The 56,877-nt window shown below is 64.7% G+C and carries 53 protein-coding genes, 1 tRNA gene and 1 riboswitch (1 of these 55 running past the window's edge); of the genes, 39 read left to right on the top strand and 15 right to left on the bottom strand.

Going from position 1 to position 56,877, the window contains the following annotated elements; all coding sequences use genetic code 11:
• Nucleotides 1-162 precede the first annotated feature (162 nt).
• From map to HIM68_RS15630, 4 genes are all read right to left on the bottom strand, one after another.
• Nucleotides 163-930, bottom strand: a complete 768-nt coding sequence (map, locus tag HIM68_RS15645) for a type I methionyl aminopeptidase (RefSeq protein WP_172173791.1) — start codon at nt 928-930, stop codon at nt 163-165.
• Nucleotides 931-1,655: 725 nt separating this feature from the next.
• The gene (locus HIM68_RS15640) at nt 1,656-1,880 is read right to left on the bottom strand and encodes a PLD nuclease N-terminal domain-containing protein (protein WP_172173788.1); all 225 of its coding nucleotides are present in this window, start codon (nt 1,878-1,880) and stop codon (nt 1,656-1,658) included.
• 195 nt (nt 1,881-2,075) lie between these two features.
• Nucleotides 2,076-3,611 carry an aldehyde dehydrogenase family protein gene (locus tag HIM68_RS15635; protein WP_172173786.1) on the bottom strand — a complete coding sequence of 512 codons (1,536 nt, stop codon included), beginning with the start codon at nt 3,609-3,611 and terminating at the stop codon, nt 2,076-2,078.
• Between the two features lie 102 nt (nt 3,612-3,713).
• The gene (locus HIM68_RS15630; RefSeq protein ID WP_367647564.1) at nt 3,714-4,934 is read right to left on the bottom strand and encodes an NAD(P)/FAD-dependent oxidoreductase; all 1,221 of its coding nucleotides are present in this window, start codon (nt 4,932-4,934) and stop codon (nt 3,714-3,716) included.
• A gap of 178 nt (nt 4,935-5,112) precedes the next feature.
• On the opposite strand from HIM68_RS15630, the gene HIM68_RS15625 reads away from it, so the two are divergent.
• From HIM68_RS15625 to HIM68_RS15615, 3 genes are all read left to right on the top strand, one after another.
• Nucleotides 5,113-5,988, top strand: a complete 876-nt coding sequence (locus tag HIM68_RS15625) for a LysR family transcriptional regulator (protein WP_139468638.1) — start codon at nt 5,113-5,115, stop codon at nt 5,986-5,988.
• Between the two features lie 22 nt (nt 5,989-6,010).
• Entirely contained in the window at nt 6,011-6,613 is a 603-nt protein-coding gene (locus HIM68_RS15620) for a bifunctional 2-polyprenyl-6-hydroxyphenol methylase/3-demethylubiquinol 3-O-methyltransferase UbiG (RefSeq protein WP_139468637.1), read from the top strand.
• A gap of 75 nt (nt 6,614-6,688) precedes the next feature.
• Nucleotides 6,689-7,009 carry a putative quinol monooxygenase gene (locus HIM68_RS15615; RefSeq protein WP_172173783.1) on the top strand — a complete coding sequence of 107 codons (321 nt, stop codon included), beginning with the start codon at nt 6,689-6,691 and terminating at the stop codon, nt 7,007-7,009.
• 30 nt (nt 7,010-7,039) lie between these two features.
• On the opposite strand, the gene HIM68_RS15610 is transcribed toward HIM68_RS15615, so the two are convergent.
• On the bottom strand, nt 7,040-7,960 hold the full coding sequence (locus HIM68_RS15610) for a LysR family transcriptional regulator (RefSeq protein ID WP_172173780.1): 921 nt from the start codon (nt 7,958-7,960) through the stop codon (nt 7,040-7,042).
• A gap of 127 nt (nt 7,961-8,087) precedes the next feature.
• Here HIM68_RS15610 and HIM68_RS15605 point away from each other — a divergent pair, with 127 nt between their 5' ends.
• The 5 genes from HIM68_RS15605 to HIM68_RS15585 all read left to right on the top strand — a co-directional run bounded on the left by HIM68_RS15605 (nt 8,088) and on the right by HIM68_RS15585 (nt 13,370).
• Nucleotides 8,088-10,004 (top strand): APC family permease, encoded by a 1,917-nt coding sequence (locus HIM68_RS15605; protein ID WP_172173777.1) that lies wholly within the window; start codon nt 8,088-8,090, stop codon nt 10,002-10,004.
• Nucleotides 10,001-10,702 (top strand): SDR family NAD(P)-dependent oxidoreductase, encoded by a 702-nt coding sequence (locus HIM68_RS15600; protein ID WP_172173774.1) that lies wholly within the window; start codon nt 10,001-10,003, stop codon nt 10,700-10,702. Before HIM68_RS15605 ends, HIM68_RS15600 begins: the two co-directional genes overlap by 4 nt.
• Before the next feature lie 62 nt (nt 10,703-10,764).
• Nucleotides 10,765-12,075 (top strand): NAD(P)/FAD-dependent oxidoreductase, encoded by a 1,311-nt coding sequence (locus tag HIM68_RS15595; protein WP_172173771.1) that lies wholly within the window; start codon nt 10,765-10,767, stop codon nt 12,073-12,075.
• Nucleotides 12,072-12,788 carry an SDR family NAD(P)-dependent oxidoreductase gene (locus HIM68_RS15590; protein WP_172173768.1) on the top strand — a complete coding sequence of 239 codons (717 nt, stop codon included), beginning with the start codon at nt 12,072-12,074 and terminating at the stop codon, nt 12,786-12,788. Before HIM68_RS15595 ends, HIM68_RS15590 begins: the two co-directional genes overlap by 4 nt.
• 39 nt (nt 12,789-12,827) lie before the next feature.
• Nucleotides 12,828-13,370: a hypothetical protein gene (locus HIM68_RS15585; RefSeq protein ID WP_172173765.1), complete on the top strand. Its 543-nt coding sequence runs from the start codon at nt 12,828-12,830 to the stop codon at nt 13,368-13,370.
• A gap of 89 nt (nt 13,371-13,459) precedes the next feature.
• Here HIM68_RS15585 and HIM68_RS15580 read toward each other — a convergent pair whose 3' ends face one another.
• From HIM68_RS15580 to HIM68_RS15570, 3 genes are read right to left on the bottom strand one after another with little or no spacing between them, the layout of a single operon-like run.
• A complete protein-coding gene (locus HIM68_RS15580; RefSeq protein WP_367647563.1) occupies nt 13,460-14,287 on the bottom strand; it encodes an energy-coupling factor transporter transmembrane protein EcfT in 828 nt (275 codons plus the stop codon).
• A gap of 10 nt (nt 14,288-14,297) precedes the next feature.
• Nucleotides 14,298-15,830 (bottom strand): ABC transporter ATP-binding protein, encoded by a 1,533-nt coding sequence (locus HIM68_RS15575; protein ID WP_172173759.1) that lies wholly within the window; start codon nt 15,828-15,830, stop codon nt 14,298-14,300.
• Nucleotides 15,830-16,459, bottom strand: coding sequence for an ECF transporter S component (locus tag HIM68_RS15570; RefSeq protein WP_039206491.1), 630 nt, complete (start codon nt 16,457-16,459; stop codon nt 15,830-15,832). Before HIM68_RS15570 ends, HIM68_RS15575 begins: the two co-directional genes overlap by 1 nt.
• 22 nt (nt 16,460-16,481) lie before the next feature.
• Nucleotides 16,482-16,590, bottom strand: a riboswitch (TPP riboswitch).
• Between the two features lie 146 nt (nt 16,591-16,736).
• Between HIM68_RS15570 and HIM68_RS15565 the strand changes: the two genes are divergently transcribed.
• Complete coding sequence (locus HIM68_RS15565) at nt 16,737-18,722, top strand: FN3 domain-containing metallophosphoesterase family protein (RefSeq protein WP_172173756.1); 1,986 nt, start codon at nt 16,737-16,739, stop codon at nt 18,720-18,722.
• Between the two features lie 36 nt (nt 18,723-18,758).
• Here HIM68_RS15565 and HIM68_RS15560 read toward each other — a convergent pair whose 3' ends face one another.
• Together HIM68_RS15560 and HIM68_RS15555 are read right to left on the bottom strand one after the other, a co-directional pair.
• The gene (locus HIM68_RS15560) at nt 18,759-19,676 is read right to left on the bottom strand and encodes a universal stress protein (RefSeq protein WP_172173753.1); all 918 of its coding nucleotides are present in this window, start codon (nt 19,674-19,676) and stop codon (nt 18,759-18,761) included.
• A gap of 157 nt (nt 19,677-19,833) precedes the next feature.
• Complete coding sequence (locus HIM68_RS15555; RefSeq protein ID WP_139468629.1) at nt 19,834-20,373, bottom strand: DUF4916 domain-containing protein; 540 nt, start codon at nt 20,371-20,373, stop codon at nt 19,834-19,836.
• Nucleotides 20,374-20,568: 195 nt separating this feature from the next.
• On the opposite strand from HIM68_RS15555, the gene HIM68_RS15550 reads away from it, so the two are divergent.
• From HIM68_RS15550 to proC, 10 genes are all read left to right on the top strand, one after another.
• Nucleotides 20,569-22,065, top strand: coding sequence for an MmgE/PrpD family protein (locus HIM68_RS15550; protein WP_172173750.1), 1,497 nt, complete (start codon nt 20,569-20,571; stop codon nt 22,063-22,065).
• A complete protein-coding gene (gene prpB, locus HIM68_RS15545) occupies nt 22,065-22,970 on the top strand; it encodes a methylisocitrate lyase (protein ID WP_139468627.1) in 906 nt (301 codons plus the stop codon). The genes HIM68_RS15550 and prpB overlap by 1 nt, the downstream gene beginning before the upstream one ends.
• Nucleotides 22,967-24,088, top strand: a complete 1,122-nt coding sequence (locus tag HIM68_RS15540) for a bifunctional 2-methylcitrate synthase/citrate synthase (protein WP_172173747.1) — start codon at nt 22,967-22,969, stop codon at nt 24,086-24,088. Before prpB ends, HIM68_RS15540 begins: the two co-directional genes overlap by 4 nt.
• 24 nt (nt 24,089-24,112) lie before the next feature.
• Nucleotides 24,113-24,940, top strand: a complete 828-nt coding sequence (locus tag HIM68_RS15535; protein ID WP_172173744.1) for an enoyl-CoA hydratase/isomerase family protein — start codon at nt 24,113-24,115, stop codon at nt 24,938-24,940.
• Nucleotides 24,941-24,949: 9 nt separating this feature from the next.
• On the top strand, nt 24,950-25,927 hold the full coding sequence (locus HIM68_RS15530; RefSeq protein WP_139468624.1) for a Ppx/GppA phosphatase family protein: 978 nt from the start codon (nt 24,950-24,952) through the stop codon (nt 25,925-25,927).
• 188 nt (nt 25,928-26,115) lie between these two features.
• A complete protein-coding gene (locus HIM68_RS15525) occupies nt 26,116-27,834 on the top strand; it encodes a glycerol-3-phosphate dehydrogenase/oxidase (RefSeq protein WP_139907251.1) in 1,719 nt (572 codons plus the stop codon).
• Nucleotides 27,835-27,966: 132 nt separating this feature from the next.
• Complete coding sequence (locus HIM68_RS15520) at nt 27,967-28,689, top strand: MIP/aquaporin family protein (protein ID WP_139907252.1); 723 nt, start codon at nt 27,967-27,969, stop codon at nt 28,687-28,689.
• A gap of 59 nt (nt 28,690-28,748) precedes the next feature.
• Complete coding sequence (glpK, locus tag HIM68_RS15515) at nt 28,749-30,281, top strand: glycerol kinase GlpK (RefSeq protein ID WP_139468621.1); 1,533 nt, start codon at nt 28,749-28,751, stop codon at nt 30,279-30,281.
• A gap of 95 nt (nt 30,282-30,376) precedes the next feature.
• On the top strand, nt 30,377-31,378 hold the full coding sequence (locus tag HIM68_RS15510) for a sugar phosphate isomerase/epimerase (protein ID WP_172173741.1): 1,002 nt from the start codon (nt 30,377-30,379) through the stop codon (nt 31,376-31,378).
• 134 nt (nt 31,379-31,512) lie between these two features.
• Nucleotides 31,513-32,349 (top strand): pyrroline-5-carboxylate reductase, encoded by an 837-nt coding sequence (gene proC, locus HIM68_RS15505; RefSeq protein ID WP_172173738.1) that lies wholly within the window; start codon nt 31,513-31,515, stop codon nt 32,347-32,349.
• 15 nt (nt 32,350-32,364) lie between these two features.
• Here proC and HIM68_RS15500 read toward each other — a convergent pair whose 3' ends face one another.
• On the bottom strand, nt 32,365-33,246 hold the full coding sequence (locus HIM68_RS15500) for a LuxR C-terminal-related transcriptional regulator (protein ID WP_172173735.1): 882 nt from the start codon (nt 33,244-33,246) through the stop codon (nt 32,365-32,367).
• Nucleotides 33,247-33,353: 107 nt separating this feature from the next.
• Here HIM68_RS15500 and HIM68_RS15495 point away from each other — a divergent pair, with 107 nt between their 5' ends.
• From HIM68_RS15495 to HIM68_RS15475, 5 genes are all read left to right on the top strand, one after another.
• Nucleotides 33,354-33,695 (top strand): DUF485 domain-containing protein, encoded by a 342-nt coding sequence (locus tag HIM68_RS15495; protein ID WP_139468617.1) that lies wholly within the window; start codon nt 33,354-33,356, stop codon nt 33,693-33,695.
• Entirely contained in the window at nt 33,692-35,344 is a 1,653-nt protein-coding gene (locus HIM68_RS15490) for a cation acetate symporter (RefSeq protein WP_172173732.1), read from the top strand. Before HIM68_RS15495 ends, HIM68_RS15490 begins: the two co-directional genes overlap by 4 nt.
• Before the next feature lie 396 nt (nt 35,345-35,740).
• The gene (locus tag HIM68_RS15485) at nt 35,741-36,748 is read left to right on the top strand and encodes a hypothetical protein (RefSeq protein WP_172173729.1); all 1,008 of its coding nucleotides are present in this window, start codon (nt 35,741-35,743) and stop codon (nt 36,746-36,748) included.
• 283 nt (nt 36,749-37,031) lie between these two features.
• Nucleotides 37,032-37,102: transfer RNA gene (locus tag HIM68_RS15480), tRNA-Gly, on the top strand.
• Nucleotides 37,103-37,311: 209 nt separating this feature from the next.
• Entirely contained in the window at nt 37,312-38,064 is a 753-nt protein-coding gene (locus tag HIM68_RS15475; RefSeq protein WP_172173726.1) for a hypothetical protein, read from the top strand.
• A gap of 122 nt (nt 38,065-38,186) precedes the next feature.
• On the opposite strand, the gene HIM68_RS15470 is transcribed toward HIM68_RS15475, so the two are convergent.
• Nucleotides 38,187-38,849, bottom strand: coding sequence for a TrkA family potassium uptake protein (locus HIM68_RS15470; protein ID WP_101546810.1), 663 nt, complete (start codon nt 38,847-38,849; stop codon nt 38,187-38,189).
• Complete coding sequence (locus HIM68_RS15465) at nt 38,842-40,260, bottom strand: TrkH family potassium uptake protein (RefSeq protein ID WP_248283973.1); 1,419 nt, start codon at nt 40,258-40,260, stop codon at nt 38,842-38,844. The genes HIM68_RS15470 and HIM68_RS15465 overlap by 8 nt, the downstream gene beginning before the upstream one ends.
• A gap of 59 nt (nt 40,261-40,319) precedes the next feature.
• On the opposite strand from HIM68_RS15465, the gene HIM68_RS15460 reads away from it, so the two are divergent.
• From HIM68_RS15460 to ccsB, 14 genes are all read left to right on the top strand, one after another.
• Nucleotides 40,320-41,516: an acetoin utilization protein AcuC gene (locus tag HIM68_RS15460; RefSeq protein WP_172173723.1), complete on the top strand. Its 1,197-nt coding sequence runs from the start codon at nt 40,320-40,322 to the stop codon at nt 41,514-41,516.
• Nucleotides 41,517-41,766: 250 nt separating this feature from the next.
• A complete protein-coding gene (locus HIM68_RS15455) occupies nt 41,767-41,865 on the top strand; it encodes an AURKAIP1/COX24 domain-containing protein (RefSeq protein ID WP_009882927.1) in 99 nt (32 codons plus the stop codon).
• 72 nt (nt 41,866-41,937) lie between these two features.
• Nucleotides 41,938-42,183 carry a glutaredoxin family protein gene (locus HIM68_RS15450; protein ID WP_172173720.1) on the top strand — a complete coding sequence of 82 codons (246 nt, stop codon included), beginning with the start codon at nt 41,938-41,940 and terminating at the stop codon, nt 42,181-42,183.
• Between the two features lie 27 nt (nt 42,184-42,210).
• Complete coding sequence (locus HIM68_RS15445; protein WP_172173717.1) at nt 42,211-42,906, top strand: redox-sensing transcriptional repressor Rex; 696 nt, start codon at nt 42,211-42,213, stop codon at nt 42,904-42,906.
• Entirely contained in the window at nt 42,903-45,380 is a 2,478-nt protein-coding gene (gene hemA / locus HIM68_RS15440) for a glutamyl-tRNA reductase (protein ID WP_172173714.1), read from the top strand. Before HIM68_RS15445 ends, hemA begins: the two co-directional genes overlap by 4 nt.
• Entirely contained in the window at nt 45,377-46,981 is a 1,605-nt protein-coding gene (locus HIM68_RS15435; RefSeq protein WP_172173711.1) for a uroporphyrinogen-III synthase, read from the top strand. Before hemA ends, HIM68_RS15435 begins: the two co-directional genes overlap by 4 nt.
• Before the next feature lies 1 nt (nt 46,982).
• Complete coding sequence (hemB, locus tag HIM68_RS15430) at nt 46,983-48,011, top strand: porphobilinogen synthase (RefSeq protein WP_172173708.1); 1,029 nt, start codon at nt 46,983-46,985, stop codon at nt 48,009-48,011.
• The gene (locus HIM68_RS15425) at nt 48,011-48,478 is read left to right on the top strand and encodes a MarR family winged helix-turn-helix transcriptional regulator (RefSeq protein ID WP_139468609.1); all 468 of its coding nucleotides are present in this window, start codon (nt 48,011-48,013) and stop codon (nt 48,476-48,478) included. Before hemB ends, HIM68_RS15425 begins: the two co-directional genes overlap by 1 nt.
• Nucleotides 48,479-48,547: 69 nt before the next feature.
• Nucleotides 48,548-49,909, top strand: coding sequence for a glutamate-1-semialdehyde 2,1-aminomutase (gene hemL, locus HIM68_RS15420; protein WP_172173705.1), 1,362 nt, complete (start codon nt 48,548-48,550; stop codon nt 49,907-49,909).
• The gene (locus tag HIM68_RS15415) at nt 49,906-50,547 is read left to right on the top strand and encodes a histidine phosphatase family protein (RefSeq protein ID WP_172173702.1); all 642 of its coding nucleotides are present in this window, start codon (nt 49,906-49,908) and stop codon (nt 50,545-50,547) included. The genes hemL and HIM68_RS15415 overlap by 4 nt, the downstream gene beginning before the upstream one ends.
• Nucleotides 50,544-51,143, top strand: a complete 600-nt coding sequence (locus HIM68_RS15410; protein WP_139468606.1) for a TlpA disulfide reductase family protein — start codon at nt 50,544-50,546, stop codon at nt 51,141-51,143. Before HIM68_RS15415 ends, HIM68_RS15410 begins: the two co-directional genes overlap by 4 nt.
• Nucleotides 51,140-51,904, top strand: coding sequence for a cytochrome c biogenesis CcdA family protein (locus HIM68_RS15405; RefSeq protein WP_139468605.1), 765 nt, complete (start codon nt 51,140-51,142; stop codon nt 51,902-51,904). The genes HIM68_RS15410 and HIM68_RS15405 overlap by 4 nt, the downstream gene beginning before the upstream one ends.
• Nucleotides 51,904-53,571 (top strand): cytochrome c biogenesis protein ResB, encoded by a 1,668-nt coding sequence (locus HIM68_RS15400; RefSeq protein ID WP_367647562.1) that lies wholly within the window; start codon nt 51,904-51,906, stop codon nt 53,569-53,571. The genes HIM68_RS15405 and HIM68_RS15400 overlap by 1 nt, the downstream gene beginning before the upstream one ends.
• Before the next feature lie 155 nt (nt 53,572-53,726).
• The gene (gene ccsB, locus HIM68_RS15395) at nt 53,727-54,731 is read left to right on the top strand and encodes a c-type cytochrome biogenesis protein CcsB (RefSeq protein ID WP_139907266.1); all 1,005 of its coding nucleotides are present in this window, start codon (nt 53,727-53,729) and stop codon (nt 54,729-54,731) included.
• 514 nt (nt 54,732-55,245) lie between these two features.
• Here the strand turns inward: ccsB and HIM68_RS15390 are convergent.
• Nucleotides 55,246-55,689: a PLD nuclease N-terminal domain-containing protein gene (locus tag HIM68_RS15390; RefSeq protein WP_172173699.1), complete on the bottom strand. Its 444-nt coding sequence runs from the start codon at nt 55,687-55,689 to the stop codon at nt 55,246-55,248.
• Nucleotides 55,690-55,773: 84 nt separating this feature from the next.
• Here HIM68_RS15390 and HIM68_RS15385 point away from each other — a divergent pair, with 84 nt between their 5' ends.
• Nucleotides 55,774-56,064, top strand: coding sequence for a DUF4229 domain-containing protein (locus tag HIM68_RS15385; RefSeq protein WP_101546796.1), 291 nt, complete (start codon nt 55,774-55,776; stop codon nt 56,062-56,064).
• A 114-nt stretch (nt 56,065-56,178) separates the two neighbouring features.
• Here the strand turns inward: HIM68_RS15385 and HIM68_RS15380 are convergent, their stop codons facing one another.
• Nucleotides 56,179-56,877 carry the 3' portion of a 1,4-dihydroxy-2-naphthoate polyprenyltransferase gene (locus HIM68_RS15380; protein WP_062861278.1) on the bottom strand. Its footprint extends 234 nt past the window's final position, so 699 of the gene's 933 nt are visible here — the last part of the coding sequence; its start codon lies beyond the right edge, outside the window; the stop codon is at nt 56,179-56,181.

Raw genomic sequence — 56,877 nt, 5'->3', positions numbered from 1 at the left:
CTGGCACGGGCCGCTGACACGAGAGTCCTTGCTCGAGAGTCCGGCCTCAGTGACAAGGAGAGCTGGCCGGTGCGCACTGCAGTGGGGGAGCCCGGTGAATGCAGAAGGGCGCCCGACGATGAGTTCGTCGGACGCCCCTGCCGGCAGAGTGCGGCAGCCAGGTCAGTCGAGCGTGGTGAGGATTCGGGGACCATCCTCGGTGATGGCGATCGTGTTCTCCGAATGGGCACCATTCGAACCGTCGGCCAGGCGCAGGGTCCAACCGTCCTTATCGACGGACAGCTTCTTCGAGGTGAACGACCACCAGGGTTCGATCGCCAGGGTCAGGCCCGGTTTGAGGACCAACCCGCGACCGCCCTTGCCGCGGTTGGGCACGTGCGGATCCTCGTGCATCGTGTGGCCGAGACCGTGGCCGCCGAAGTCAAGGTTGACGGGGATGCGGTGGGCATCGGCGACGTCACCGATGGCCTTCGAGATATCGCCGAGGCGGTTGCCTGCTTGGGCGGCACCGATTCCGGCTTCGAGACCGGCCCAGGTGGTATCGATGAGGCGCTGGTCTTCGTCGCTGCCGTTGCCGACGACGACGGAGCGGGCGGCGTCGGCGACCCAGCCGTCGATGGAGACGGCGAAGTCGAGGGTGAGCAGGTCGCCGTCCTTGAGGACGTGGCTGTGCGGTTTGCCGTGGAGGACGCCGTCGTTGACGGACAGGCAGATGACGTTGCGGAAGGGGCCTGAGCCGAAGGAGGGGGCGTAGTCCCAGTAGCAGGACTTCGCTCCGGCATCCTCGATCATCTTCCGCGCGGTCTTCTCCAGGTGCATGATGTCCATGTCCGGTTCTGCGATCGAGGTCAGCTCGGCCAAGGTCTTCGCGACGAAACGGCCGGTCACCGCCATCTTGTCGATCTCGGCGGGCGTCTTCAGCTCAATCACAGGGGTCTCCTTCAATGAGGTGCAGGGTTTCAACAGCGTTCACTGGTCCAGACTCGATTTTAGTCCTCGGCAATGCTGAAGTCGCGGCCGCACCCGGTTCTGTGGGCAAGCAGACAGTCGCGGTCGGAGCTCAGCGTCACTCGGTTCGGTCTACCGGACAGCCGACTTTTGCCCGAAACCTGCTCGTTCAAGGGTTCGCTCGAATATCGCCCCGTTTACGTCGTGTGATTCGAGCGAGCCCTTGATCGATGCGCGAAGGCGGGCGTTAAAAGGTCGGGGACCTCTCGGAGGTGGGGTCGTGAACCAGGCAGCAGTTCCGACTTCGGGCAAGGATGCTTGTGTCTTGATTTCCCGGTGCGTAGGGTGCGGAGCATGAGGCACATCATCATGGCTTACAGCGCAGGCATCGTTCTGGCAACTTCGGTGTTGTCGGGTGAAGAGGACCTCCGTGCAGGCGGGCCCTGGGTTCTCACGCTCATCGTCTTTCCCGCCTGCTCACTGCTCTGCCTCGCTTTCGTTCTCCGTGACCAGCGGCGGAGAGAGCGTGCAGACGGCCAGCGTGAGCATGATTCTGCATCCTCGAGTGCAGAGCCAGACGAGAGCGTGAGCAGCGAACGCTGAGGACGCTGTCCTGCACGAGAGTTGATCAGTCAACGCGAAACTCGAAAGAGTCGTCACTGGCGACGACTTTTTCGAGTTTCGCGTGACCTGAGCGCGATTGCGCGTCAGCTGAGACTGGTGTCCGACTTCTGCGGTCGTGCAATGAGCCAGCAGATCGGTCCGACGACGGGCAGCAGCAGGACGATGATCGCCCAGACGAGTCTCACCCGAGGGTCGAGTCCTGATCGGGCGATGCTCACCATTGCCCAGATGAGCAGGACGACGAGCACTAGGACGACTCCGGACCAGATCACGTCATAGGCGGCGGGCAGTAGCGGATTTTTGCTCATGGCATCAATCTACCTTGGTTTTTGTACGAAAGTCGCTCGTTCAGGGGCCAGCGCGGATATCGCGTCGTGTACCACGTGATATCAGCGCTGGCACTTGAGCGACGTGAAGAGTCGTCGGTAGGCCAGCCTGCGCTTCGACCGGCCCACCGGCCCACCGGTCGAGGACCTCAATTCGCCCCAGAGGACTCAGCTCTCTCAGAGGAACTCGACTCCCTGAGCCAGCGGCAGCTCTCCGGAGTAGTTGATCGTGTTCGTGGCCGGGCGCATATAGGCCTTCCACGAATCCGAACCCGACTCGCGTCCGCCGCCGGTCTCCTTCTCACCGCCGAAAGCACCGCCGATCTCCGCACCGGAGGTGCCGATGTTGACGTTGGCGATTCCGCAGTCGGAGCGGGACAGGAACTTCTCGGATTCCGCGAGTTCGGCTGTGAAGATCGCCGAGGACAGACCTTGCGGCACTCCGTTGTGGATCTCGAGTGCCTCATCGAGATCCGAATATGTGACGACGTAGAGGATCGGGGCGAACGTCTCTTCCGTGACCACTGCGCTCTGATTGGGCATCCGCACCACTGCCGGCTCGACATAGTGGGCATCGGGGCGTTCATCGGCGAGCACCCTGCCGCCTCCGCAGAGGATCTCGCCGCCCTCTGCCTCTGCCTGTTTGAGGGCCGCCTGCATCGCATCGTACGAACCCGAATTGATGAGCGGTCCCACGAGCACTCCCTCATTGGTCGGCGATCCGATGCTCAGCGTCTTGTATGCGGCGACGACCTTGTCGACGAACTCGTCGGCGATGGATTCGTGCACGATGAGCCGCCGCAGCGTCGTGCACCGCTGGCCGGCCGTTCCGGCGGCCGCGAAGACCACTCCGCGCAGCGCCAGATCGATATCGGCGCTCGGGGCGACGATCGCCGCGTTGTTGCCGCCGAGCTCGAGCAGGATTTTGCCGAAGCGCTCGGCCACGACGGGTCCGACCTCGCGACCCATCCGCACCGATCCGGTCGCCGAGACCAGTGCCACCCGAGAATCCCTGACCATCACATCTCCGATGTCCCGGCCACCGACGAGGACGGGTGCGAGGTTCTCCGGTGCCCCCACCTCGGCGGCGGCCCGGGTCAGCAGCGACTGTGCCCCGAGGGCTGCGAGCACGGCGTTCTCTGAGGGCTTCCACACGACCGCGTCACCGGCGACCAGGGCCAGGGCGGTGTTCCAGGAATACACGGCCACGGGGAAGTTGAATGCGGAGATGACACCGACGACGCCGAGGGGATGCCACGTCTCCATGAGCCGGTGACCCGGCCGTTCGCTGGGCATGGTCTTGCCCCACAGCTGCCGGGACTGACCGAGTGCGAACTCGCAGATGTCGATCATCTCCTGGACTTCGCCGGCCGCCTCGGAGGGGGTCTTGCCGGCTTCGACGGTGATGATCTTGGCCAGATCCTCCTTGTGCTCGCCGAGCAGCTGTCCCCACCGCTGCACCAGCTGACCGCGGGCGGGAGCTGGCACGTCCCGCCAGGTCTCGAACGCGGTCTGGGCTGCGGCGATCTTGTCCGCCGCTGTCTGCGCGGTGTCCGCGGCGATCGTGCCGAGGTCTTGTCCCGTGATGGGGGAGCGGGCCGGAAGGCTCGCCGAGGCGGCCGATCCCTTGAGAGCGGATGCGTCTACTCCGCAGGCGCTCAATCCTGAGGTGAGGAGGTCGGTGATGGTCTGATCGGTGGGCAGTGCGGTCATTGCTGTCCTTTCGTCGTCTGCTGTGTCGATCGGTCGCTTGGCCGGTCGGTGGAGTTCAGTCGTTGCGGGGAGGTGGGAGGTGAGGGGCGGGTGTGCGAGGACTCAGATCACATTGAGCTCCTTACGCAGTCCGGTGGTGGAGAAGCGTCGTTTGTCCATGGGGGCCACGTCGACGAAGGGAGTGCGGCCGGTCATGAGGTCGGCGACGACCTCTCCGACGGCCGGGCCCATGAGGAAGCCGTGACCGGAGAACCCGCAGGCGTAGAAGAATCCCGGCCTCTCCTCGGCCTCGCCGATGAGGGCATTGTGGTCGGGCGTCATCTCATACAGTCCCGCCCACCCGTGTTTCGCTTCGACATCGCCGAGCTCCGGGGTGCGGGCTTCGATGTGCTCGGCCAGGGTGGCCAGCCAGTTCGGGTCGCGTTTGTCGTTGAAGGACCAGTCATCGACCTCATCGGGGCAGCCGAACAGCAGCCCGGTTCCTTCCGGGTGGACGTAGTAGCTGGTGGAGAAGTCAATCGTGAAGGGCATCCGCGAGGTGTCGAAATCGACGGGCTCGGAGACCATGATCTCCCGCCGCAGCGGCTTCACGGGCAGGTCGACCCCGGCCATATCCCCGATGGGGCCGGACCAGGCTCCCGCCGCGACGACGACCTGTTCGCAGCTGATCGTGCCCTGATTCGTAATCACCGAGGTGGCCATGCGATCCGTTCCGCCGTCGGTGTCGAATCCGGTGACCTCGCAGTTCTTGACCACCGTGACCCCGCGCTCGCGGGCGGCGGTGACGAAGCCTGCGACGACGGCCTCGGGGGTGCAGTGACCGTCGCCGGGATTGAACGCCCCGGCGATCAGCCCTTCGGTGTTGACGAACGGGGCCAGCTCGGCCACCTCGGCGATGGTGAGCATCCGCGAATCCAGCCCCATCCGCTGTTGCAGGGCCACGTTGTCGGTGAACGCGCGCACGTCGTCATCGTTGTCGAGGAGGAACAGATAGCCGTTGCTGACCAGGTCGATGTCGACGCCGAAATCGGTTTCGAAGTTCCGCAGCACTTCGAGCCCGCGGGCGGCCAAGGCGATGTTGACCTCGTCGGAGAATTGGCAGCGCACACCTCCAGCGGCCTTCGACGTCGATCCGGCTCCGGGGGTGTCGCGTTCGACGATGACGATGTCGCGGACTCCGCGTTCGGCCAGGTGGTAGGCGATGGCCGCTCCCATGACGCCGGCGCCGATGATGACGACGGAGGCTTCGGCGGGCAGGGCTCTGGACGTGTCGGGGACCCCGTCGGTGTGAGGGGTGGTGGTTGATGCGGTGGGGGATTCCACGGTTCACCTCGCTGTCTGCTGCCGGGGCGACCGTCGTTGGTCGCCCCGGAAACGGAGAGTGCCGACGGCGATGTCGGCGTCTGTGTCTTGACTTCATTGTGGTTGCCATCACACTTAAGAACAAGCGAGAGTTTGTGAACACTGTGTTCAAGAAACCTAAAGACAGGAGAGCGCTGCCATGACATGGACGCTCGGACAGCTGCGCACTTTCGTCGCTGTGGCCGAACTCGGATCGATGACGCGGGCGGCCGACCACCTCGGCTACAGCGTCGGGGCCGTGTCCCAGCACATCTCAGCCCTGCGCAGAGTCGTCGATTCCGACCTGTTCCGACGGCGCGGCCGCGGGCTCGTCCTCGCCGAAGCCGGGCGCACCCTGCTGCCCAGGGCGCGGAACATCCTCGCCGCTCAGCAGCAGGCGGAGATGGCGATGCTCGGCCGGGACTTCCGCAGCGAGGCCATCGTCACCCTCGGCGTCTTCGGATCGGCATCGACGACGGCGCTGCCGAAGGTGGTGCGGGCGCTGGCCGAGCGCCATCCGCATATCGAAGTCCGGGCGCGGGAGATCAATGTCGAGACCATGTCGGCCGCCGTCATCGACGGGATCATCGACCTGGGGATCGGGATCAACTACCCGGCCGCGCCGCTGCCGCCGATGCGCGGGCTGAGTTGGGAAGCTGTGGCCGAGGAAGACTTCGGCATCGTCGTCCCCGCGGGGACGTCCCGGCCGAGCGATGACGATCTGGCCGAGGCCGACTGGATCCTACCGCCGGCCGAGGAGCTCTTCGGCCGCGCGATGCGGTTGGCCACCTCGGCGCTGGGAATCAATGCGAAGGAGACCCATATCGTCACGGACACCGCGGTCGCGCTGGCGCTCGCCGGGACCGGGCTCGGCCTGACCCTGGCGACGCCGATCATGATGTCGTTGGGTGGGTCCGACGTCGACCTCCACCCCGTCGTCGAGGCGGGCGGACGCGAGATCATCGTGCTGACTTCCCCGGACCCCAGCGATCCGGTCCGGGCGGTCGCTAAGGTGGTCACCGAAGTCTTCGCCTGAGATTCCGGCCTAGGATGAGGGCATGAGCTTCGACCATCAGTGGAATAAGGTACGCAGGGCCAACCCCGACCATTCGGCGAACTACGCGCAGCGGTGGCGAGATCTTGCGGCCGCCGGGCATGACATCGGCGGTGAGGCCAGGTTCGTCAACGCCATGGCTCCGCGGGGATCGCGCATCCTCGATGCCGGCTGCGGAACCGGCCGGGCCGGCGGACTGCTCATCGACGAAGGGCACACCGTCTTCGGCGTGGATCTCGACGAATTCCTCATCTCCGTCGCCGAGGAGGACTTCCCCAGCGGTGAATGGCACACCGGCGACCTCGCCGACTTCGATTTCGCCGGCGCCGGGATCACCGAGATCGATGTGGCCTTCTGCGCCGGAAACGTCCTGTCCTTCCTCGATCCCGCCTCGCGCCGGCAGACCTTGGGCAATATCAAATCGACGCTCAAACACGGCGGCCGGTTCGTGTCCGGCTTCGGTGCCGGACGCGGGTATGATTTCGACGATTTCATCGAGGACGTCAAGGCCACGGGGATGTTCGTCGACCAGAAGTTCTCCACCTGGGAACTCCGCCCCTTCGAAGCTGACAGCGACTTCCTCGTCCTCATCGCCGAAAGGCTGTGAGCCGGTCGATTCGCAAGGGCGGCAGAATTAGGCTGGGATCGACCCATACTGCTGATCAACTGAAGGAGAATGATCATGATCTTCATCGTCGTGAAATATGACGTGAAACCCGACAGTGTCGAGAAGTTCCCCGAAGCCGTTCGGGCCTTCACCGAGGCGACCCGCGCCGAACCCGGCAATCTCTTCTTCGAATGGTCGAAGAGTCTGGAAAACCCGAACGAGTTCGTTCTCGTCGAGGCATTCACCGATGAAGGCGCAGAACCGCACGTCACCAGCGATCACTTCGCCGCCGGCCTCGAAGCCATGCGCCCGCACCTGGTGTCGACCCCGAAGATCATCTCCCGCAAGATCGACGGTGAAGGCTGGGACGAGATGGGCGAGCTCAAGATCGGCTGATTCGTCTCGGAGCAGCCGAGTCCGCACCCTTCACCAGGGCCCCTGGAACTCTTCCAGGGGCCCCTTCGACATCGCGATGAAAGCCTCGGTCGCCGGTGAGAGTTCGGCATCGCTGCGCGAAATGAAAGCGAAATCGACCGGGAAAGCGGGGGAGAGATGGGCCCAGGACAACTGGTCCCGCAGCGGATGGCGCTGCAGTTCTACCAGCGGCAGGATCGTGTCGAACGTCCCTCGTGAGACTATCTCCAGGGCCGCATCGCCGTACTCGACCTGGATGAACGGATCGAGGTCGATCTGCTCCGACTGTGCTCTCTCAGCAAGGAGCCGGCGCATCGGATCTCGAGTACCCCAGCTCGCCTCGGCGAGGACCAGGCGACTGGGCACAACCTGATCGAGAGAGACCGGGCGTCTGGTCCTCTCGCCATGAGCACTGATATAGACAACGTCGTCCGAGAGCACCGGCGCCGAAACCTGCAGTCCGTGCGGATCGACAGGCAGCTCGACGAGACCGGCTTCGAGGTCGCCGCGGCGCACTGCATCTGCGACGTCGGACGAATTGAGGCCGACGACCCTGACCCGCACGTTCGGGAACCGCTCATTGAAGGCGAGGATCAACGGAGCAAGCAGGTAATGCTGGGCGCTGCGGAACGAACCGAAGGAGACCTCTCCTCCCGACAGATCGGTGGTCACCTTCGCGACCCGTGAGACCTCGGCCGCGGCCTCGATCGCCGCCTTCGCCTTCGGCACGAGCTGCCGGCCCACGTCGGTCAGCCGCAGACGCGAGTTTGTGCGCACGAACAACGTCGTCCCCAGGCGTCGCTCGAGCCGCCTGATCTGCTCGGACAGACTCGGCTGAGCCATATGCTCCTTCGTCGCAGCGGCCGCGAACGACCCCTCGTCGACGGTGCGGATGAAGTATTCCAGCTGCCTCAGCGTCGGACCCTCACTCATGTCGACAGCATAACGCGCTCAAGGCTCAACCTTGGGCGGATGCTCTGATTTGCCGTCTTCCGCCTGTGTCGAGTTCTCGGCAGACTGTTGCCACCTGGTCAGTACGACGGATCCAAAGGGGGACCTCATGGCCGCAGTCACCTATCGCAGTGACGCACGTTTCAAACGCAGCATGACGCTGCAGTCCGCGATGTTCATCGCCATCGGCGGGCAGATCGGTTCGGGATGGCTCTTCGCAGTACTCTCGGCTGCCGGAATGGCCGGTCCTTCGGCCGTGATCTCCTGGCTCATCGGTGGCGCACTCGTCACCCTCATCGCCCTGTCCTGGATGGAAGTCGGCGCAGCACTGCCGTTCTCCGGAGCGATTGTGCGCTACCCCTATCTCTCACACGGCGGGCTCACCGGTTGGCTGATGGGCATGTCGTACTGGCTGGCCAATCTCGCTCTGCCGCCGATCGAAGCGGTCGCCGCAATCACCTACGTCGGCGGTCTGTTTCCCAATCTCGGGCTCCTCGAGACGCGACAGGGAATCTCGATGCTCGCCTGGCCCAACGGCATCATCACCGGCATCGTCGTGATGTTCGTATTCATGCTCATCAACATCTTCGGGGTCAAGCTGCTCAGCGAAGCCAACCGATGGATCACCTGGTGGAAGATCATCATCCCGACTGCCACCTTCGCCCTCCTCTTTCTCGTCTTCAACGCCGGCAACTACACCGACCACGCATTCTTCGGCAACGCAGGTGGCACGAAGGAAGGCTTTGGTGCGACCTTCCAAGCTGTGGCGATCTCCGGCATCGCCTTCGCCATGATGGGCTTCCGCGGCGTCATCGACTTCGCCGGCGAAGTGAAGAACCCCAAGCGCAATATCCCCTTGGGCACCATCGGGTCCATCCTCATCCCTCTGGGCATCTACACCGGACTGCAGATCGCTTTCATCGGCGCCATCAACTGGGCCGACGCCGGAGTCAACCCCGGCGACTGGGCGGCACTGATGTCGAGTTCTTGGGCCGATGGGCCGCTCGGCGCCGCGCTCAAGGCTTCCGGGATCGCCCTCCTCGGAGCATTCGTGTCCCTGCTCCTCCTCGACGCAGTCATCTCTCCCGGAGCCGCCGGGTACCTCTACCTCGGCAGCGCCTCCCGAGTCGCCTACGGCCTGGCGACGAACAAGTTCTTCCCGTCCATCCTCACCCGGATAAACCGGCACGGCGTCCCGGCCTGGGCGATCATCGTCAACTTCGCCATCGGGCTGGCCTTCTTCCTCCCGGCCCCGAGCTGGTACCGCCTCGTCGGATTCATCTCCTCCGCCCTCGTCCTCTCCACACTCACCGCACCGGCGGCGATCCGAGTCATGCGACACCACGCTCCGCAGCTGCACCGGCCCTATCGTCTGCCGTGGTCGAAGGTGCTCGCCCCGATCGGCTTCATCGCCTCGACGATCATCATCTTCTGGTGCGGGTTCATCACCCTGGCCAACCTCGACGCCATCCTGCTCGGTTCAATGGTCTGCTACGCGATCTTCTTCAGCGTCAAGAACGGGTGGACGAAGCGGGCCCCCTCGATCGTCCTCTCCATCGTCTTCATCATCGCCTGGGTGATCGTGTGTGTCCGCGGAGGGTTCATCCTCGCCCCGTCGGACATGGCGGTCGATGACCCCGGGAAGGTCTATGAGTTCCTCATCGGCATCACCGTGCTCACCGTCGCCTTCCTCTTCGTGCTGCGGCTGATGACCAAGCGAGAGGGAGTGCGCCACCTGCGTGCAGGCTACTGGCTGGTGTTCCTTCTCCTCGCCGAACTCATCCTCTCCGCCTTCAGCGAGTACGGCCCATTGCCGACTCCTGCAGTCATTTTTCCGTGGGACTCGCTCATCGCCATCATCATCGGCTACATCGCCTACCTCGGGGCCGATAAGACCGGATTCGCAACCCCGGAGCTGAAAGCACTCGAACAGGAGAGCATCGAACGCGAAGCCGCGAACGACGGCGATGACAGCTTCGACGACGTTCCTTCGACACCCGCACAGGAGAGGAGAAATCCGGAATGAGCACAGCAGTCGTCACCGGTGCTGCCAGCGGAATGGGGCTGGCCACCGTGCGCACCTTGGCCGCCGACGGCTGGACGGTGGTGGGCATCGACATCGCCGAGGCGGTGGAAGAGGTGGACAACACCACCTTCCTCACCTGCGACATCACCGACAGAGACAGTCTTGGCCGGGTCCTCGGCGACTACCTCGGGGAACCGGGAGACGAACAGTCGATCGACCTCGTCGCGAACATCGCCGGCATCTTCCCGCCGACGACGATCGAAACCTACACCTCCGACACCGTGCGAGCGATCTTCGATGTCAACGTACTCGGCACTCTCAACGTCTCCGCCGAATCCCTGCCGTGGATGTCGCAAGGCTCAGCGATCGTCAATTTCGCCTCCGTCGATGCGTTCACCGTCTCTCCCGGCCAGCTCGTCTACGGGGCGTCGAAGGCCGCAGTCGTCATGGTGACAAAGAGCCTCGCCCTCGAGCTCGCCCACCGAGGGATCCGCGTCAATGCCATCGCCCCCGGCTGGGTCGACACTCCAGGCAACAAGGCCACCGGACGGATGGAAGCTGCCGCCGTCTCCGTGCCTCTGGGGCGAGTTGCCCAGCCAGAGGAGATAGCACGCTGGGTCGCTATCCTCGCGTCGGCCGATGCCGGATTCATGACAGGGGAGACCGTCGTCATCTCCGGCGGGGACGTGATCCGCTGATGCCTCCCTGCGATACCCCGCATATCTGCCCACCCCAATCCCGTCGGGAAGGAACCACCGCTATGACCACACCGAAGTACGCCGTCATCGGTGCCGGAGCCGCCGGACTCTCCGCGCTCGCCCAGCTGCGCAAGGCCGGGATCGACGCGGACTGCTTCGAGAAGGACGACCGCGTCGCCGGACACTGGAACACCGACTATGATGCGCTCCACCTCATCACCGCCCGGGATCAGACGTTCTTCGAAGACTTCCCGATGCCGGCGGACTATCCGCATTTTCCGCGCCGAGACCAGGTCAGGGACTACATCGTCTCCTTCGCTGAAGAGTTCGCACTGACCGATCACATCCGCTTCTCCACCGCAGTCGAAGCGGTCGAACCGATTGGCGGAGCGGACTCGGCCGGCACAAGAGGATGGACCGTACGCACGCGGAGCAGCGACGGCACAGTTTCCGAACGCGACTACGACGCGGTGCTGGTCGCCAACGGGCACCTGCGTGATGCGAAGATCCCGAACGTGCCCGGGACATTCACCGGCAAGCAGATTCATTCCTCCGAGTATGCGAACACCGGCGACATCGACGGTGACCGGGTGCTCGTCGTCGGAACAGGCAACTCCGGTTGCGATCTTGCAGTGGATGCGGCACAGCATCGCTTCGAGGTCGACATCGTGGTCCGCAAAGGCGTCTTCTTCCAGCCCAAGACCTACTTCGGCAGGCCCCGACAGATGCTTGAGTGGATGAACCAGTTCTCCGCCGAGGAACAGGACTTCATCGCACGCCTGCTCGCAAAGGTCTCACTCGGCGACAACACGGAATATCCCGGACTGCCGGCGCCAGCCGAACGTACCCTGGCTGAAGGCTACGCGGTGGTCAACGACCTTCTTCTCTACTGGATCCATCACGGGCGGATCAGCGTCCGCCCCGCAATCGAACGGTTCGACGGACGGACAGTGACCTTCGACGACGGCACACAAAGGGACTATGACACGATTCTCTACGCGACAGGGTTCAATCCGAGCCTTCCGTTCCTCGACGATCGGCTCGTTGCGAAGAACGGGACGATGCCCGTCAAACACGCGGCCGGAATCATCCCCGCCGGTCTCGACAACCTGTACTACATCGGACTGACTGCACCGCGAGGGCCGCAGATTCCCATCTACGGAATGCAGGCAGCGCTCGTGGCGAAGATGTTGCAAATTCAGGAATCAGGGACGGTCTCCGTCGCAGGGTTCCTCTCGGAGCGATTCCCACCGGAGCACGGCATCGATATCGTTCGTGCACCATGGCTGAAGGAACTCTCCGAAGTCGAGACGGCAGTCGATGCCCTCCTCTTCGCCGAGAAGTCGACGACGGCGACAGGAGCGCGAGCATGAGGACCGCACTGATCACCGGAGGAGCAAGAGGGCAGGGGCTCTCGCACGCCAAACGGCTGGCGGCAGCCGGGTGGGCTGTCGTCATCGGCGATGTCCTCGACGAGGACGGCACAGCCTCGGCGAAGGAGCTTTCCGACCTCGGGCACAGTGTCGATTATCGTCACCTCGATGTCTCCGATCCGGACAGCTGGGATTCGGTGATGGAATTCGTGCGCGATGAGCATGGCAGTCTGCACGGACTAGTCAACAACGCCGGAATCATCCACGTCGCCGACATCGTCGAGGAGTCACTGGAGGTGTGGAACAGAATCGTCTCCGTCAACCTCACCGGCAGCTTCCTCGGACTGAAGGCGGCGTCCCCGCTGCTGGAGGTCGGGTCGTCAGTGGTCAATGTTGCTTCTGTGTTCGGCCCGATCGGCGCCAGGGGCTACGCGGCGTACTGCTCGACGAAGGCGGGCATCATCGGGTTGACCAAGGTCGCCGCGCTCGAGCTGGCCGAACGGCGGATCAGGGTCAACGCCATTTGTCCCGGCGGGGTGTCCACGAAGATGAATGAAGACGAGCCTGAAGGCGGCGTCTCCGATGACACCCCGTTCGGTCGCCGCGCGGAGGTCGACGAGATCTCGGGAACCGTGGCATTCCTCCTCTCCGACGATTCCCGATTCATCACGGGCACGGAAATCACCATCGACGGGGGGCTGACAGCGAAATAGGTGTGTTGGCAGGTCGGAGAACTGTCTACACTCGGACCCATGGCGACCAAAGCGCAGAACATCGCATCGATCGAAAAGGCCCTCGGCGAACCATGGGCCGCCACCCGTGCTCGCTTGGAGGCGGCCGGGGGAGCGTCGGCGAGTCACAAAGAGCTCGCCGACGCTCTCTATCCCCAGTTCTACGGCAGAGTCGACAACCACGGCTGGTGGGTCCAGGGCGCCGTCGTCGCTTACGAGCAGGAGATCGGACGCCGAGTCCCCGGCCAGCGCGCCGACGGCACTTTCGACGTCGCCGTCTCCCGCACCATTCCCGGCGATCGTTCCGCACTCATCGAAAAATTCGCGTCCCTCGTCGGCGACACCCTCAACGAGGTTGCCCTCGACGGTGATCCCCGCACCTCGGAGACGGCGAAGCGCTCCTTCTGGCGAGCCAACCTCGAGGGCGGCACCAAGGTCGAAGCCGCAGCCGAGACGAAGAGCGAAGACAAAACCCTCTTCGTCCTCACCACGTCAAAGCTTCCCAGCCCCGAAGCCCTGGAGGAATGGCGGGCCTTCGGCAAGGACTTCCTCAAACAGCTCTGAGCTCTGACCGTCCGGCAGTTTTGATCGACCGCCGGTGGAACAGCTCCGACCTCTTGTGAGCACGGCAGCTCCGAGACACCCGATCCGCCTCAGCCGATGATCGGGTTCCAGACTCCGAGCATGTGAGCCGCACCGATCGCGACCGCGCAGACAGCCAGACTGAGAAGCACCGCCACGACATCTCGGACCGCGAAACTCGACCGCCTGCGCCACGTGTGGCCCGGACGACCGAATGCCCGTCCCTCCATCGCCATCGCCAGGTTCGTTGCCCGGCGAATCGAGACCACGAGCAGGACGAACACTCCGCTGAAGAGGCTGCCCGTGCGCCGCAGAAGCGAACCGCCCGCGACGCCTCTGGCCCGCCTGGCCATCGCCAGTACCTGCCACTCACTGACCAACAGTCCGAGCAGACGCGAGGCCGCGAGAACCGAGACCACGACGAGCTCCGGCAGCCGCAGGTGCTGAATGAGCGCATCGGCGAGATCACGCGGATCGATCGTCGACGCGAGCACAATGAGCGGGATCGCCAAAGCCAGGGCACGGACGAAGATCGCCGCGGCGGCCGTCAACGAACCCGTGGTGAACAGAATCGGACCGAAGTCGACGCCCACATCCCCGGTCTTCTCCGCCAACAGCGCCGTGCCCCAAGCGGCGAGCAGAGCGCCGGCGGGGAGGAACCACAGCCGCTTGGCCGCGGCCACCAGATCGAGTCCCGTCGCCGGCAGCGCCAGCACTGCCGCGAGCAGCACCACCCCGGCAGAGATGAGATCAATGCTCAGCAGCGCCCCGACCATGAGGATGAGGGCCACTGCGATCTTCGTCAGCGGATTGCACCGAGCCAAAGCGGTGGAACGCACCACGGGGATGAGCTGTCCCGGATCCTGTACGGCGACCTCGGGGGAGGGGCGAGAACGCACATCGAGACTCTCACTCACCGCGATCACCCGCCCTGACACGCGATTCCGACTCGTCGACGACATCGCGATCTGCACTCAGGCAGCCACCGAGCTCGAGGACATCGGCACCTATGGCCTCGAGGAACGCCTGATCGTGGCTGACCGCGACCACCGCGGAACCGTGTACCAAGGCATCGAGGAACATCTCCACCAACCCCGCCCACGTCAGCGCATCCTGACCGAAGGTCGGCTCATCGACGATGAGCACCCGTGGCCGGGGCGCCAGCATCGTTGCCACCGACAGGCGTCGCTTCTCCCCACCTGAGAGACTCTGCGGATGAGCCTGCGCCAACCCGGTGAGACCGAGTCCCTCAAGAAGCTCATCCACCCGTGCCTGCGACTCGGCGGCAGACCATCCGGCCAGTCGGGGGCCCAGCTCGAGTTCGGTCGCCACGCTCGAGGTGAGGAACTGGTGTGCCGGTTCCTGGAAGACCATGCCGATGTGCGCCGCCAGCTGCTTCGACGGCCAGGCGAATGGCCGGGCCCGTTTGGCTCCGTCCCGCAGGGGCGCCTCGGCGAGGACCTGTCCGGAGAATTCGGGCAGAAGGCCCGCCAGGGTCAGGGCCGTGGTCGATTTGCCTGCCCCGTTCGCACCGACGATTCCGAGTGCCTGACCGGCACGCAGGCTCAGGTCAAGGTCGGTCGCGGCGGGGGTGGCCATGCGCGGTCGAGCAACGCTGAGCCGATGGGTGCGCAGCAGAACCTCGCCGATGCGGCCCGACGTCCGATCGATTCCCGCGGTTCCGCCTCGGCGCGGGTCGGGGGAGTGCCGCGGCATCCAGATTCCGCAGTCGACGAGTGTGTCGGTCAGGTCCGGATCGGAGAAGATCTGCGCGGGCGGACCTTGGGCAGCAATGCCGTCGCGGCCGAGCACGATGACCCGGTCGACGTGATCGATCCACAGCTCGACCCGGTGTTCGACGACGAGCATGGTCGCCTGTGTCTCGGCCTGCACGGTGAGCACGGCATCGCGGACCTCGGTCGCTGAGGCGGGATCGATATTGGCCGTCGGTTCGTCGAGGACGATGACCTCCGGGGCCATCGCATGGATCCCGGCCAGAGCCAGCCGCTGCTTCTGCCCACCGGACAGAGCGGCACTCGGATGCTCCGGCGGCAGATCGAGTCCCAGCGCCTGCAGGGACTCGGGGACCTGAGCGTCGATTGTCTCGGACGGGAGTCCGAGGTTCTCCATCCCGAACGCCACATCATCACCGATGCGGGAGAAGATCACCTGAGAATCGGGATCTTGGAGGACCAGCCCGGTGCTGCCTCGGCGGGGATCCGGTTTCTCACCGCCGACGAGGAGTTCACCGGTGGCCTCACCCGATTCCTCGGGCAGGACACCGGCGACGGCGTGGAGGAACGTCGATTTGCCGGCCCCGGAGGCGCCGAGCAGCAGCACTTTCTCTCCGGCCGTGATCTGCAGATCGAGCGGTCCGACTGCCGGCTGGTCACGGTCGGTGTGTGTCCATGAGAAGCCGGCGGCCGTGATCGGCAGCGCCATCAGCGCAGTCGGCCTGAGGCGAAGGAGCTGAGCGCTCCGGTAGCCGCGATCGCCCGGTAGGCGAACCAGGCGCCGATCCCGGAGATGACGAGGCCGGAGACGATCGCGCAGACTGCGTAGATCGCCTGGAAGCCGAACTGCCATTCGGCGTTGTACATGATGTTCTCGCTCACTGCCATGAACGCAGCCGCCAGCATGCCCGATGCGGCGGTGACCCACAGGGTGAAGCGCTTGTAGCCGAAGGCGGCGAAGACGAGTTCGGCACCGAGGCCCTGCAGCAGACCCGAGAGCAGAACGGTTGCTCCGAAGTGGGAGCCGAGGACGGCTTCGACGATGGCCGCGATGAGTTCGCACAGGAGCGCGGCACCGGGTTTGCGGATGATCGCACCGGCGAGCGGACCGGCCAGCACCCAGAGCCCGGCGATGAGGCCGATCGACGGCGGGAATGCCTGGAAGGCGAGTTCGAGGACCTTCCAACTCAGCGCCAACACCCAGAACACGAGTCCCACGGCGATGCCGAGAACGGCGGTGGTGACATAGTCGACCACCCGCCACTGTTTGGATTTCGGCGCCGCGGTGAAGGCACGTGAAGGGGTGGGGGTGGTGTTCGGCGTGGTGGTTTTCGGCATTGTGCCTCCTCATTTCAAGGAGGGGTGAAGAGTCTCGACTTCCTTCGACGGTGCTAACCGCATCAGGTTCGAGGGTCTGCAGCTTCTTCTGCACTCTCAGCGCCCCTGACGGCGCTCCCCTGTCGTAGCCACCACTGTACAACAGGGGAGCGGGGCAGCGACCGGGATCCGTGGCGACGCGGAGGCCGGGGGTGGTCATCGAGGATTCACTTCCCGTTCCCATTCCCGTCGATGGGCCTCGAACAACCGGACACTACTGGTCAGTAGGAATGGGCGGGTGAATACGCATCGACTTAAGAGACCGCTCAGTGCCCTGTCCGCCGCCACCCTGCTCGCCGCTCTGGTGGCGGCCCCGGTGCCCGTGCGTGCCGAGCCATCTCTCGGTTCCGGAGGGGCGACCGCGACCCAGGGCGCGAAGGCCGACTCTGCTCAGACTCCGAGCCCTGACCGGACGGATTCGCCCGCCGAGGCGGACGCGGGGAGCGAGGCGATCACCGATACCGTGTTGCAGGTCGGGGCCGACTCCACGGCGCGCAACCTCTCGTGGATGAGCGAGAGTGCCGGTGGGGGAGAGGTCCGGTGGGCACCGGCTAGTGAGGTCGACGGCGGAAAGCTCCCCGCCGATGCTGACAAGGCTGAGACCACGGACTCGGGCCTTGCCACCGACCTCAAGCGTCACTTCAACCATGCGAGCATGACTAACCTGGAACCCGACACCGAATACGCCTACCAGGTCGGCAGCGACAAGGACGGGTTCACCGAGGTGCAGCAGTTCACCACAGGATCGTCCGGAGGCGTTGACGAATTCCTCGTCTTCGGCGACCCTCAGGTCGGCGCCGGAGGCGGAGATCCCGACGACGCGGCCGGTTGGGACCGGACCCTGTCCTCGGCAGCGGCCACCGCCGACGACCCGAGCTTCTTCTACTCGCTGGGAGACCAGGTCAACTCCGCCGGCAACCAAGAGCAGTACGCTCAGTACCTGGCACCGGAAGCGACCCGGACGATCCCGCAGGCGACGACGATCGGCAACCACGATGTGTCATCGAAAGCCTACGAGCAGCATTTCAACCGACCCAATGTCAGCCAGGACCACGGCGGTGGCGGCGTCATCACCTCCGGCGGCGACTACTGGTTCATCGAGGACGGAGTCCTGTTCCTCAACATCAACTCGAACAGTTCGGATATGGACGCCCACGCCGAGTTCATCGAGGAAGTCGTCGCCGAGCATGGTGACCAGGCACGGTGGACTGTGCTCGGGTTCCACCACTCGATCTATTCGACGGCCACGCACTGGGATGACCTCGATGTGAAGCGGCTGCGGAAAGCGATCCCTCCGGTCGCGGCCCGCAATGACATCGACCTCGTCGTCTCCGGCCACGACCACATCTATAACCGCACCTTCCTCATGGACGGCGAAGGCAAGCCTGTTGAGGGCTCCGAAGCGGGAGCCGAGGAAGAGAAAGAAGACGGGCAGACGCTCTACCTCACGCTGACCTCGTCATCAGGGTCGAAGTTCTATGACTACGTTCCCGGCCTCGACTGGGAAGGCAAGAGCGTCCACAACGACGTGCCCGCCTTCACGCGGGTCCGGGTCAGCGACGAGGCGCTGCGGGCGACGACCTATGAGGTGCCAGCAGGCGGGGCATCGGCCGATGGTGAGCGCGCGGAGGCGCAGGCCGCAGCCGAGCAGATCGACGATGTCGAACTCAGGCGCGCCGAGGCGGAAGAACCAGCCCCGGATGACGACGCGGAGGCCGATGCCGGTGCAGACGCCGGTTCCGGCGCCAGCGCGGGTGCCGACTCCGCGGCAGGTGCTGATGATGCAGGTGCGAATGATGACGCCGACAGTGCAGGAACGAGCGACGACGCGGACGCAGGTGCCGAGGATGCCGGAACCAGCGACGACGCTGGTACGGGTGGCACCGCCTCCGACAGCGCCGCCTCCGACGGTGCTGCCTCGGGTGGTGTCGGGTCTGACGGTACCGACGACGAGAACGGAACAGACTCGGGGACAGCAGATGCCGGCACTGCCGACTCCGGCTCCGAGGCAGATGCAGCCGAGGCAGATGCGACCGAGGCGAACGCCGCAGGAACGGGCGATGATTCGGATTCATCCGGGACCGCCTCGGCGAGTGGGGATGGAGACCTGCCCCGCACCGGCGGTGGGCTCGCACTGCCCTTGGCCGTCGGCGCGGGAGCGCTGGCACTCGGTGCGACACTTCTCGTGGTGAGCCGTCGCCGCCGAGGTGCCGGGCTCAGCTGATCGGCACAGCCGTGCTGATCAACCCGGCGCTGTCGATCAGCTCGGAACCACCATGACCGGACCCTCGGCGTGGTTGAGGACTCCGCGCGAGACGGATCCCAGCAGTGCGCTGCGGATCCGTCCGCGCCCACGGGTGCCCATCACCGTCAGCTGTGCGCGGGAGCTGATCTCGACAAGAGTCTCAGTCGGATCGCCGACCGGCACCGAGGTGGTCACCGTCAGATCCGGGAACTGCTCCGACAGCGTCGCGGCTTCCTTCTCGAGTGATTCGGTCAGCTGCCTCTGTCGACGCGCGGTGACCTCGGAGCTGAGTTCGAGGTCGGGGTACCAGTAGAGCCATTCCTCACCGGCCGGCAGCACCACGACGAGTTCGAGTTCCGTGCCGCGTAAGGCGGCCTCGGCGGCTGCCGTGAACATGGCGACCCGACCGGTGTCGGAACCGTCGACCGCGACGACGACTGGGCCGTTGCCGGCCGTTGCCGAGGCCGACCGTTCGGAAACGACGATCGTCGGGCAGTGAGCGTGGGCAGGCAGCGCCGTGGACACGGATCCGAGGACTCGACCCATGAAACCGCCGCGGCCGCGGGCGCCGACGATGGCGACCTCGGCATCGGCGCTGAGCGTGACGAGCGCACCGGCGGAATTGCCGGGTGCCGTGCGGAAGGACTTCTCACCGGAGTAATCGCGCAGAAGTTCGACCGCCTCGGCGAGGGTCTTCTCTGCTTCCTTCTTCGCCTTGTCATCCTCGGGTTCACTGGGGATGGAGGCCATATTCGGATAGATCATCGTCGGCAGCTCATACGCGGTGACGACGGTGAGAACGGTTCTGCGGCGTTCGGCCTCGACTGCGCCGTAGCGGACGGCTTGGGCGGCGAGTTCCGAGCCGTCGAAGCCGACGAGGACGCCGAGTTCGAGGTTGAGGCCGGATTCGGACGAACTGGTTTGAGCAGACATCTCGCACCTCTCGATCGGGGCCTGTCCAACCCAGACGCCGACGACGGCCCCGACTGGCGGTATCGTCCGCGTCGCTTTCAGTCTACCAAGAAGGTTCTACAACTTGTAGAAAAAACGTGGGGCGAGAAGGTCCGTCTCACCTGGGCGTGCATCCGGCTCAGACGCGGAAGCCCAGATGGGCCAGTGCGATGCGCAGGATATGGTCCTGGCCGTAGCAGAGCTCGCCGACGATATCGGGACGCATGGTCTCCTCGGGGGTCAGCCAATCGAGGCTGAGGGCATCGGCCCGCGGGGTGCATTCGCCGCGGACCTCCATGATGAAGCACATGGCGATCGCATGCTGGCGCGGATCGTGGAGGAGGGCCGAACCCTCGGTGGGGAAGTACTCGGCGATGTGGAACGGGCTGATCGCAGGCGGAATGACCGGCAGCGCCATCGGGCCGAGGTCGTTCTCGGCATGACGCACCAATGCGGTTCGGATCGTCTCGTGGAAGCGGATCCGCCCGCCTACGACCTCGCGTCCGAGGGTGCCGTCCTCGAGGCTGCGCAGCAGCAGGCCGATGCGTTCGACATTGCCGGTCTCGCCCACCCGCACCGGGATGGCGTTGACATAGGGGATCGGCATGCGTCTGCGCAGGCGCGCGTATTCCGCGTCGTCGAACCAGTTCTCGTCGAAGTCCAGGGCAGTCCGAGTCATGACCCAATATTCCCACAACCATCCCTTGCGGCAGAAGAGCATGGGAACCCCGTTGGTGAACTGGGACACGCTTCGGGTAAAATATCTTGATGTCGAGATAAATTTCCGACCGGCAGGGACCTGTCGAGTGACGTGGCCTACAGTTGTGTCAGCACTATGTGACCATTTCCGGTCAAGGACTATGAAGGGGTATCCATGATCAATCATGAAGTCCGCACCTACAAGAGCTCAGAGAACCTGGCTCGCGAAGATCAGCTCGCATGGAAGATCGCCGAGGTCGCATCCGACCCGACGCCGGTCGATTCCGAAGTCACCGAAATGGTTATCAACCGCGTCATCGACAACGCTTCCGTCGCTGCCGCATCCGTGCGCCGCTCCGCTCCCACCCACGCTCGCGAGCAGGCTCAGGCTCACCCGTTCAATCCCGGCGCCAACATCTTCGGCCTGCCGGTGAGCGACCGCTTCTCACCGGAATGGGCCGCTTGGGCCAACGGTGTGGCCGTGCGCGAACTCGATTTCCACGACACCTTCCTGGCCGCCGAGTACTCACACCCCGGTGACAACATCCCGGCAGTGCTCGCAGTCGCCCAGCACAAGGGCATCGGCGGCAAGGACCTCATCAACGGCATCGCCACCGGCTACGAGATCCAGGTCGACCTCGTCAAGGGAATGTGCCTGCACGAGCACAAGATCGACCACGTCGCCCACCTGGGCCCCTCGGCCGCAGCCGGCATCGGCGCCCTGCTCCACCTGCCCACCGAGATCACCTTCCAGGCCGTCCAGCAGGCCCTGCATGTGACCACCGCGACCCGTCAGTCGCGTAAGGGCGAGATCTCGTCCTGGAAGGCCCACGCTCCGGCGTTCGCCGGCAAGATGGCCGTCGAATCCGTCGACCGTGCGATGCGCGGCGAGGGAGCCCCGAACCCGATCTACGAAGGTGAGGACGGCTTCATCGCCTGGATCCTCTCCGGTCCCGAGGCCCGCTACACCATCCCGCTGCCGGGCAAGGGCGAATCGAAGCGTGCGATCCTCGACACCTACACCAAGGAGCACTCGGCCGAGTACCAGGCTCAGGCGCTCATCGACCTCGCCCGCAAGCTCGGCGGGCAGATCGAGGACCTTTCGAAGATCAAGCGCATCGTCATCCACACCTCGCACCACACCCACAACGTCATCGGCACCGGTGCGAACGATCCGCAGAAGATGGATCCGAAGGCCAGCCGTGAGACCCTCGATCACTCGATCATGTACATCTTCGCCGTGGCCATGCAGGACCAGGGCTGGCACCACGAGCACTCATACGCTCCCGAACGCGCCGGCCGACCCGACACCGTCGAGCTGTGGCACAAGATCGAGACCACCGAGGATCCCGAGTGGACCCGCCGCTACCACTCGATCGACCCGAACGAGAAGGCCTTCGGCGGACGCGTGGAGATCGAATTCGAGGACGGCTCGACGCTGACCGACGAGATCGCCGTCGCCGACGCCCACCCCTTCGGTGCTCGTCCCTTCGCCCGTGCGAACTACATCGAGAAGTTCAAGACCCTGGCCGAGGGCATCGTCTCCGATTCGGAGCAGACCCGGTTCCTCGATCTCGCCGAGAACCTCGAGAGCCTCGACGCCAAGGGCGTTGCGGAACTGAGCTTCACGGTCGACGGACTCGAGCACAGCGGATCGAAGGGCATCTTCTGATGCTCGGCGCACAGGCAACCCCCGCCGAGCGCCGCGCCAAGTTCCGCGAGCTGCTCGCAGGCGACGAGATCGTTCAGTTCCCCGGCGCCATCAACCCGATCAACGCTCAGATCATCGAGCAGACCGGCTTCGAAGGCGTCTACATCTCCGGTGGCGCGTTCTCCGCGGCCATGGGTCTGCCCGATATCGGGCTGACCACTCTCACCGAGGTGGCCGACCACGGACGCAATATCGCCCGAGTGACGAACCTGCCGACCTTCATCGACGCCGACACCGGATGGGGCGAAGCCATGAACGTGGCCCGCACCGTCCAGGAGTTCGAGGACGCCGGAATCTCGGGCATGCACCTGGAGGACCAGGTCAACCCGAAGCGCTGCGGCCACCTCGACGGCAAGGAGGTCGTGACCGCGGCCGAGATGTCCAAGCGCATCAAGGCCGCCGTCAAGGGGCGCCGAGACGAGAACTTCGTCATCTGCGCCCGCACCGACTCCCGCGCCGGGGAAGGCCTCGACGCCGCCATCGACCGGGCGAAGGCCTACGCCGATGCGGGAGCGGACATGATCTTCCCAGAGGCGATGCGAGATCTCGGAGAGTTCGAGAGATTCGCCTCCAGCGTCGATGTGCCGATCCTGGCGAACATGACGGAATTCGGAAAGAGCGAACTGTTCACCACCGAACAGTTGGCGAATGTCGGAGTCAAACTTGTGATCTACCCGGTCACGACTCTGCGCATCGCCATGGGTGCGATCAAATCGGGCCTGCAGACCATTCGGGACAAGGGCACTCAGGTGGACCTGCTCGAGGGCATGCAGACCCGCGCGGACCTGTATGACACGATCGACTACGCGGCGTACAACGAGTTCGATGCCGCAGTCTTCAACTTCTCACAGGAGGGTCACCAGTGACCGAAGAAATCAAGAAGGGCCTCGCCGGTGTCGTGGTCGACACCACCGCAGTGTCCAAAGTGGTCCAGGAGACCAACTCGCTGACTTACCGCGGCTACCCCGTGCAGGAGCTCGCCGCCAAGCGCAGCTTCGAGGACGTCGCCTACCTCATCTGGAACGGCGAACTGCCCACCGAGGAGCAGCTGGCGGAATTCCAGGAACGCGAACGCTCCCAGCGTGAGATCGATGGCAAGCTCGTCGACCTCATCCTCGGCCTGCCCAAGGACTGCCACCCGATGCACGTCGTGCAGACGGCTGTGGCCTACCTGGGCGCCGTCGACCCCGAGGCCGACACCGAGGGTGCCGAGGCGAACCTCGCGAAGGCCGAGCGTCTCTACGCCCAGCTGCCGACGATCGTGGCCATCGACCACCGTCGCCGTCACGGCCTCGACCCCGTCGCCCCGACGAAGGACCTCGGCTACGCCGCAAACTTCTTCAAGATGGTCTTCGACGAAGTTCCCGCCGAGGAGGTCGTGCGCTGCTTCGACGTGTCGATGATCCTCTACGCCGAGCACTCGTTCAACGCCTCGACCTTCACCGGTCGCGTCATCACCTCGACCACATCGGACCTGTACTCGGCAGTCGCCGGTGCCGTCGGCGCACTCAAGGGCCCTTTGCACGGCGGAGCGAACGAAGCCGTCATGGCGATGCTCGAAGAGGTCGGCACCGCCGATAAGGCTTCGGCCTGGATCGACGAGGCACTGGCCAAGAAGGCGAAGATCATGGGCTTCGGCCACCGCGTGTACAAGAACGGCGACTCGCGCGTTCCCACCATGCGCAAGGCTTTCGAAGACATGGTCGCCGTCAAGGGTGCGAACGATCTGCTCGATCTGTACAACACCTTCGAAGAGGACTTCGTCGGGCGCAAGGGCATCTACCCGAACCTCGACTACCCCTCGGGCCCGGCCTACCACCTCATGGGCTTCGACACCGAGCAGTTCACCCCGATCTTCGTGATGGCACGCATCACCGGCTGGACCGCTCATATCTTCGAGCAGCAGGCGAACAACGCCCTCATCCGTCCCCTGAGCGCCTACGACGGTGAGGACCAGCGCGAGGTTCCCGACAACCGGGGCTGACCTCTCGAAAGGCAGAACACACATATGAGACCAGACGGCTCCTACCGTCCGGTCGATCTCGAGGGTTTCGACTTCACCGTCTCCGGTGGGGTCGGAACCCTCGTCATTGATCGGACCGAAAAACGCAATGCGATCTCCCGGCCCATGTGGCGGGCGCTGCCGCAGATCATCGCGAACGTCGATGCCGACGATTCGATCGGCGCGCTGGTGATCACCGGGGCCGGCGGGCACTTCTCCGCCGGTTCGGACATCGCCGACCTCAACGTCGCACTCGCGGATTTCTGGGAACTCAATTCCACCGCCGAGGCGGCTCTGGCGAACTCGCGGACCCCGACGATCGCTGCGATCACAGGCAACTGCGTGGGCGGAGGGACGGAGATCGCCGCGGCCTGCGACATCCGCATCGCCGCCCCCGGATCGATCTTCGGCGTCACCGCAGCCAAACTCGGACTCGTGTACCCGGCCGGACCCACGAAGCGGCTGGCTGAGATCCTCGGCGACGCCTGGGCGCGGTACCTGCTCATCACGGCCTCGATCGTGAAGTTCGAGAAGATGGCCGAACTCGGGTTCTTCCACGAAGTTTCCGACACCCCGTTCGAGACGGCACAGGCCCTGGGGGAGCGGATCGTGGGACTGTCCCGGCTCAGCCAGGTCGGTGCCAAGGCGATCCTCGACGGTGAACTGACGGAGGACACGGAGCCGCCTCGGTGGCTCGATGATGCCTACCGGGACGAGATCATCCGCGGTCAGGAAGCCTTCTTCGCCAAGGAGCCGCCGGAATTCGGCTTCGCCAAATCCGCATGGCAGAACGGTCCCCAGGTTCGTTCTCACGGAGTCCCGCGGAGAGGATAAACTGAGCGAATGCGCCTAGCAGTCCTCGATATCGGCTCCAACAGCGTCCACCTCCTGGTCGTCGACGCCCACGTCGGAGCACCGCCCCTGCCTGCCACCTCGCACAAGGAGGTGCTCAGACTCGCCGAATTCCTCAGCGACGACGGAACGATCGACTCCGAAGGGCAGGAACGGCTGCGCTCCTTCATCGCCGATGCCGTCGAGATCGCCGAAGACCAAGGCGCGGAGCAGATCCTCGCCTTCGCCACCTCGGCGGTCAGGGAAGCTCCGAACGGGATCGGACTCATCGAATCGATCAACGCTCAGCTCGGGGTCACCCTCAACGTGATGTCGGGTCGGGACGAGGCCCGCGTGACCTTCCTTGCCGCCCGCCGCTGGTTCGGGTGGTCGGCCGGGAAGATCCTGCTGCTCGACATCGGCGGCGGCTCGCTCGAGATCGCGGCGGGTCAGGACGAATACCCGCAGGCGGCCGTGTCGGTTCCGCTCGGCGCCGGACGCACCTATTCCGAGTTCCTCCCGGACCCGATGCCCACTGAAGAGGACATCCACCGCCTGCGCAAACATGCCCGGGCGCAGATCGGACGCATCGCCGGCGACATCAACAGGGTCGGAGTGCCCGACCAGGTCGTCGGGTCGTCGAAGACCTTCCGCTCGCTGGCCCGCATCGCCGGCGCAGCCCCGAGCGGAGACGGAATCTATGCTCCGCGGAAGCTCTTCCGCCGCGACCTCGAAGGCATCATCGACACCCTCGCCTCCCGCACCCCCGAGGAACGTGCCACCCTGCCCGGCGTCTCCGAAGCCCGAGCCGGACAGGTGCTGGCCGGAGCGATCGTCGCCGAGGCGGCCTTCACGATCTTCGACATCGGCGTCATGAACATCTCCCCATGGGCGCTGCGTGAAGGCATCATCATGCGCAAACTCGACCTCCTCGACTCGGCCGAACAGTCATCGGCGATGCGCGTCGAGCCCGTCGCCGCCCTCGACTGAGCCTTCGGCGGGTCGCACGCCGACGTTTCCGGACACGGTTGAGCCGCCTTCGCATCTGTCGGATTGCTACCGGAATTCAGGTTCGCCTGCTAGTTTTTGATTAGTCGCCGAGGCGGCACCCGCACTGATCTGCCCGTGCCGACATCGGTGAAAGCCCGAATCTTCTGACGGAAAGCACGAATCTGCTGATGCGAAATGGTGAGCTGTCCCCGAACTTCCGCGACCAGGCGCTGGAGACTCTGAAGAAGACGAGCGCGGCCGACCCGCTCGACGTCTTCGTCGTCGGCGGGGGAGTGACCGGAGCAGGATCGGCCTTCGACGCAGCCACCCGCGGACTCAAGGTCGGCGTCGTCGATGCCAAGGACTGGGCCTCGGGTACCTCGTCCCGGTCCTCGAAGCTCATGCACGGCGGACTGCGGTACCTCGAGATGCTCGACTTCAAGCTCGTCGCGGAGGCGCTCAAGGAACGCGACCTGCTGCTCCAGCACACCGCGCCGCACCTCGTCGAACCCGTCGCCTTCGTATTCCCCTTCGAGCACCGCCTCATCGACCGGGCCTTCATCGGCTCCGGCGTGCTCCTCTACGACACGATGGCCACCCGGCCGGGCCGCAAACGGGCTGTGCCGATGCACCGCCACCTGGGGAAGAAGGCACTGAGCGCCCACTTCCCGGGCTTGGCCGACGACGCCGCCGTCGGAGCCCTCGAATACTATGACGCGAAGGTCGACGACGCCCGCTTCGTCATGAACCTGGTCCGCTCGGCCGTGAGCTACGGAGCCGCTGCCGCCAACCACGTCTCCGTCATCGGCTACCTCCACGACGGCGATCAGGTCACCGGCGTCCACGCCCGGGACGAGATCACCGGTGAGGAGTTCGACATCCACGCTCGCCGCACCATCCTCGCCGGGGGAGTCTGGACCGAAGAGCAGCAGGATCTGGCGAAGGCCGATGCCGGGCTCAAGGTGCTCGCCTCGAAGGGCGTGCACATCACCGTGGCCGAAGACAAGATCAAGGCCGACCCGAACACCGGAATCATCTCGAAGACGGAGAAGTCCGTCCTCTTCGTCATCCCGTGGGAAGGCTACTGGGTCATCGGCACCACCGACACCCCGTGGAACGAAGACGTCGACGCACCGGTGGCGACCTCGCAGGACATCGACTACCTGCTCGAACATGCCAACGCCATCCTCGCCGACAAACTCACCCGCGAGGATGTCATCGGCGTCTACTCGGGACTGCGTCCGCTGCTCCAGCCGGTCGTCAAGGAAGGACAGGCCTCGACGAAGGTCTCCCGCGAACACACCGTGATGGAGGTCGAGCCGGCCCTCGCCGCGATCGCCGGCGGCAAGTTCACCACCTACCGAGTGATGGCCGAAGACGCCGTCGATTTCGTCCTCGGCGACGATGCGAAGGACCGCAGGTCACTCACCGAATCCGTGCCGCTGCTCGGTGCCCAGGGCGTCGGTGCACTGAGGCGCGGCCAATCCGGAATCGCGGAGAAGTACGGATGGGACGAGGACCGCGTCAAACGACTCATCCGCCGCTATGGCACCCTCATCGAGGATCTGCTCGACCTCGTCGATGAGGATCCCGAACTCGGTCAGCCGCTGGAAGGCGCCGAACGCTACCTGCGCGTCGAAGCCCACTACGCGGCCGCCGCGGAGGGGGCCGTCCACCTCGGCGACATCCTGGAGCGGCGGATGCGGCTGAACTACGAGACTCGCGACCGGGGGAAGAACGCCGCCGAGGCGGTCGCGGCCATCGTCGCACCCGTCCTCGGGTGGGACGACGACCGGCAGACGGCCGAGGTCGAGGCGTTCAACGCCCACGTCGACGCCCAGGTCGCGGCCGAATCCACCGACGATGACGCCTCGGCGGCGGCCCTGGTCGGTGCGACCCTCCACTGAACCGTTCACAGAGAAGTGCGGGACCACAACCGAATACCGACAATCGAATATCGACCGACCCCGGAGCACCCTCCGGGTCGACCATCGACCGGGACACCCTCCGGAAAGACAAACAATAGGAGTTTGTGAGATATGGGCACCATCTTCCTCTTCGAGATCGCCGGTACGGCGATGCTCATGCTGCTCGGCGTCGGCGTCGTCGCCAATGTCGTCCTCGGCAAGACCAAAGGCAACGGCGGAGGCTGGCTGCTGATCTCCTTCGGCTGGGGCCTCGCGGTCTTCGCCGGTGTCTTCGTCGCTTATAAGACCGGCGCACACCTCAACCCCGCCGTGACCTTCGGCATCCTCGCCAGCGGAGCCGACGAATATGCACCCGGCATCGCCGTGACTTTCGGCAACACCATCGCCTATCTCGCGGCCGAGATGATCGGAGCGATGCTCGGCGCGGTCCTCGCGTGGGCCGTGTACAAGAAGCACTACGACGAGGAGAAGGACGCTGGCAACATCCTCGGCACCTTCTCCACCGGTCCGGAGCTCCGCTCCTACGGCTGGAACTTCGTCACCGAGGTGATCGCGACATTCGTCCTCGTGTTCGTCATCCTCCTCTTCGGCAAGACCCCACACGAGCTTGGACCCTTGGCCGTCGGCCTCCTCGTCGTCGTCATCGGCGCTTCGCTGGGCGGACCCACCGGCTACGCCATCAACCCGGCGCGTGACCTCGGTCCGCGCATCGTCCACGCACTGCTGCCGATCCCGAACAAAGGCGGCTCCGACTGGGCGTACTCGTGGGTGCCGATCGCCGGACCGCTGGTCGGCGGCGTCGTCGCCGGTCTGGCCTCCCAGGCATTCGTCTGAGTACGATCACAGACAACTGAGCACGCTCACAGACAAACCACTTCGACACAGGAGTCAGAATGAGTCAGGAAAAGTTCATCCTCGCCATCGACCAGGGCACCACCTCGTCGCGGGCGATCGTCTTCAACCATGACGGGCAGATCGTGTCGTCCGGCCAGCTGGAACACGAGCAGATCTTCCCTCGCGCCGGCTGGGTCGAGCACGACCCGGTTGAGATCATCAAGAACACCAACGAGGCGATCGGCCAGGCCCTGGCTCGGGCGAATATCAACCGCCACCAGCTCGAGGGCGTGGGCATCACGAACCAGCGTGAGACCACCGTCATCTGGAACAAGAACACCGGCGAACCCGTCTACAACGCCATCGTGTGGCAGGACGCACGCACCCAGAAGGTCTGCGACGAACTCGCCGGGGACGAAGGACCGGACAAGTACAAGGACCGGGTGGGTCTGCCCCTGGCGACCTACTTCGCCGGCCCGAAGGCCAAATGGATCTTCGACAACGTCGACGGGGTCAAGGAAGCCGCCGCGGCCGGGGACCTGCTCTTCGGCACCATGGACACCTGGGTGATCTGGAACCTCACCGGCGGGGTCAACGGCGGAATCCACGTCACCGACGTCACCAACGCCTCGCGGACGATGCTGATGAACATCGACACCCTCGACTGGAACCCTGACATCGCGGCAGATATGGGCATTCCCGTCGAGATGCTGCCCGAGATCAAGTCCTGCTCGGAGATCTACGGCTACGGGGCGAAGAACGGACTCATCATCGACACCCCGATCTGCGGCATCCTCGGCGATCAGCAGGCTGCGACGTTCGGTCAGGCCTGTTTCGAGAAGGGTCAGGCGAAGAACACCTACGGCACCGGCAACTTCATGCTCATCAACACCGGCAATGAGCCGGTGGCCAGCAAGAACGGTCTGCTCACCACGGTCGCGTACAAGATCGGCGAGGACGATGCCGTCTACGCGCTCGAGGGATCTGTGGCGGTGACCGGTTCGCTCGTGCAGTGGCTGCGCGACAACTTCGGCATCATCAAGGACGCCCCCGAGGTCGAGACCCTGGCCAAACAGGTCGAGGACAACGGCGGCTGCTATATCGTGCCGGCGTTCTCCGGACTCTTCGCCCCGCACTGGGAGTCTGATGCTCGCGGCGTGATGGTGGGTCTGACCCGGTATGTGAACAAGAACCACATCGCCCGTGCCGCCCTGGAATCCGTGGCTTTCCAGTCGCGCGAGGTCCTCGACTCGATGAACCTCGACTCCGGTGTCGAACTCACCGAGCTCAAGGTCGATGGAGGCATGGTCGCCAACGAGACGCTCATGCAGTTCCAGGCCGACCTCCTCGGCGTGCCTGTCATCCGTCCCGAGGTCATCGAGACCACGGCGCTGGGTGCGGCCTATGCGGCAGGCATCGCCGTGAAGTTCTGGAACGGTGAGGACGACGTGAAGGGCAACTGGCGCGAGGACAAGCGCTGGAATCCGTCGATGGATGATGAGACGGTCGACCGCCTCTACCGCCTCTGGAACAAGGCGGTGGAGAAGTCGAAGAAATGGGTCGACGACGACACCGAAGCCCTCTACGCCTGAATTACTACCTGACGGCGGCCCAGCAACCTCGCGCGAGGTTGCTGGGCCGCCGTCAGGTAGTTCTGGGGAGGGGGAGCCGCGTTAGACTGGAAGAGATGAGCAAGAAGTCGAAGTCCCAGCGGAAGGTGTTGACCACCAAGAATTCTGCGCGCTCGAATTCGAAGCGCCATAAGGAGTACTTCGACAAACACGACGTCTATGAGAAAGACGCCCATCACGTCTCCGACAACCGGATCAGGCTCGGCCTCTCCAGCTCCTCCGTCTCACCCATGACCGTCGAAGAGACCTTCACCCAGGCAGCCAAACACGGCTACGACGGCGTCGAGATCATGGTCACCCATAACACCGAGACCCGCGACGTCGACCTCATCAACGGACTCGCCGGCGACACCGGACTCGACGTCATCTCCCTGCACGCCCCGACCCTGCTGTTCCTGCCCCGAGTGCTGCACAAAGACCATTGGGAGAAGCTGCGGATCACCGCGAACCTCGCCAAGGCAGTGGGCGCCGACACGGTCGTCCTCCACCCGCCGTTCCGCTGGCAGGGCGAATACGCCCTCGGCTTCGTCGACGGCGTCCGCCAGGTCGCCCAGGAGACCGGTGTGAGACTGGCCGTGGAAAACATGTACCCCTGGCGGGCCGGCCTGCGCGAGATCCAGGTCTACTACCCCGACTGGAACCCCCTGGACGAGGACTACGACGACCTCACCTTCGACTTCTCCCACGCCTCCACCGCCGGCATGAACGCATTGGAGACGGTGGGCGAGATCTTCGACCAGCTCCGTCACGTCCACCTCACCGATGGGGCCGGCTCGCTCAAGGACGAACATCTCGTTCCAGGCGAAGGCACCATGCCTGTCGCCGAGACCCTGCAGTACCTCGCCAAACACAATTGGCAGGGCGACGTCGTCGTGGAGGTCAACACCCGATTCGTCCGCAGACAGTCCGCGCGCGAGAAGATGCTCGCCGACTCCATCGCCTTCGCCCGTGAGCACCTCGGCCTCGACACGGATACTCGACGACGCAACGCCCACAGCCACACCCGCACCTCCGAGCACAAGCCCTCGCGGTCCGGAAGGGCCGGCGCCGAGAGCTGACCCTGCGAGCGACCGCGACGTCGCACATCACCCTGCCCGTCTTCGCCTCGCTTCGCTCGGTCACGCATCGGCACGCTTCAGCGCATGGACACCCACCGACCACCGCACATCAGATATCGAAAGGCTGACGCACTTTGACCACCATCGCCTCCATCGGAACCGGCAACATGGGCACGGCCCTCATCCAGGGAATCCTCACCGCCGACGCGAGCATCACCGTCCGCGCGACGACGAACTCGACCGACTCGGCGCAGCGGCTCCGCAGTGATCTGCCCACCGCCACGATCACCTCGCTGGAGGATGACGCCGAAGCGAATCGGAACGCCTTGTCCGGTGCCGATTTCGTCTTCCTCGGTGTGAAGCCGTGGATGATGGCCGAGACCCTGCGCGAGCTCGCCGATGACCTCGACCCGAAATCCGTACTCGTGTCCATGGCAGCCGGCGTCGCCGCGGCCGACCTTGCGAAGCTCGCCCCCGAGAATCCGATCGTGCGGATCATGCCGAACACGCCGAGCGCCATCGGCCACGGCGTCATCGCACTGGCCCCCACCGCCGAGGTGACCGCCGCCAGTGTGGACACACTGAAGTCCCTGCTGTCGGGCGCCGGCCTCGTCGTCGATCTCGACGAATCCCAGATCCCGGCCATGACCGGCATCTCCGGGTCCGGAGTGGCGTACTTCTTCCTCCTCGCCGAAGCCATGATCGCCGCGGGCGTCAAGCAGGGTCTCAGCGAGGACGTCGCCCGCCAGATGGTCGTGGCCACCGCCGACGGTGCCGGCCGACTCCTGACCGAGAAACCCGATCCCGCCGCTCAACGTCAGGCCGTGAGCAGCAAGGGCGGAACGACCTTGGCCGGTCTCCAGCAGTTTCTCGACTCCGGGATCTTCGATATCGCCGAGGCGGCCGCGCAGGCGGCAGCGGACCGTTCCCTGGAGATGGAACAGGAGAACTCCGAGGTCATCAACGGCTGAGCCGGATCTCCCCGTTCAGGGGAGGACGTGGGACGAGCGGGCGATCGACACGGCCTCATGCCGGGTCCGTGCCGAGAGCTTGACCATCGCCGTATTGAGATAGGACTTCACCGTCGACTCGCGCAGCGACAGCGCCTCGGCGATGCGGGCATTCGGCCATCCCAAGGCAACATGCGAGAGGATGTCGGTCTCCCTCGGCGACAGCCTGACTGCGGGTACCGGCGTCTGGAAGTTCTCCGGATTGTGTCCGGAGAGAATATCGGCCAGGCGCGCCTCGATGCCGGTGAGCTTCTCCCTGGTCTCCTCATCGACGATCCCGGAGCGGATCGCCCTCAGCTCGGCATAGGTGTGCCGGAGAGCTTCGCGTCCTGAGGGATCCAGATCCGGGTAGAGCGGTTCCTCCTTGACAGGGCCGCGCGGTTCCTGCCGGTATCCGAGTCGAGCGAGATCGACCGAAAGCTGTCGTACCCGTCTGACGAGGTCTCCCGTCTGCGGGGCGGCGGCGTTGTAGTCCGCTCGGTGGCCGCAGTAGACCATACCGGTGACCTCACCGCCGTGCAGAGTGGGGACGGCGACGAGGACGCGGATGCCCTCGCCGAGCACCTCCTCGTCGTAATGGTGGGTGATGAGCGGGTCGATCTCATAGTCGCGGGTCAGCTGCGGAGTGCCTTCGGTCATGGCCCGACCGCCGAGGCCGCGCCCGGTGCTGACGATGAGGTTCGAGAGCAGGTCCTTGTCGGCTCCGGCGACGGCTTCGACCGCGACCGAATCCTCTTCGACCATACCTCCGAAGACGACGTCACCGGTGCCGCTCTGGTGCAGGGAATCGACGGCTTCGACGAATAGGCGACGGGTCTCGACCTTGAGTGCCCGCGTTTCCTTGGCGTGCGCATTCATGTGAACAAGCTACCAACTTTCGGTGGTATTCCCTAGCGCATGCTGAACGTTACCTTTGGGTCATGTGATTCAGGACACTGATGTTCTGTCCATTCAAAGGAGAAAGAATGACTGACCCTGTCAACACCGGTGTTGACTTCCTCGCAGAGGAGGAGAAGCCGGAGTTCAAGGCCCTCAAACGCAAGCGCTTCTCGGTGGTGATCCCGCTGTCGATCGCGTTCCTCGTCTGGTACTTCCTCTACGTCATCCTCAGCACGTACGCCCACGACTTCATGTCGACGAAGGTCGTGGGGGAGATCAACATCGGACTCGTATTCGGGCTGCTGCAGTTCGTGACGACCTTCGCGATCACGATGTTCTACGTCTCGTTCGCCAACAAGAAGCTCGACCCTCCCGCGGAGGCGATCCGTGAACGACTGCAGGCCGAATCGGAAGGACACCGCTCATGAGCACTCTGGCAATCGGAGACTTCGTCGCTTCGGGAGTCGACCTCCTCAGCGCAGCGACCACCGAGGTGGAGAACAACCCGGTCCTCAACATCACGATCTTCGCCGCATTCGTCGCGGTCACGATGTTCATCGTTCTGCGGGCCAGCCGCAACAACAGATCCGCCTCGGACTACTATGCGGGTGGCCGGTCGTTCACCGGACCGCAGAACGGCTTCGCCATCGCCGGTGACTACCTCTCTGCCGCATCCTTCCTCGGCATCTGCGGTGCGATCGCCGTCAACGGCTACGACGGATTCCTCTACTCGATCGGCTTCCTCGTCGCCTGGCTCGTCGCTCTGCTCATCGTCGCAGAACTCATGCGCAACACCGGCAAATTCACCATGGCCGACGTGCTGTCCTTCCGCCTCAAACAGCGCCCCGTACGCATGGCAGCAGCCCTGTCGACCCTGGCGGTCTGCTTCTTCTACCTGCTCGCGCAGATGGCCGGCGCCGGCGGGCTCGTGTCTCTGCTCATGGGAATCGACGGCAAGGTCGGCCAGTCACTGGTCATCGCCGTCGTCGGCGCGCTGATGATCATCTACGTTCTCGTCGGCGGAATGAAGGGCACCACCTGGGTGCAGATCGTCAAGGCGATTCTGCTCATCGCCGGTGCTTTCGCCATGACCATCTGGGTGCTCGCACTCAACGGCTTCAACCTCTCGACCCTGCTGGCCTCGGCCGTGGACAACGCAGCCGAAGGAGTCGGGGAAGGCGTCCTCAACCCGGGTCTGCAGTACGGCGAGAATCCGCTCGACTTCATCTCCCTGGCACTGGCGCTCGTGCTGGGCACGGCGGGTCTGCCCCACGTGCTCATGCGCTTCTACACCGTACCCACGGCTAAGGAAGCTCGCCGATCCGTGGTGTGGGCGATCTGGCTCATCGGTGCGTTCTACCTCTTCACCCTCGTGCTCGGCTATGGTGCGGCCGCACTCGTCGGCGCCGACGCGATCAAGAACGCTCCTGGCGGCGTGAACTCCGCGGCTCCGCTCCTGGCGCTTCAGCTCGGCGGGCCGCTGCTCATGGGCTTCATCTCCGCGGTCGCGTTCGCCACGATCCTCGCGGTGGTGGCGGGCCTGGCGATCACCGCGGCGGCCTCGTTCGCTCACGATATCTACGCAAACGTCATCAAGAAGGGCAAGGTCGAAGACTCCGAGGCGGAGGTCAAGATCGCCCGTCGCACCGTCGTCGTCATCGGTGCGGTCGCGATCATCGGCGGCATCGGAGTGCAGGGGCAGAACATCGCATTCCTTGTGGCGCTGGCCTTCGCCGTCGCCGCCAGCGCGAACCTGCCCACAATCGTGTACTCGCTGTTCTGGAAGCGCTTCACCACTCGCGGTGCGGTGTGGTCGATCTACGGCGGACTGATCTCGGCGATGGTGCTCATCGCCTTCTCGCCGGTCGTCTCCGGCTCCGAGACCGCGATGATCCCCGGTGCCGACTTCGCGATCTTCCCGCTGTCGAACCCCGGCATCATCTCGATCCCGCTCGGCTTCATCCTCGGGTGGATCGCCTCGGTGACGGATCGAACGGTGGAGAGTCCCGAGCTGGCCGCCGAAATGGACGTCCGTGCCCATACCGGATTCGGCGCCGAGGAGGCTGTCGAGCACTGACGCAATCCGCCATCCGCGTGTTCGAAGTGCAGACGACCCGATTCCGATCAGCGCGCATGCACTTCGAACACGCGGTTGTGGATACCGCAGCGTTATGGCCGCGTCGTGACCATCTCGGCGCACGCACCCTTGCGCTGAGAACTCGGCTGCAATCGAGTACCACGCGGGGGCGGAGGCGCCGCTGACTCAAACGCCGTGGACTGTTGACAGCATGCGGACTCGGACGTCTTATGGGTGTGGATGCCGAGGGCGATTCCACAGGCGGTTGAGGAGGCCTTGTCGGAGTCTCATTCGCAGCGACAGTCTTGCCGCATGTACAACGTGGTCCGCACCAGTGAACTCAGGGCGCGTGGGGTGCAGAGCAGATGCATCCGTGACGCCAAAGACTGCTGCCTTTTGGCACTCACTCAAGGGATGTATTCTGTCATCGCCCGCTGCTCGAATCTCAGACATGGTGCGATAGCGGAGTTCATCACGGACGAAGCGTGGATTCACAGAGTCGTCGAGCAGACCGACCCGGAGTCGGGGAGGCCTCGTTTCGAACTCCTCGACATGTTCGAGAAGCTGCGAGTGGCTTCGTACCCGCACTACCGATTTGACGACGTGATCTGGGGAGTCTCCGCCGCATTCGTCCATGACCTTCCGCTGCATCGACCGCCTCGGGGGAAGGTCTTCATCGCTCACCCGAAGAAGCGACACAACAGCGCCGACGTGTCGAGGACGTCGAAGACCGTTCCTGAAGAGGACGTCGTTCGCATAGGCAAGATGTCGTTGACTTCACCCATTCGCACCGCCTTCGATCTTATCGGCCAACTTGGTGAACCGGAGGGCTTCGTCGCACTCGAACGGTGTCTGCGCAGATCAGCATTCGGGTCTGACGAAGGGGCCGACGAGGCGGCAAGATTCGGATATCCGCCGGACACTTTGGGATTAGCTGAGCTCTGCATTGCTGAAGACTTCATGCCTGTGCTCGGCCGGCTGTCAAAGGGCCAAGCGAGAGCTCAACGTCTGCTGTCTTCAGCGGGGCCGCTGTCGGAAAGCTACGCAGAGAGCCGTTTCGTGTACAACCTCATGCAGCTGAGACTGACCGGATTCAGCCAGCAAGTCAGGATCCGGGACGGGCACACGGTCATCGCTCGCGTGGACTTTCTGCACGAGAAATCGCGGACTATCGTGCTCATCGACGGCTTCTCCAAATATGCCGACAACGGAGTTCGGCTCATTCGGAAAGAGGTCCGTCAATTCAATCGGCTGCTGGAGCTCGGGTACAGAATCGTCCGTCTGAGCTTCGACGAGGTGACCCACCTTGAAGAGTGCGCAACCAAACTCTTCGGGCAGGCCCCGCAGCTCAGGGCGTTCATCGCCCCGCGAAAACGGTCCGGTGCCCGGCAGAGCCGGACTTAACAGCCGTGGCGAGACATTGCTATGCGACCAGACAAGTGTTCAGCTGCTTCGAAATGCAGATGCCCTGACCGAAGTCACTGCGTCCACACTTCTGACCAGCGATTGTCGCTGGCCGCGGCAGAATGGCCAGTGGAATGCAGCTTGGTGGGCGTCGTGGGTGCGCATATGGCGAATGGATGTGATGCACCCGAGGTGGGAAGCTGTAGACTGGTTCGAGTTGCCGATCGCGGTATGTCTGCACCGGGTTTCACCTGGGTGAATGTCTGCCGACCACGGGCGACGCGCGGGCGTAGCTTAATGGTAAAGCTTCGGCTTCCCAAGCCGATGACGCGGGTTCGATTCCCGTCGCCCGCTCTCGTTGTGTCGTGATGCGGCCACGGCTGTATCACACCGAGACGATGACTCCGACTCAGCGTTCTGCTCTTAGGGCCCGATCTGCTTCGGTGGCGCTTCCAGGTGCAGGTCTGCAGGCTTCATTTCCTGGTCGTGTCAGGGGCCCATCGTATTCTCCCCTCGATAGGGATTGCCGCAGCGGCATCCGGTCGGGGAGGGGAGTGGTGAAAATGGACAACAATGACGAATTCTTCCGCGTGGCGAGGCTGAGCAGGGAGCTCCGGGAGATCGACTCCGAATTGGCCGAAGCAGCACGACGTCGTGCGGAGCGCGAGGCGATTGCGAATCTCGATCCGCATCTTCCGCTCGTGCAGGATGATGTAGCGTCCGTGGTCGGACAGTGGGAAACCTGTGTGGTACGGGAGGCTGAGTTTTTAGAGTCCAGGGAAGATGTGGTGGAGCGACTCCTCCCAGCTTTCCTCAATCTTGCCGCACTCGAATTCGGCCGCTTGGATGAGGAGTTCGGCTCGAAAGAGTGGGGCGACACCGCAGCACGATGCCTGGATGCCATTGAAACGTTGGCGCAGGCCTACACGCACCGACTCCAGCAGGCGATCAACCAGTGGAATCATGTCGCGGAGGCACTGCTCGACATGTCGCACGGGCTGCCGGGAGATGACGCGGAACGCGAAATGGAACCGAGCTCCACCGATGCATCCGGCTCACCAAGTGATTCAGCTGGTTCGGCGATCAGACGGATCGGACCGACCGCCTCGGGCGGGTATACAGGGATCGAGGTGAACGGACAGGCGATCGAGATGGTCAGTCATCACGAGACCATCGACGAATTCCTCACCGCGTTGGAGTCAGGGATGAAGGGGATGCTGGCGGAAGCCAGAAAGAGCCTGCTCTCGAGTTCCGACTGCTCTACCGAGGTCGTTCTCGACCCGTCACCGTCGCATCTCATCTGGCGGCAGATGTGACGCGATTGGTGTGCACCAACTGCCTCGAAATGCAGATGCCCTGATCAAGATCACGGCATACACGCTTTGGACCCGCGGATGCAGCCGGTCGGTGAACCGGCGGTTAGACGCGGACTCGGAAGTTACGGGCGGCCGGCGAAGCGGCCGAGCAGCTCGACGTGACCGGCGACGATGAGCAGATCCTGTTTGCCCACGCGGGTCGTCGGGTCGGCGTAGGTGAAGTCGCGGCCGGGGCTCTTGATGCCCACGATCGTCACTCCGTACTTGTCGCGGACACCGGACTCGCTGAGAGTGAAGCCCTGGATCTCCCGCGGCGGGCGCATCTTCACCACGGCGAAATGGCCCTCATCGAACTCGATGTACTCCATCATCCTGGAGCTGACCAGGTGGGCGACGCGGCGACCGGCGTCCGATTCCGGGTAGAGCACATGGTGGGCGCCGATGCGGTGGAGGATCTTGCCGTGCGACGGCGAGATCGCCTTCGCCCACACCTGCGAAACGCCCAGGTCGACGAGGTTGGCGGTCGTGAGCACGCTGTCTTCGATCGAGGTTCCGATCCCGACGACGGCAGTCGAGAAGTCACCGGCACCGACCTGCCGCAGTGCGTCGATGTTCGTCGAATCGGCTTCGACGACGTGCGTGAGTTTGCCGCTCCAATCCTTGACGAGCTCGGGGTTGTGCTCGATGGCCATGACCTCGCGCCCCAGGCGGGCAAGAGTCGCCGCGGTCGAGGACCCGAAACGCCCCAGTCCGATGACCAGGATTGAAGTGTGTTCGTTAGCCAACGACCGGCCTTTCCTCGGGGTAGCGGTACAGGCGCACCGAATCCTGCATAGACAGTGCAGCCGCCAGTGTAATCGTACCGAGTCGACCGATGAGCATGATCACCGACAGAACATAGAGTCCCGAATCCGGCGAGGTCGCCGACACCCCGGAGCTCAGACCCACGGTGCCGAAGGCGGAGATCACCTCGAACAGCACCCGATCGAGCGGTTCCGCACTGATCTGCAGCATCGTCAGGGTGCCGATGAAGACGATCATCGCACCGGTGAGCAGAATCGAGATCGACAGTTTGATCGTCGACGACGTCAGCCGCCGACCGAACACGTGCACGTCCTGCAGACCCCTGGCCTCGGCATACGCAGCGAGGACAAGCACGGCCACCGTCGTCACCTTGATTCCGCCTGCTGTCGACGACGAACCGCCGCCGATGAACATCATGAGGTCCATGAGCAGATGCGACGCCTGGCTCATGTCCGCGACCTCCATCGTCGAGAAGCCGCCGGACCGGGGCATGACCGCCATGAACAGCACTTCGACGAAGGTATGGCCGGCATTCTTATCGCCCAGGGTCGCCGGGTTCGCCGACTCGAACAGCGCCAAGAGGAGCAGACCGATCGCCAGCACCGTCGTCGTGGTCGTCAATGTCAGCTTCGTATGGAGATCCCAGCGGCTGGGCCGGTTCCAGAACATCGCGACCATGAGCACGACGGGGAACCCCAGCGACCCGACGAACACCCCCGCCATGAGCAGGGACAGAATCCACGGATCCGAGGCGAAGTACGCCGCACCGCCTTCGTGGATGGTGAAACCGGCGTTGTTGAACGCCGAGATCGAGTAGAACACCGAGTACCAGATGGAGTCGCCGAGCGATTCCCCGCGGATGAGGAACCGTGGGAACAGCAGCACCGCGAGGATCGACTCGGCGGTGAAGATGGTGATGACCACTGTCTTGAGCAGCGAGCCGACCTGACCCAGATTGAGCGCCGAGGTGGCCTGCTGAGCGATCAGGCGCTGCCGGACTCCCAGCCTCCTGGAGACCGCCATGCCCAGCACCGAGGCGAGGGTGAGGATTCCGAGACCGCCGACCTGGATGCCGGCGGTGATGACCGAGATCCCGAAGTCCGACCAGTACTCCTCCGTGACGACCGGGGTCAGTCCGGTCACACACACGGCCGAGACCGCCACGAAGACCGAGTTCGCGATGTGCGTGGCCTGATCGACCGAACCGGGGTCGCGCATGCTCGCCGGCAGCATCAGCAGGATCGCGAACGCCGCGACGACGGCGACGAAGGACCCGATCGCCAATCGTGCCGGTGAGGCCACGGCAAGGTCGTCGACGAAGTCACGGACCCACCGGCCCGGCTTCAGCAGCCGATCGAAGCGCGGCGAGGAATTCTTGGACACAAGCACCATGGTAGAGCCGGTGGCCCCGGAATCGGCGCAAGTGAGCTGTGCCATATAGCATGGTGGGCATGGCCGAAAATGATGTGTATGTCGTTTGGGACGACGAAGTGACCGGTTACAACTTCGGTCCCAGCCACCCCATGCACCCTCTCAGGCTCGACCTGACAGCGAAGCTCGCCGACGACTTCGGACTCTTCGACGCAGACAACGTCCACGTCAATCCCATCGGTGAGATCGATGAGGCGAAGCTCGCCCGCCTCCACGACCCTGACTACATCGCCGCGGTCAAGCAGGCCGGCACCGAGGAGGGCCTCGAGGAGCAGGACGCGAACAGATACGGAATCGGCACCGAGGATGTTCCCGGGTTCGAGAATATGCACACCGCCTCGGCGCTGCTGTTCCAAGGCAGCGTCAACGCCGCGAACGCGATCATCTCCGGGGACTTTCGGCGCGCGGTGAACTTCTGCGGCGGAATGCACCACGCGATGCCCGGCAAGGCCAGCGGGTTCTGCGTCTACAACGACGCGGCCGGAGCGATCACCGAATTCCTCGACGCCGGATACGAGCGCATCGTCTACCTCGACATCGACGCCCACCATGGTGACGGTGTCGAGACGTTCTTCTGGGACGACCCGCGAGTGCTCACGATCTCGATCCACGAATCGGGGAAGTTCCTCTTCCCCGGCACTGGATTCCCTGCCGATATCGGGGGACTCAAGGCGGCCGCCTCGGCGGTGAATATCGCTCTGCCCCCGCGCACGGGCGACGCGGACTGGCTGCGCGCCTTCGACGCCACTGTCCCGCAGGTCGTCGCCGCATTCGAACCTCAGGTCGTCGTCTCCCAACACGGGTGCGACGGTCACCGGGCGGACCCGCTGACCCATATGCGCCTGAGCGTCGACGCGATGCGCATCGCCGCCGAACGCATCCGCGACCTCGCCGTCGACCATGCCGATGGACGCTGGCTGTCCGTCGGGGGAGGGGGCTACGCGATCATCGACGTCGTGCCCCGCGCCTGGACGAACCTGCTGGCCGTCGCCGCCGGCCGCGATATCGATCCCGGAGCCCGGATCCCCGGACGCTGGGCCTCCTACGCGCAGACGAAGACCGGGAGGGAAGCGCCGCTGTCGATGACCGACGGCTTCGACGGGGCGTTCGAACCATGGTCGAAGGGGTTCGACCCCGAAGTCGAACTCGACCGCGCCGTGATGGGCACTCGGAAGAACATCTTCCCTTTCTTCGCACTCGACCCCTACTTCGACTGAGCGGGGGCTGCTTCGACTGAGCGAGATCGGTCGACGCCCGTCGACCCAGCCGAACGCGAGTCCGGCCCTGCCGTGCACGCCACCCGGGCCGAACCCGATCCCCGCGTCCGCGCGGATCGCCTGGCACCGCCGTTGTGGATCTGGACACAGTTTTGGGAAAGCAGGCGGCCAAGCGATAGAATTGCACGGTTAGTTCAATGGGTGGGCACCTGATGTTCACCCTCCACCGACAAGCACAAGGGGTACCCGAGTGGGCTCAGTCATCAAGAAGCGCCGCAAGCGTATGTCGAAGAAGAAGCACCGCAAGCAGCTTCGCAAGACACGTCACCAGCGTCGCAACAAGAAGTAAGACCCAACGGTCCTACGCCCCCGCTCGAGTGATTTCTCGGCGGGGTTTGTTGCACCCGATGAGGAGTGAGCCATGGTCGATCTGACCTTTCTCACACGTGTCGACTGCCATCTGTGCGCAGATGCGCTGCAGACCGTCACCGAGGTGGCTGCAGGCAGAGATGTGACCGTGACCGAGATCGACATCGATACGGATGACGATCTGGCCGCGCAGTACGGCTGGGACGTTCCCGTCGTTCTCCTCAACGGGCGACAACACAGTTTTCATCGAGTCGATAGGGATCGGCTGTCCAAGGCGCTCGACGCCTTGGGCGCATGAGATCGATTGAAGGAGTGAGGCGGATTCGTGGGCGAGATTCTGTCCGCCAACAGGATTGAGGGTGTCGTTCGCAAGGACGTACCCGAGCGCGTGATATCCCGACTCCCGATCTATCTGCAGACCGTCGAGACGATTGCCGCCACCGGCCAGGACACAGTTTCGTCGGAGGACCTTGCCGCGCGCAGCGGTGTGTCCCCGTCGATTCTGCGCAAAGACCTCTCCCAGCTGGGGCGATCGGGAACCCGTGGGGTCGGCTACTCCTGTCCGGAGCTGGCCGCGACCCTGCGGACTTTCCTCGGCCTCGACCGCGACCGCCGCGTCGCCATCATCGGCGCCGGACGTCTCGGCTCGGCACTGGCCGACTACGCCGGATTCCGTCGGCGCGGCCTGCGTCTGACCGCCGTCTTCGACATCGACGAGGAGAAGATCGGCACCTCCATCGGTGCCCTGACCGTCTCTTCCCTGAACGACCTTCCCGCCTGGTCCGAACACATCGACCTGGTGGTCATGGCCGTCCCCGCAGCCGCGGCACCCGCGGCGGCCCAGAAGGCCGTCGAAGCAGGTGTGCGCGGCATTCTCAACTTCTCACCCACCGTGCTCGACGCACCGGATACCGTGCGTGTCCATCAAGTCGACTTGGCCAGTGAGCTGCAAGTACTCGCATACTATTCGGCGCTGGACACGGCACCGCTCAACCCTGGTTTTGAGGAGCACAGGAATTGACTCTCTTGGTTCTCGGCATTTCACATCAGTCGGCTCCGATCGACATGCTCGATCGAATGGCCTTCGGCGCCGGTGAGGTCGGCACTCTGCGACGGGACGCCCTGGCCGGAGAGAACATCGAGGGACTCGCCGTGCTCTCGACGTGCAATCGCCTCGAACTCATCGCCGACGTCTCCGCCTTCCACGGGGGACTGGCCGACCTCGGCAACGCGCTCGTGTCGTCGATCGACAAAGAATGGTCAGATATCGCCGGGCACTTCTACGCCCACTACGACCACCAGGCCATGGAGCACCTGCTCAAGGTCGCCTGTGGACTCGACTCCATGGCCATCGGCGAAGCCCAGATCCTCGGTCAGCTCCGGACGGCGTTCACGGAATCGCAGTCGGACAAGGCACTGACCTCCGAACTCTCCCAGGCGCTGCAGCAGGCGCTGCGTGTGGGCAAGCGCGCCCATTCGGAGACCGACCTCGGAGACGTCGCACGGTCCCTGTTCGGTGCAGGCATCGAGGCATCGGCCGCGCACATCGGGTCCCTGCGTGCAGCGAATGCACTCGTCATCGGCGCCGGAGCCATGTCGGGGCTCGTCGTGTCCGGGCTGCACAAGGAAGGCGTCGCCCACATCACCGTGCTCAACCGGACGCTCGACAAGGCCGAACGCCTCGTCGCCGAGGTGGGCGGACGTGCCCGCGAACTCACCCCGCGCATCATGGCCGAGGAGATCGCCGACGCCGACCTCATCGTCTCCTGCACCGGTGCCCGCGGAGTCGTCGTCAGCCGCGACGACATCGTCGCCGGACTCTCGCAGAACCCCAAGGGCGCGGCGAACAAGGCGTTCATCGACCTCGCCCTGCCGCACGACATCGACCCCAGCGTCCGCGAGTTCGAACATGTCGCCCTCTTCGGCCTCGGCGAGATCCGCGAACTGCTGCGCGGCTCCGATAAGGAAAGCGATGCGAAGGTCGCCGGCACCATCGACGAAGTCCGCGCCATCATCGCCGCTGAGCTGGAGAACATCGCCACCGGCAACAAGGAGCGCTCGGTCGCTCCGACCGTGACCGCTCTGCGCTCCCATGCCAAAGATGTGCTCGCCTCCGAGACACAGCGCCTGGAGAAGAAGCTCGGCGACTCCGTCGACGAGAAGGCGTTCGCAGAGATCCGCAAATCCCTGCACCGGGTGGCGGAGAAGCTCATCCACACCCCGACCGTGAAGGTCAAGGAACTCGCGGTGACCGAATCCGAGGTCGACTACGCCCAGGCTCTCATGCAGCTCTTCGACCTGCCGGTCAACAAGGTCGCCCACGCCAAGACCGCTCCGGAGACGAAGGTCGCGAAGGCCGCCAGCGCGCATCATGTCGAGGCCGACGGCATCCGCCCGGTCGCCGATCACACCCTCGACATCGTCGAACCCGAACACTTCACCGGCCGCACCGTGCGTCTGGGCACCCGTCGGTCACAGCTGGCTCGGTCCCAGTCCACGGCGATCGCCCACCAGATCGCGGCTCTGAACGGCTGGCGCGTCGAGATCGTCGAGGTCGTCACCGAGGGCGATGTCAATATGTCGCCCCTGGCCGGTTTCGGCGGCACCGGAGTCTTCGTCTCCGCCGTCCGACAGGCCCTCCACCAGGGCAAGATCGATCTGGCCGTGCACTCGCTCAAGGACCTGCCCACCACCCCCGAGGCGGGAATCCAGATGGCAGCCATCCCACCGCGCGTCGACCCGGCCGACGTCCTCATCGGCCGCGACGGACTGAGCCTGAACGACCTGCCTTCCGGGTCCGTCATCGGCACCGGTTCGCCGCGTCGTGCCGTTCAGCTGCGTGCCGCACGTCCCGATATCGAGGTCCGCGGAGTGCGTGGAAACGTCGACACCCGCATCGCCCATGTCCGCGACGGCCGCCTCGACGCAGTCGTCCTCGCCGCCGCCGGAGTGCGTCGCATCGGGCGGCTGGCCGAGGCCACCGATTCGCTCAACTTCGATGTCATGCTCCCGGCCCCGGGCCAGGGAGCCTTGGCGGTCGAGACTCGCAGCGCCGACAGCGCCTTCGCCACCACCGCGGACATCCTCGACAGCGACGCCGAGGTGCGGGCGGCTCTGCGCCGGATCCACGACCAGACGACCGACCTCGCCGTGACCTGCGAGCGCGCGATCCTCTCCCGTGCCGAAGCCGGCTGTTCGGCTCCGATCGGCGCGCTGGCGAAGATCGAGGGCACCGAGTTCATCGTCGACGCCGTGATGGCCGATGATGACGGCAAGCTCGCCCGCACGCGTCAGAGCACCGAGCTGCCCGCCCTGCTCGACGTCGACTGGAGCAGCACCGGCGAGCAGCAGCTGTCGGTGACCGCGAAAGAACTCGCCCGTATCGCCGACGAACTCGGCACCGCGGCGGCCGAGGATCTTCTGGGACGGCTCGGCATCGACCCGGCCGCCAGCGCCGAACACCTCACCCCCGTCAAGGCTCAGGAGCAGGGATGAACAGCGAACTGACAACGGGCCAGGTGCAGCCGCGCCGACTCCTGCCGGCTGCTCCGCGCGTCGTCTTCATCGGCAGCGGGCCCGGCGAATCGGGTCTGATGACGATGCGCGGCGCCGAGATCCTCGCCACCGCCGAAACCGTCGTCTATGACGCCGATGTGCACTCGGAGATCGTCACCGCCTATGTGCCGCAGGCCGCAACGCTCATCGATGCCGCCGACCTCGGAGTCGCCGCCTCGACCCGAGGTCGCCGCATGGCCGAACTCGCCCGCCCGGACAAGACCGTGGTGCGGCTGAGCTCGGACGACGGAATCATCTTCACCACGACGACAGCGGAAGCCGGAGTCTGCCGCAAGGAACAGGTCGAGGTCGAAATCGTGCCCGGAGTGGGACTCTCCGCCTCGACGGCTGCCTACACCGGAACGGCTCTGACGACCAACCGCGTCCGGTCGGTGCGTTTCATCGAAGCTGGACCGCAGACCCATGTCGACGTCTCCCGCCACCGGAACACGACCCACGTGCTCACCGGCAGCGCAGCCGCCCACGAACAGGCCATCGAAGCCCTGCTCGCCGACGGCTGGGACGAGGGCACGAAGGTCCTCCTCGGGTGGGGGATCTCCACCATCGAGCAGACGAGCGTGGAGACGACTTTGCAGCAGGCGCTGTCCATGGCGCAGACAGGTTCGGATCGTATGGTGGTGATCATGGGGCAGGGAGTGGAATCCAGAGGAGAGCTCAGCTGGTTCGAATCCAAACCGCTCTTCGGCTGGCAGGTGCTCATCCCGCGGACGAAGGAACAGGGCACCTCCACCGCCGAAGCCCTGGCCGAGCTCGGCGCCGTCGGCACTGTGGTGCCGACCATCGCCGTGCAGCCGCCGCGCACCCCGACCCAGATGGAGAAGGCGATCCGCGGCCTCGTCGACGGATCCTACGAATGGGTCGGCTTCACCTCGGTGAACGCCGTGCGTGCCGTGCGCATGTGGTTCGAAGACTTCGGACTCGATTCCCGTTCGATGGCCGGCGTCAAGGTCGCCGCCGTGGGCGGGCGCACCGCGGCAGCGCTGGTCGACTGGGGGATCACCCCCGACCTCGTCCCCGACGGGGAGCACTCCGCACGCGGGCTGGCCGCGGCCTGGCCGGACTTCGTCGATGACATCGACCCGATGAACACGGTCCTCCTGCCTCGTGCCGATATCGCCACCGAGGTGCTTGTGGCCGGACTGCTGGAGAAGGGGTGGGACCCCGACGACGTCACCGCCTACCGCACCGTCCGCGCCTCTCCGCCGCCGGCTCCGATCCGCGAGTCGATCAAGGCCGGAGACTTCGACGCCTTCCTCTTCACCTCCTCATCGACGGTGCGCAACCTCGTCGGCATCGCCGGCAAACCCGCCCCCACCTCGGTGATCTGCTGCATCGGCCCGGCAACGGCGAACACTGCAGCCGAACACGGACTGCGCGTCGACGTCCTTGCCGAGGAAGCCAACCTCACCTCTCTCATCGACGGTCTCGTCGAATTCGCACTCACCCAGCGCGCCGATGACGTGGAAGCCGGGATCTCCCCGCAGCGTCCGAGCCAGAAGCGCCGCAGAAGGAAGGCCTGACATGTCATTGGTTCCCGGAACCGTCCGTCCCCGTCGGCTGCGGTCGACCCCGGCACTGCGTCGCCTCGTCTCCGAGGTGCGACTCCACCCGACCGAGCTCATCCTTCCGATGTTCGTCAAGGAGGGCCTGAGCGAACCTCTGCCGCTGGGCGGAATGCCCGGAGTCGTCCAGCACACGATGGACTCACTGCTCGAGGCAGCCCGAGAAGCGGTGGCGGCCGGAGTCGGCGGACTCATGCTCTTCGGCATCCCCGAACACAAGGATGAGATCGGCTCACAGGCCGATGACCCCGACAGCATCCTCAACCGGGCGCTGTCGCTGCTGGCCGGCGAATTCGGCGATGACACCGTGATCATGGCGGACCTGTGCCTCGACGAATACACCTCCCACGGCCACTGCGGAGTCCTCGACGAGGCCGGTGCGGTCGACAACGACGCCACCCTCGACCGCTACGCCTCGATGGCGCTGGCCCAAGCTCGCGCCGGGGCCGAGGTGCTCGGGCTGTCAGGCATGATGGACGGCCAGGTCGCTTACTGCCGGGAAGCCCTCGACGCCGCCGGATTCACCGACACCGTCGTCATGGGGTACACCGCGAAGTACGCCTCCGCCTTCTACGGTCCCTTCCGCGAAGCCGTCGACTCCGAGCTCAAGGGCGACCGCAAGACCTACCAGCAGGATCCCGCGAACGGTCGCGAGGCGCTGCGCGAACTCGGCCTCGACCTGGCCGAAGGTGCCGACATCGTCATGGTCAAGCCGGGTCTGCCGTATCTCGACGTGCTCGCCGAGGTGGCCCAGGAATCCATCGTGCCCGTATGGACCTACCAGGTATCCGGAGAATACGCGATGATCGAGTTCGCGGCCGCCGCCGGAGCCATCGACCGGGAGAAGGCGATCGAGGAGTCCCTCATCGCCTTCAAACGTGCCGGTTCCGATGCGATCCTCACCTATTGGGCAACCGAGGTCGCCCAGCGCCTCCAGTCCGAGGCCGCAGGCCACCAGTCGAACCGCAGTGCCGACGGAGGCCGGTGATGACCGAGCCTCGCTGGCTGTCGGCAATTGACCAGAGGGCCTGGCGCAGCTACCTCAACGGCTCTCAGCTGCTCAGCACACAGCTGGACAAGGAGCTGCGTGAGAAGCACGGCATCGGTCTGCCCGAATACGAGATCCTCGTGCGTCTGTCCGAACACGACGACCGGACGATGCGGATGGCGCTGCTGGCCACCGATACGACGATGTCCCGATCACGACTGACCCACAGCGTCGCCCGAATGGAGAAGCGCGGACTGCTCGAGCGCTCCGCCATCCCCGAGGACGGCCGAGGGGTCAACTGCGTGATGACCGAGGCCGGATGGCAGCTGCTGCGAGCCGCGGCCCCCGACCATGTCGCCGGAGTCCGCAGCCACCTCGTCGATCTCCTCGACCCCGAGGAGATGGAGACCCTGGGGCGGATCTTCACCAAAGTCTTCGACCATATGAGCGACATCGACGGCTCCTGAGCCGTCCCCACGCATCACTGAGAACGATCCCGGGACGAAACCCGACCCGCGAAGAATCAGAGGAGAACCATGACGACAGCAGAGACGAACGGTCACACCACCGATCGGTCCGCCGCCCTCTTCACCCGCGCCGAGGCGGTCATCCCCGGCGGTGTGAACTCCCCGGTCCGCGCGTTCAAGGCCGTCGGCGGAACCCCCCGTTTCATCACCGAGGCGACCGGTGCGTGGCTGCGCGACGCCGACGGCAACGACTACATCGACCTCATCGGATCCTGGGGTCCGATGATCATGGGCCACTCCCGCCCCGAGGTCGTCGCCGCCGTCCAGGAAGCCGCCGTCAAGGGATTCTCCTTCGGCACCCCGTCGACCGGTGAGGTCGAACTCGCCGAGGAGATCGTGCGCCGCGTCGATCCCGTCGACCAGGTGCGCCTCGTGTCCTCGGGCACCGAGGCGACGATGTCGGCGATCCGTCTGGCCCGCGGTTACACGGGACGGTCCAAGGTCGTGAAGTTCGCCGGCTGCTACCACGGTCACGTCGACTCGCTGCTGGCCCAGGCCGGCTCCGGGCTGGCCACCTTCTCTCTGCCCGACACACCCGGAGTCACCGGAGCCCAGGCACAGGACACGATCGTCGTCGACTACAACGACGCCGCCGGTCTCGAAGCCGTATTCGCCGAACACGGTGAGGACATCGCCTGCGTCATCACCGAGGCCAGTCCCGGCAATATGGGCGTCGTGCCTCCCCGCGACGGTTTCACGAACACCATCCGCCGGCTGACCAATGCCCACGGTGCGCTGATGATCAGCGACGAAGTGATGACCGGTTTCCGCGTCTCCGCCGCCGGCTGGTACGGCTATGAGTCCGAGACTCTCGGCTACCCGGAGGGCCCGGCCGACCTGTTCACCTTCGGCAAGGTCATGGGCGGCGGCTTCCCGGCAGCGGCCTTCGGCGGTCGCGCCGAGATCATGGCCCACCTCGCCCCCTCCGGCCCCGTCTACCAGGCCGGAACGCTCTCGGGCAATCCGGTGGCCACCGCTGCCGGTCTGGCCACGCTCAAGCTGACGACCGAACTCGACGTGTACTCGCACATCGGTCGTGCCGCGGACATTCTGCGCCCGGCCGTCGCTGCAAGCCTGGAAGCTGAGGGCGTCGCCCACGTCATCCAGTCGGCGAACTCGATGTTCTCCGTGTTCTTCACCGACACCGACGTGACGAACTACGACCAGGCACGGGCTCAGAACGTCGACCGCTACACCGCCTTCTTCAACGCCATGCTCGATCAGGGCATCCATATGCCCCCGAGCGCGTTCGAAGCCTGGTTCCTGTCCTACGCCCACACCGATGAGATCCTCGACCGGATCATCAGCGCCCTGCCGGCGGCGGCCATGGCAGCGGCCGCGGTTCCGGAGGCCGGGAAGGCGCAGTCATGACCACCATCCACCTCGTCCGTCATGGCGAAGTCGACAACCCCGACGGCATCCTCTACGGGCGTCTGCCGCATTTCGGTCTCACCGAGCGCGGACACGAGATGGCCGTGCGCGTGGCCGAGCACTTCCACGCCGCGCCCACTCGTCCGGTAGAACTCGTGGCCTCCCCGCTGCTGCGGGCACAGCAGACGATTCGTCCGCTGTCGAAGTCCCTCGACCTGCCGGTGTTCGACGACGACCGGGTCATCGAGGCGGCGAATTCCTTCGAGGGACAGAAGCTCAATGCGCGTCGGCTGGCCGAGCCGAAGAACCTGGTGCGCCTCTACAACCCGCTCACCCCGTCCTGGGGAGAGCCGTACAAGCAGATCGTGCTGCGCATGCGGGCCGCGATGGCCAGTCTGAGAGCCAAGCTCGACCTTCACGGTCCGGACGCCGAAGGAGTCATCGTCTCCCACCAGCTGCCGATCTGGATGACGCGCCTGTCGGGGGAGGGACGTTCGCTCGTCCACGACCCGCGCAGACGCGAATGTGACCTGGCTTCTATCACCAGTTTCACATTCGATTCCTCCACACTGGTGTCCGTGAGATATGAGAGCATCTGTGCGGATCTGCAGCCGGGCACCGCGGTGGCGGGAGCATGAGCTTCGGACGCCGTTCCCTCAACCGTCGGGCCCTCTTCACCTCGGCACTCGCCGCCGGAACGGCCCTGGCGCTCAGCGCCTGCAGCGAGAACGATGAGCTGGCCGATCAGGCCGGATCCGACCAGGGGTACGTCTCCGGCTCGGGAGTCGTCTCGCAGGTGGCGGCCGAGGACCGCGGCGAACCCCTCGATCTGAGCTTCGAGACCCTCGACGGAAAGTCGATGTCCCTGGCCGATCTGCGTCCCACCCCGGTCGTCGTCAACCTCTGGTACGCGGCGTGCCCGCCGTGCCGGAAGGAAGCCCCGGACCTGAAGTCCGTGTCCGAGGAATTCGGGGACAAGGCCCAGTTCATCGGCGTCAACGTCCGTGACCAGGAGGCTGCGGCCAACGCGTTCATCCAGAATTACCAGGTGCCGTACCCGAACATGCTCGATTCGAACGGTGAGATGGTGTCTCTGCTCTCCGGAGTCCTGCCCCCGCAGGCCACCCCTTCGACGGTGGTCCTCGACGCGAAGGGCCGCGCCGCGGCCAGAGTCGTCGGTGAGATCGATGCCTCGACTCTCAAGGGACTCATCGAGGACGTGCTGGCCGAGTGAGTGGACTCGGGGCGGACTTCGCCCAGACCGTCCTCTCCGGCCCGCTGCTGCTGGCTGCCGGCGCAGCGGCCCTGGCCGGACTCGTCTCGTTCGCCTCCCCGTGCGTGCTGCCCCTGGTCCCCGGCTATGTCGGGTACGTCACCGGGCTGTCCGGATCATCGCTGAGGGACAAGCAGACGTGGCGAGTGGTCGTGGGCATCAGCCTGTTCGTCCTCGGCTTCACCGTCGTCTTCGTGCTGCTGGGGACCAGCTTCTCCGCGCTGGGAGCGCTGTTCTCCCAATGGCAGTCGGTCATCCTGCGCGTCCTCGGCGTCATCGTCATCCTTGCCGGGTTCGTGTTCATGGGCGGATTCGGTCTGCTGCAGAACGAACGTCGAATCCGCGCCAGACCGAAGGCCGGACTCTGGGGCGCACCGGTGCTCGGAGCGACCTTCGCCCTCGGATGGGCGCCCTGTGTGGGACCGACCCTGTCGGCGGTGCTGAGCATGTCTGTGAGCTTCGGCGGTGACGGGATGATCTGGCGCGGAGCGCTGTTGGCCTTCGTCTACTGTCTCGGCCTGGGCATCCCGTTCATCCTCCTGGCGCTGGCGATCCACAAGGGCGCGGGGCGACTCGTTTGGGTGCGCAAGCATCAGACCGCGATCGTGCGGGCCGGGGGCATCATGCTCATCATCCTCGGTGTGCTCATGGCCAGCGGCGTATGGAACATGTGGATGACCTCTCTGCAAGGTCTCATCAATGGATTCGAAGTGGTGATCTAGTGGCGGGCTCAACCGAAGGCTCGGAGAAGACACAGCCGAAATCGGGTGCGAAGACGACGGCGAAGCAGGGAGACAAGCCTGCCGCGAAGTCGACCGTGACGCAGCCGCAGCTCGGGTTCATCGGCATGTGCCGGTGGGCCTGGACCCAGCTGACGACGATGCGTGTGGCACTGATCCTCTTGCTCATCCTCGCCCTGGCCTCGATCCCGGGATCTCTGCTGCCGCAGCGGATCCAGGACCCGGGCCGGGTGAACACCTTCCTGGAGAACAACGGTGCCTGGGGACAGTTCCTCGACACCATCCAGATGTTCGACGTCTACTCCTCGGTGTGGTTCTCCGCGATCTATCTGCTGCTGATGATCTCCCTCATCGGCTGCATCATCCCGCGGACGAAGCAGCACTGGAAGGCGATGCGCTCGTCCCCGCCCAAAGCACCGAGGCGGCTGTCCCGGATGCCCGGATACGCCACCTTCACCTCGGCGCAGGCAGACGCAGAGACCCGTGAGGATGCGGATGAGGCGCTCCTCGATGCAGCGGAGGCTCGGCTGAAGAAGTCGGGGTACCGCATCAACCGCCAGTCCGATCACATCGCCGCCGAACGCGGCTATCTCCGCGAGACCGGCAACCTCGTCTTCCACATCGCGCTGCTCATGGCGACCCTGACGATGGCGATCGGATCGCTGTTCGGCTACGAGGGTCAGCGCATCCTCGTCGAGGGGGAGACGTTCTCGAATTCGCTGGTCTCCTACGATTCCTTCGAACCCGGCTCCTACTACGATGCCGACAATCTGCCGGATTTCCGGCTCAAGCTCGACTCCTTCACCTCCACCTTCGACGATCAGGCGGCGGGCAACCAGTTCGGTCAGCCGCGCACCTTCGATGCGAAGGTGACGACGACGGCGGACGGGACGACCGAATCGCACGTCCTCAAGGTCAACGAACCGGTGCGCGTGGGCGGCGTCGGCGTCTATCTCACCGGCAACGGCTACGCCCCCGAGGTGACCGTGCGTGATGCGAAGGGCGATATCGTCCAGTCCGGTCCGCAGGTGTTCATCCCGGACGGAGGGGACCCCGGTTACACGTCCGAGGGCGTCATCAAGGTCCCGGACTCGGCCGGCACGCAGATGGGCTTCGTCGGGGTGTTCCTGCCGACGGCCGCGCAGAATGAGGACGGTGAGCTGATCTCGAGCTTCGCCGAGCTGCGCAACCCCTACCTCGTGATGAGCGGGTACACCGGCGACCTCGGCCTCGATTCCGGAGTCCCGCAGTCCGTGTACTCCCTCGACGCAGAGAACATGACGGAGATGACTGACGAGTCGGGCAACCCGCTCGTCATCCAGCTCGCCGAGGGGGAGACGCAGAAGCTGCCGAACGGCGGTTCGGTGACCTTCGACGGAGTCAAGAAGTACATCGCCGTCGACATCTCCCAGGACCCGACACAGGCGCTCATGCTCATCAGCGCGATCCTCGTCCTGGCTGGGCTCGGCCTGTCCCTGTTCATTCCCCGCCGACGCGTATGGGTGCGGATCAAGAACGGCGACGCCGAGGTGGCCGCCCTGGCCCGCGGTGAGGATCCGATGGTCGAGCGTGCCGTCGATGACCTGGTCAAGGACCTGCGCGATCCGGAACCCGATGAGGGTGAGCACGGTGACGACGACGAAAGATGAACCCGAAGTACTACGCGGAGTAGAATAGCCGCGGAGTGCGCGTCGCCGGTGGCTTCGTCACGGAGTCGGCAGGGCGCGCACCGACATGTGGTCAGACAGAGAGTCTGGCAGCAGCAACCTGCGACAGAAGAGCACTTCAGCGGTGCGGAGGATGAATGGACGTCAACACTGACCTCGCAATGTGGTCGAACCAGCTGATCATCTCGGCGATGATCGTCTACGCCGTCGCCATGATCTTCTACGCCTTCGATCTCTTCGGCGCGCGTGAGCTCAAGACCTCCGAAGCCGAGGTCGCCACCTCGGCCAAGGCCAGCACGGTGCGGCGGACGAACCGGAAGACGGCGACGACTGCCGTCCTCGACCGGCCCGGCGACGATGACTCCGCGACGGTGAAGTCGTCCCGGAAGAACAAGCACCGCGGAGCCCGCATCGGCACCTCGCTGCTCGTGCTCGCCATGCTGCTGCACGTCGGCGGCGTGCTCACCCGGGCCCTGTCTGTCTCCCGCGTGCCGTGGGGCAACATGATGGAGTACGTCCTCACCGCCACCGCGATCACCGTCATCGTCTTCCTCGTCGTGCTGACGAAGAAGGACGTGCGCTACCTGGGAACATTCGTCTCCGGGGGAGTGCTGCTGTGCCTGGGACTGGCGATCACCGTCTTCTACACGCCTGCCGCCAAGCTCATCCCAGCGCTGGATTCGTACTGGATCGCCATCCACGTGCCGATCGCGATCCTCTCGACCTCCCTCCTCTACATCTCTGCGATCCTGGCGGTCTTCCAGATCCTGAAGAGCGTGCACGAGACCAAGGATCCGAAGTGGCTGCGGTTCCTCCACCGTCTGCCCTCGAGCACCGACCTCGAGCGGATCTCCTACCGGATCGCGGCAGTCGGCTTCATCACCTGGACGTTCACACTCATTGCCGGTGCCATCTGGGCCGAAGTGGCCTGGAGCCGTTACTGGGGCTGGGACTCGAAGGAGATCTGGACGTTCGTCGTCTGGGTCATCTACGCCGCGTACTTGCACGCTCGTGCGACCCGCGGTTGGGGCCCGACGAAGGTGGCTGTGCTCAACCTCATCGGCATCGCCTCGGTGATCTTCAACTTCACCGTCGTGAACATGTACTTCAACGGCCTGCACTCGTACTCCGGGCTCGACTGAGGCGCTGGGTCGCTCTCAAAGCCGCTCTGACGTAGCCGAATTCTGCTGACGGCCCAGTCTGAGGCGAACAGCCCATGTTTGAAACAGGGCTCTCCGCCTCAGACTGGGCCGTTTGCGTGCTGATTCGATGCCGTGATCTGGCGGCGGACGACCGTTTCGGCTCGGGCTGCTCTGAAATCACGACGTTCCTCAGTGTGTATTTCAGAGAAAGCAATGACTATTCGTTGAATCGCAGCATGGCAACGCGCCTGCGATATCGATGCCGTTGTCGAACAGCGGCAGTGCGGCGCGGCTGCGGCAGGGGGTGAGAGCGGGAAGCTGCTTGTCCGCGAAGACTTGTCTGCTTCACAGCAGGAGTTGGCCCGCGGGGGTCTCTTACCGCGGAGACGTCTTCACGCGGGGATGGTCTCGCACACCAGGGGCGTCACCACGCGAGGATGGTCTCGCACACCAGATGGGTCAGCACGCGAAGATGGTCTCGCACCGATGAGGCGAAAGTGCGCCGAGGATGTGCTCAGTTCGAGCGGCCGCGGCCGTCTCCCTTGGTACCCCGGTCGTCGGAGTCGGCTGACGTATCGGCGGCGGAATCAGCAGGATCACCGTCATCATCTGACTCGGCAGAATCATCGCGCGGAGATTCCTTCTCGTCGTTGTCCTGAGCCGGAGGCGCATGCTTGCCGAGCTTGAGTTCGCGATCGACCTGTCGCAGATAGTCCGGATCATCATCCGGGGCGACCTGACCGCGAGGGCGGGTGCCGCGGGTGGGCTTGTCTTCCGAACCGCGTCCGAACAGATACCAGAGGATGAACCCGAGGACGGGAATGAAGAGGATGATGAGTGCCCATACAGGTTTGGGCAGGACTCGAATCAGACCCCGATCGCGCAACAGGCAATCGAAGAGTCCGTACAGTGTCACCGCTGCCGCCAGGACGATCGCGGCAATGAGTAGTCGAGCCATGCAACAAGGATAGTCCACCAACCTGAGCGCGGCCTCCAGCGGGCGGTGACAAGACTGTCACGATCGGAGGCTAAAATGAGTTCAATGCGCACCTTCTGGCTCTACACACTCGCTCGCTTCGGCCTCATCATCGCCGCCGGCCTCGTTCTGTTCCCGTTCCTCGGCTTCAATCTCGTCATGGCGATCGCCGCCATCATCATCGGCGCGCTGCTGAGCTACCTCTTGCTCGGCAAGATGCGCGCCCAAGCAGCGACCGAGATCGAAGCGAAGGTCGCCAAGCGAGCCTCCAAGCCCAAGCGCGTCGGCGCCGATGAAGCGGCAGAAGATGAGATCGTCGAGGAGCGCCTTGGAGAAGACGGCGACCAGTCCAAATGAACTTGTGGCTCAGCCGAATGAGCTGCGGCTCGGCTGAGCCGGCTCAGATCCGAATGAGCTGGGGCCTTTCAGCGCGCTGATCCTTGGAACGCCAGGCGTCAGCACTGAAATGCCTCAGAGTGCCAGGCCGAGACCCATCAGTGCGGAGAAGGCCAAACCGGTCAATCCAGTGGATTTGATCGGCGGAATCAGGCCAGGGCCCGTTGTGCCGCTGAGCACCGTCTTGAGTGGGTTGAGTGCTGGGACGAGGGCAAGGATCGCCAGGGCCACGGCGGGATGTCCGTCGAGGATCGCCAGCGCCAGCAGCGCGAATGGCAGCAGCACGAGCACCGCATAGGCGATGCGTGCGGCATTGTCGCCCATCCTCACGGCCAGGGTGATCTTGTCTGCCTCGATGTCTGTCGGGATATCGCGGAGGTTGTTGACCATGAGCACAGCCGAGGCCAGAGACCCGATTGCCACGGCACCGGCCCAGCCGCTGAGGCTGAGATGACCGACCTGCATCCACATCGTGCCCAAGGTCGCCACGAGTCCGAAGAACACGAACACGAAGACCTCGCCGAGGCCCATATAACCATATGGTCGTTTGCCCCCGGTATAGAACCAGGCGGCGGCGACGGCTGCGGCTCCTACGACGAGGAACCACCAGGCCTGTGAAATGAGGATGAGCACGATGCCCGCGACTCCGGCCAGGCCGAAGAAGATGAAGGCGGCCCGTTTGACCTCGTGAGGTTCGGCCAGTCCGGTCGCGGTGAGACGGACTGGTCCGACACGTTCGTCATCGGTGCCGCGGATGCCGTCGGAGTAGTCGTT

It is taken from the genome of Brevibacterium sp. CT2-23B, assembly GCF_013168765.1.
Lineage (GTDB): Bacteria > Actinomycetota > Actinomycetes > Actinomycetales > Brevibacteriaceae > Brevibacterium > Brevibacterium sediminis.
The sequence above is the reverse complement of the archived record's forward strand: the minus strand, read 5'-3'. Positions and strand labels throughout refer to the sequence as shown.

What these genes read in the sequence shown, in the direction of transcription:
- HIM68_RS15640 (WP_172173788.1), bottom strand. Translation starts at nt 1,880, where the DNA reads ATGAGCAAAAATCCGCTACTGCCCGCCGCCTATGACGTGATCTGGTCC.
- HIM68_RS15635 (WP_172173786.1), bottom strand. Translation starts at nt 3,611, where the DNA reads ATGACCGCACTGCCCACCGATCAGACCATCACCGACCTCCTCACCTCA.
- HIM68_RS15625 (WP_139468638.1), top strand. Translation starts at nt 5,113, where the DNA reads ATGACATGGACGCTCGGACAGCTGCGCACTTTCGTCGCTGTGGCCGAA.
- HIM68_RS15620 (WP_139468637.1), top strand. Translation starts at nt 6,011, where the DNA reads ATGAGCTTCGACCATCAGTGGAATAAGGTACGCAGGGCCAACCCCGAC.
- HIM68_RS15615 (WP_172173783.1), top strand. Translation starts at nt 6,689, where the DNA reads ATGATCTTCATCGTCGTGAAATATGACGTGAAACCCGACAGTGTCGAG.
- HIM68_RS15610 (WP_172173780.1), bottom strand. Translation starts at nt 7,960, where the DNA reads ATGAGTGAGGGTCCGACGCTGAGGCAGCTGGAATACTTCATCCGCACC.
- HIM68_RS15605 (WP_172173777.1), top strand. Translation starts at nt 8,088, where the DNA reads ATGGCCGCAGTCACCTATCGCAGTGACGCACGTTTCAAACGCAGCATG.
- HIM68_RS15600 (WP_172173774.1), top strand. Translation starts at nt 10,001, where the DNA reads ATGAGCACAGCAGTCGTCACCGGTGCTGCCAGCGGAATGGGGCTGGCC.
- HIM68_RS15595 (WP_172173771.1), top strand. Translation starts at nt 10,765, where the DNA reads ATGACCACACCGAAGTACGCCGTCATCGGTGCCGGAGCCGCCGGACTC.
- HIM68_RS15590 (WP_172173768.1), top strand. Translation starts at nt 12,072, where the DNA reads ATGAGGACCGCACTGATCACCGGAGGAGCAAGAGGGCAGGGGCTCTCG.
- HIM68_RS15585 (WP_172173765.1), top strand. Translation starts at nt 12,828, where the DNA reads ATGGCGACCAAAGCGCAGAACATCGCATCGATCGAAAAGGCCCTCGGC.
- HIM68_RS15575 (WP_172173759.1), bottom strand. Translation starts at nt 15,830, where the DNA reads ATGGCGCTGCCGATCACGGCCGCCGGCTTCTCATGGACACACACCGAC.
- HIM68_RS15570 (WP_039206491.1), bottom strand. Translation starts at nt 16,459, where the DNA reads ATGCCGAAAACCACCACGCCGAACACCACCCCCACCCCTTCACGTGCC.
- HIM68_RS15560 (WP_172173753.1), bottom strand. Translation starts at nt 19,676, where the DNA reads ATGTCTGCTCAAACCAGTTCGTCCGAATCCGGCCTCAACCTCGAACTC.
- HIM68_RS15555 (WP_139468629.1), bottom strand. Translation starts at nt 20,373, where the DNA reads ATGACTCGGACTGCCCTGGACTTCGACGAGAACTGGTTCGACGACGCG.
- HIM68_RS15550 (WP_172173750.1), top strand. Translation starts at nt 20,569, where the DNA reads ATGATCAATCATGAAGTCCGCACCTACAAGAGCTCAGAGAACCTGGCT.
- prpB (WP_139468627.1), top strand. Translation starts at nt 22,065, where the DNA reads ATGCTCGGCGCACAGGCAACCCCCGCCGAGCGCCGCGCCAAGTTCCGC.
- HIM68_RS15535 (WP_172173744.1), top strand. Translation starts at nt 24,113, where the DNA reads ATGAGACCAGACGGCTCCTACCGTCCGGTCGATCTCGAGGGTTTCGAC.
- HIM68_RS15530 (WP_139468624.1), top strand. Translation starts at nt 24,950, where the DNA reads ATGCGCCTAGCAGTCCTCGATATCGGCTCCAACAGCGTCCACCTCCTG.
- HIM68_RS15525 (WP_139907251.1), top strand. Translation starts at nt 26,116, where the DNA reads ATGCGAAATGGTGAGCTGTCCCCGAACTTCCGCGACCAGGCGCTGGAG.
- HIM68_RS15520 (WP_139907252.1), top strand. Translation starts at nt 27,967, where the DNA reads ATGGGCACCATCTTCCTCTTCGAGATCGCCGGTACGGCGATGCTCATG.
- glpK (WP_139468621.1), top strand. Translation starts at nt 28,749, where the DNA reads ATGAGTCAGGAAAAGTTCATCCTCGCCATCGACCAGGGCACCACCTCG.
- HIM68_RS15510 (WP_172173741.1), top strand. Translation starts at nt 30,377, where the DNA reads ATGAGCAAGAAGTCGAAGTCCCAGCGGAAGGTGTTGACCACCAAGAAT.
- HIM68_RS15500 (WP_172173735.1), bottom strand. Translation starts at nt 33,246, where the DNA reads ATGAATGCGCACGCCAAGGAAACGCGGGCACTCAAGGTCGAGACCCGT.
- HIM68_RS15495 (WP_139468617.1), top strand. Translation starts at nt 33,354, where the DNA reads ATGACTGACCCTGTCAACACCGGTGTTGACTTCCTCGCAGAGGAGGAG.
- HIM68_RS15490 (WP_172173732.1), top strand. Translation starts at nt 33,692, where the DNA reads ATGAGCACTCTGGCAATCGGAGACTTCGTCGCTTCGGGAGTCGACCTC.
- HIM68_RS15475 (WP_172173726.1), top strand. Translation starts at nt 37,312, where the DNA reads ATGGACAACAATGACGAATTCTTCCGCGTGGCGAGGCTGAGCAGGGAG.
- HIM68_RS15465 (WP_248283973.1), bottom strand. Translation starts at nt 40,260, where the DNA reads ATGGTGCTTGTGTCCAAGAATTCCTCGCCGCGCTTCGATCGGCTGCTG.
- HIM68_RS15460 (WP_172173723.1), top strand. Translation starts at nt 40,320, where the DNA reads ATGGCCGAAAATGATGTGTATGTCGTTTGGGACGACGAAGTGACCGGT.
- HIM68_RS15450 (WP_172173720.1), top strand. Translation starts at nt 41,938, where the DNA reads ATGGTCGATCTGACCTTTCTCACACGTGTCGACTGCCATCTGTGCGCA.
- HIM68_RS15435 (WP_172173711.1), top strand. Translation starts at nt 45,377, where the DNA reads ATGAACAGCGAACTGACAACGGGCCAGGTGCAGCCGCGCCGACTCCTG.
- hemB (WP_172173708.1), top strand. Translation starts at nt 46,983, where the DNA reads ATGTCATTGGTTCCCGGAACCGTCCGTCCCCGTCGGCTGCGGTCGACC.
- HIM68_RS15425 (WP_139468609.1), top strand. Translation starts at nt 48,011, where the DNA reads ATGACCGAGCCTCGCTGGCTGTCGGCAATTGACCAGAGGGCCTGGCGC.
- hemL (WP_172173705.1), top strand. Translation starts at nt 48,548, where the DNA reads ATGACGACAGCAGAGACGAACGGTCACACCACCGATCGGTCCGCCGCC.
- HIM68_RS15415 (WP_172173702.1), top strand. Translation starts at nt 49,906, where the DNA reads ATGACCACCATCCACCTCGTCCGTCATGGCGAAGTCGACAACCCCGAC.
- HIM68_RS15410 (WP_139468606.1), top strand. Translation starts at nt 50,544, where the DNA reads ATGAGCTTCGGACGCCGTTCCCTCAACCGTCGGGCCCTCTTCACCTCG.
- ccsB (WP_139907266.1), top strand. Translation starts at nt 53,727, where the DNA reads ATGGACGTCAACACTGACCTCGCAATGTGGTCGAACCAGCTGATCATC.
- HIM68_RS15390 (WP_172173699.1), bottom strand. Translation starts at nt 55,689, where the DNA reads ATGGCTCGACTACTCATTGCCGCGATCGTCCTGGCGGCAGCGGTGACA.
- HIM68_RS15385 (WP_101546796.1), top strand. Translation starts at nt 55,774, where the DNA reads ATGCGCACCTTCTGGCTCTACACACTCGCTCGCTTCGGCCTCATCATC.